The sequence below is a fragment of the Ancylobacter lacus genome (assembly GCF_018390635.1).
GTDB classification, from domain to species: Bacteria; Pseudomonadota; Alphaproteobacteria; order Rhizobiales; family Xanthobacteraceae; genus Ancylobacter; species Ancylobacter lacus.
In genome coordinates this window covers 285,453-341,994 of the sequence record NZ_JAHBGE010000044.1, presented here as the reverse complement: position 1 = coordinate 341,994, position 56,542 = coordinate 285,453, and the positions used below count along the sequence as shown (strand labels likewise).

The 56,542-nt window shown below is 69.7% G+C and carries 47 protein-coding genes, 1 tRNA gene, 1 pseudogene and 1 riboswitch (2 of these 50 only partly in view); of the genes and pseudogenes, 21 read left to right on the top strand and 28 right to left on the bottom strand.

What is annotated here, in order from left to right:
* Positions 1-367, top strand: the 3' portion of a protein-coding gene (locus tag KHC27_RS10420) for a SufE family protein (RefSeq protein ID WP_213338654.1). Its footprint begins 59 nt before the window's first position; only the last 367 of its 426 coding nucleotides appear in the window; the start codon falls outside the window, past its left edge; its stop codon occupies positions 365-367.
* Between the two features lie 76 nt (positions 368-443).
* On the opposite strand, the gene KHC27_RS10415 is transcribed toward KHC27_RS10420, so the two are convergent.
* Entirely contained in the window at positions 444-1,040 is a 597-nt protein-coding gene (locus tag KHC27_RS10415; RefSeq protein WP_213338652.1) for a DUF6456 domain-containing protein, read from the bottom strand.
* A gap of 298 nt (positions 1,041-1,338) precedes the next feature.
* On the opposite strand from KHC27_RS10415, the gene KHC27_RS10410 reads away from it, so the two are divergent.
* Complete coding sequence (locus KHC27_RS10410; RefSeq protein WP_213338650.1) at positions 1,339-1,584, top strand: hypothetical protein; 246 nt, start codon at positions 1,339-1,341, stop codon at positions 1,582-1,584.
* Positions 1,585-1,707: 123 nt separating this feature from the next.
* Here the strand turns inward: KHC27_RS10410 and KHC27_RS10405 are convergent, their stop codons facing one another.
* The gene (locus KHC27_RS10405; protein WP_213338648.1) at positions 1,708-2,127 is read right to left on the bottom strand and encodes a Ros/MucR family transcriptional regulator; all 420 of its coding nucleotides are present in this window, start codon (positions 2,125-2,127) and stop codon (positions 1,708-1,710) included.
* Positions 2,128-2,457: 330 nt separating this feature from the next.
* On the opposite strand from KHC27_RS10405, the gene msrB reads away from it, so the two are divergent.
* Entirely contained in the window at positions 2,458-2,880 is a 423-nt protein-coding gene (msrB, locus tag KHC27_RS10400) for a peptide-methionine (R)-S-oxide reductase MsrB (RefSeq protein ID WP_213338646.1), read from the top strand.
* Entirely contained in the window at positions 2,877-4,961 is a 2,085-nt protein-coding gene (locus tag KHC27_RS10395) for a S9 family peptidase (RefSeq protein ID WP_213338643.1), read from the top strand. The genes msrB and KHC27_RS10395 overlap by 4 nt, the downstream gene beginning before the upstream one ends.
* Before the next feature lie 89 nt (positions 4,962-5,050).
* On the opposite strand, the gene KHC27_RS10390 is transcribed toward KHC27_RS10395, so the two are convergent.
* Positions 5,051-6,526: an ECF transporter S component gene (locus tag KHC27_RS10390; protein WP_213338641.1), complete on the bottom strand. Its 1,476-nt coding sequence runs from the start codon at positions 6,524-6,526 to the stop codon at positions 5,051-5,053.
* A 338-nt stretch (positions 6,527-6,864) separates the two neighbouring features.
* On the opposite strand from KHC27_RS10390, the gene KHC27_RS10385 reads away from it, so the two are divergent.
* Positions 6,865-7,458 carry a superoxide dismutase gene (locus KHC27_RS10385; protein WP_213338639.1) on the top strand — a complete coding sequence of 198 codons (594 nt, stop codon included), beginning with the start codon at positions 6,865-6,867 and terminating at the stop codon, positions 7,456-7,458.
* Between the two features lie 119 nt (positions 7,459-7,577).
* On the opposite strand, the gene KHC27_RS10380 is transcribed toward KHC27_RS10385, so the two are convergent.
* The 4 genes from KHC27_RS10380 to folP all read right to left on the bottom strand — a co-directional run bounded on the left by KHC27_RS10380 (position 7,578) and on the right by folP (position 10,506).
* Positions 7,578-7,964: a hypothetical protein gene (locus tag KHC27_RS10380; protein WP_246519800.1), complete on the bottom strand. Its 387-nt coding sequence runs from the start codon at positions 7,962-7,964 to the stop codon at positions 7,578-7,580.
* An 81-nt stretch (positions 7,965-8,045) separates the two neighbouring features.
* Complete coding sequence (locus tag KHC27_RS10375) at positions 8,046-9,029, bottom strand: zinc transporter ZntB (RefSeq protein ID WP_213338631.1); 984 nt, start codon at positions 9,027-9,029, stop codon at positions 8,046-8,048.
* Between the two features lie 81 nt (positions 9,030-9,110).
* A complete protein-coding gene (gene folK, locus KHC27_RS10370) occupies positions 9,111-9,650 on the bottom strand; it encodes a 2-amino-4-hydroxy-6-hydroxymethyldihydropteridine diphosphokinase (RefSeq protein WP_343210885.1) in 540 nt (179 codons plus the stop codon).
* Complete coding sequence (gene folP, locus KHC27_RS10365) at positions 9,640-10,506, bottom strand: dihydropteroate synthase (protein WP_425514871.1); 867 nt, start codon at positions 10,504-10,506, stop codon at positions 9,640-9,642. The genes folK and folP overlap by 11 nt, the downstream gene beginning before the upstream one ends.
* A 201-nt stretch (positions 10,507-10,707) precedes the next feature.
* Here folP and KHC27_RS10360 point away from each other — a divergent pair, with 201 nt between their 5' ends.
* Complete coding sequence (locus tag KHC27_RS10360; protein WP_213338629.1) at positions 10,708-12,213, top strand: helicase HerA-like domain-containing protein; 1,506 nt, start codon at positions 10,708-10,710, stop codon at positions 12,211-12,213.
* A gap of 126 nt (positions 12,214-12,339) precedes the next feature.
* Positions 12,340-13,752, top strand: coding sequence for a M20/M25/M40 family metallo-hydrolase (locus KHC27_RS10355; protein ID WP_213338627.1), 1,413 nt, complete (start codon positions 12,340-12,342; stop codon positions 13,750-13,752).
* A 751-nt stretch (positions 13,753-14,503) separates the two neighbouring features.
* Here the strand turns inward: KHC27_RS10355 and KHC27_RS10350 are convergent.
* Positions 14,504-14,713, bottom strand: a complete 210-nt coding sequence (locus KHC27_RS10350; protein ID WP_213338626.1) for a CsbD family protein — start codon at positions 14,711-14,713, stop codon at positions 14,504-14,506.
* Positions 14,714-14,902: 189 nt separating this feature from the next.
* Between KHC27_RS10350 and meaB the strand changes: the two genes are divergently transcribed.
* From meaB to KHC27_RS10335, 3 genes are all read left to right on the top strand, one after another.
* Complete coding sequence (gene meaB, locus KHC27_RS10345; protein WP_213338625.1) at positions 14,903-15,901, top strand: methylmalonyl Co-A mutase-associated GTPase MeaB; 999 nt, start codon at positions 14,903-14,905, stop codon at positions 15,899-15,901.
* Between the two features lie 111 nt (positions 15,902-16,012).
* Positions 16,013-16,399: a response regulator gene (locus KHC27_RS10340; RefSeq protein WP_213338624.1), complete on the top strand. Its 387-nt coding sequence runs from the start codon at positions 16,013-16,015 to the stop codon at positions 16,397-16,399.
* 9 nt (positions 16,400-16,408) lie between these two features.
* The gene (locus KHC27_RS10335) at positions 16,409-17,017 is read left to right on the top strand and encodes a pyroglutamyl-peptidase I (protein ID WP_213338617.1); all 609 of its coding nucleotides are present in this window, start codon (positions 16,409-16,411) and stop codon (positions 17,015-17,017) included.
* On the opposite strand, the gene KHC27_RS10330 is transcribed toward KHC27_RS10335, so the two are convergent.
* Both KHC27_RS10330 and KHC27_RS10325 read right to left on the bottom strand, forming a co-directional pair.
* Positions 16,986-17,333, bottom strand: coding sequence for a c-type cytochrome (locus KHC27_RS10330; RefSeq protein ID WP_213338615.1), 348 nt, complete (start codon positions 17,331-17,333; stop codon positions 16,986-16,988). The genes KHC27_RS10335 and KHC27_RS10330 overlap by 32 nt on opposite strands.
* Positions 17,334-17,396: 63 nt before the next feature.
* Positions 17,397-18,629: a PQQ-dependent sugar dehydrogenase gene (locus KHC27_RS10325; protein ID WP_425514875.1), complete on the bottom strand. Its 1,233-nt coding sequence runs from the start codon at positions 18,627-18,629 to the stop codon at positions 17,397-17,399.
* 355 nt (positions 18,630-18,984) lie between these two features.
* On the opposite strand from KHC27_RS10325, the gene KHC27_RS10320 reads away from it, so the two are divergent.
* Together KHC27_RS10320 and KHC27_RS10315 are read left to right on the top strand one after the other, a co-directional pair.
* Entirely contained in the window at positions 18,985-19,911 is a 927-nt protein-coding gene (locus tag KHC27_RS10320) for a sulfite exporter TauE/SafE family protein (protein ID WP_213338611.1), read from the top strand.
* A pseudogene (locus tag KHC27_RS10315) lies at positions 19,908-20,537 on the top strand (TIGR02186 family protein); the annotation flags it as partial. The gene KHC27_RS10320 and the pseudogene KHC27_RS10315, both read left to right, overlap by 4 nt.
* Positions 20,538-20,687: 150 nt before the next feature.
* Here the strand turns inward: KHC27_RS10315 and KHC27_RS10310 are convergent.
* The 5 genes from KHC27_RS10310 to KHC27_RS10290 form a co-directional block, all read right to left on the bottom strand.
* Positions 20,688-22,112 carry an AtzE family amidohydrolase gene (locus KHC27_RS10310; RefSeq protein ID WP_213338609.1) on the bottom strand — a complete coding sequence of 475 codons (1,425 nt, stop codon included), beginning with the start codon at positions 22,110-22,112 and terminating at the stop codon, positions 20,688-20,690.
* Positions 22,109-22,318, bottom strand: coding sequence for a DUF4089 domain-containing protein (locus KHC27_RS10305; protein WP_213338608.1), 210 nt, complete (start codon positions 22,316-22,318; stop codon positions 22,109-22,111). Before KHC27_RS10305 ends, KHC27_RS10310 begins: the two co-directional genes overlap by 4 nt.
* A 116-nt stretch (positions 22,319-22,434) precedes the next feature.
* A tRNA-His gene (locus tag KHC27_RS10300) sits at positions 22,435-22,511 on the bottom strand.
* A 180-nt stretch (positions 22,512-22,691) separates the two neighbouring features.
* On the bottom strand, positions 22,692-28,298 hold the full coding sequence (locus tag KHC27_RS10295) for an autotransporter outer membrane beta-barrel domain-containing protein (RefSeq protein ID WP_213338607.1): 5,607 nt from the start codon (positions 28,296-28,298) through the stop codon (positions 22,692-22,694).
* Positions 28,299-28,774: 476 nt separating this feature from the next.
* Positions 28,775-29,608, bottom strand: coding sequence for a universal stress protein (locus tag KHC27_RS10290; RefSeq protein WP_213338606.1), 834 nt, complete (start codon positions 29,606-29,608; stop codon positions 28,775-28,777).
* Between the two features lie 196 nt (positions 29,609-29,804).
* On the opposite strand from KHC27_RS10290, the gene KHC27_RS10285 reads away from it, so the two are divergent.
* The 3 genes from KHC27_RS10285 (at position 29,805) to clcA (ending at position 33,118) form a co-directional block, all read left to right on the top strand.
* Complete coding sequence (locus KHC27_RS10285) at positions 29,805-30,557, top strand: ABC transporter permease (RefSeq protein WP_213338605.1); 753 nt, start codon at positions 29,805-29,807, stop codon at positions 30,555-30,557.
* 38 nt (positions 30,558-30,595) lie between these two features.
* Positions 30,596-30,700: riboswitch (TPP riboswitch) on the top strand.
* A gap of 63 nt (positions 30,701-30,763) precedes the next feature.
* Positions 30,764-31,708 carry an ABC transporter substrate-binding protein gene (locus tag KHC27_RS10280; RefSeq protein WP_213338604.1) on the top strand — a complete coding sequence of 315 codons (945 nt, stop codon included), beginning with the start codon at positions 30,764-30,766 and terminating at the stop codon, positions 31,706-31,708.
* Between the two features lie 108 nt (positions 31,709-31,816).
* Positions 31,817-33,118 (top strand): H(+)/Cl(-) exchange transporter ClcA, encoded by a 1,302-nt coding sequence (gene clcA, locus KHC27_RS10275; protein WP_213338597.1) that lies wholly within the window; start codon positions 31,817-31,819, stop codon positions 33,116-33,118.
* A 16-nt stretch (positions 33,119-33,134) separates the two neighbouring features.
* Here the strand turns inward: clcA and KHC27_RS10270 are convergent, their stop codons facing one another.
* The 6 genes from KHC27_RS10270 to KHC27_RS10245 form a co-directional block, all read right to left on the bottom strand.
* A complete protein-coding gene (locus KHC27_RS10270; protein ID WP_213338595.1) occupies positions 33,135-34,865 on the bottom strand; it encodes an ABC transporter ATP-binding protein/permease in 1,731 nt (576 codons plus the stop codon).
* A 205-nt stretch (positions 34,866-35,070) separates the two neighbouring features.
* Entirely contained in the window at positions 35,071-35,313 is a 243-nt protein-coding gene (locus KHC27_RS10265) for a hypothetical protein (RefSeq protein ID WP_213338593.1), read from the bottom strand.
* Between the two features lie 241 nt (positions 35,314-35,554).
* The gene (phnE, locus tag KHC27_RS10260) at positions 35,555-36,376 is read right to left on the bottom strand and encodes a phosphonate ABC transporter, permease protein PhnE (RefSeq protein ID WP_213338592.1); all 822 of its coding nucleotides are present in this window, start codon (positions 36,374-36,376) and stop codon (positions 35,555-35,557) included.
* Between the two features lie 167 nt (positions 36,377-36,543).
* Positions 36,544-37,557, bottom strand: coding sequence for a phosphonate ABC transporter substrate-binding protein (gene phnD / locus KHC27_RS10255; protein ID WP_213338591.1), 1,014 nt, complete (start codon positions 37,555-37,557; stop codon positions 36,544-36,546).
* Positions 37,558-37,571: 14 nt separating this feature from the next.
* Complete coding sequence (phnC, locus tag KHC27_RS10250) at positions 37,572-38,405, bottom strand: phosphonate ABC transporter ATP-binding protein (protein WP_213338590.1); 834 nt, start codon at positions 38,403-38,405, stop codon at positions 37,572-37,574.
* A gap of 146 nt (positions 38,406-38,551) precedes the next feature.
* On the bottom strand, positions 38,552-40,225 hold the full coding sequence (locus tag KHC27_RS10245; protein ID WP_213338589.1) for an electron transfer flavoprotein-ubiquinone oxidoreductase: 1,674 nt from the start codon (positions 40,223-40,225) through the stop codon (positions 38,552-38,554).
* A gap of 133 nt (positions 40,226-40,358) precedes the next feature.
* Here KHC27_RS10245 and KHC27_RS10240 point away from each other — a divergent pair, with 133 nt between their 5' ends.
* The 3 genes from KHC27_RS10240 to cydB all read left to right on the top strand — a co-directional run bounded on the left by KHC27_RS10240 (position 40,359) and on the right by cydB (position 43,873).
* On the top strand, positions 40,359-41,276 hold the full coding sequence (locus KHC27_RS10240; protein WP_213338587.1) for a uracil-DNA glycosylase: 918 nt from the start codon (positions 40,359-40,361) through the stop codon (positions 41,274-41,276).
* Between the two features lie 152 nt (positions 41,277-41,428).
* A complete protein-coding gene (locus KHC27_RS10235) occupies positions 41,429-42,847 on the top strand; it encodes a cytochrome ubiquinol oxidase subunit I (protein WP_213338585.1) in 1,419 nt (472 codons plus the stop codon).
* 3 nt (positions 42,848-42,850) lie between these two features.
* Entirely contained in the window at positions 42,851-43,873 is a 1,023-nt protein-coding gene (cydB, locus tag KHC27_RS10230) for a cytochrome d ubiquinol oxidase subunit II (RefSeq protein WP_281417025.1), read from the top strand.
* 49 nt (positions 43,874-43,922) lie between these two features.
* Here cydB and KHC27_RS10225 read toward each other — a convergent pair whose 3' ends face one another.
* The gene (locus KHC27_RS10225) at positions 43,923-44,861 is read right to left on the bottom strand and encodes an MBL fold metallo-hydrolase (protein WP_213338583.1); all 939 of its coding nucleotides are present in this window, start codon (positions 44,859-44,861) and stop codon (positions 43,923-43,925) included.
* A 134-nt stretch (positions 44,862-44,995) separates the two neighbouring features.
* Positions 44,996-45,694, bottom strand: a complete 699-nt coding sequence (locus tag KHC27_RS10220; protein ID WP_343210884.1) for a ribonuclease HII — start codon at positions 45,692-45,694, stop codon at positions 44,996-44,998.
* Positions 45,695-45,831: 137 nt separating this feature from the next.
* Between KHC27_RS10220 and KHC27_RS10215 the strand changes: the two genes are divergently transcribed.
* Positions 45,832-46,455: a MarC family protein gene (locus tag KHC27_RS10215; protein WP_213338581.1), complete on the top strand. Its 624-nt coding sequence runs from the start codon at positions 45,832-45,834 to the stop codon at positions 46,453-46,455.
* Positions 46,456-46,584: 129 nt separating this feature from the next.
* Here KHC27_RS10215 and groL read toward each other — a convergent pair whose 3' ends face one another.
* From groL to KHC27_RS10195, 4 genes are all read right to left on the bottom strand, one after another.
* Positions 46,585-48,225: a chaperonin GroEL gene (gene groL, locus KHC27_RS10210; RefSeq protein WP_213338579.1), complete on the bottom strand. Its 1,641-nt coding sequence runs from the start codon at positions 48,223-48,225 to the stop codon at positions 46,585-46,587.
* A 70-nt stretch (positions 48,226-48,295) separates the two neighbouring features.
* Positions 48,296-48,592: a co-chaperone GroES gene (gene groES / locus KHC27_RS10205; RefSeq protein ID WP_213338578.1), complete on the bottom strand. Its 297-nt coding sequence runs from the start codon at positions 48,590-48,592 to the stop codon at positions 48,296-48,298.
* A gap of 216 nt (positions 48,593-48,808) precedes the next feature.
* Positions 48,809-49,282 carry a phasin gene (locus KHC27_RS10200; RefSeq protein WP_246519799.1) on the bottom strand — a complete coding sequence of 158 codons (474 nt, stop codon included), beginning with the start codon at positions 49,280-49,282 and terminating at the stop codon, positions 48,809-48,811.
* Positions 49,283-49,513: 231 nt separating this feature from the next.
* Entirely contained in the window at positions 49,514-50,134 is a 621-nt protein-coding gene (locus tag KHC27_RS10195; protein WP_213338573.1) for a phasin family protein, read from the bottom strand.
* A 290-nt stretch (positions 50,135-50,424) separates the two neighbouring features.
* On the opposite strand from KHC27_RS10195, the gene KHC27_RS10190 reads away from it, so the two are divergent.
* Complete coding sequence (locus KHC27_RS10190; RefSeq protein ID WP_213338571.1) at positions 50,425-53,589, top strand: sensor histidine kinase; 3,165 nt, start codon at positions 50,425-50,427, stop codon at positions 53,587-53,589.
* Between the two features lie 6 nt (positions 53,590-53,595).
* On the opposite strand, the gene KHC27_RS10185 is transcribed toward KHC27_RS10190, so the two are convergent.
* Positions 53,596-55,407 (bottom strand): AsmA family protein, encoded by a 1,812-nt coding sequence (locus KHC27_RS10185; RefSeq protein ID WP_213338569.1) that lies wholly within the window; start codon positions 55,405-55,407, stop codon positions 53,596-53,598.
* Between the two features lie 252 nt (positions 55,408-55,659).
* Between KHC27_RS10185 and KHC27_RS10180 the strand changes: the two genes are divergently transcribed.
* On the top strand, positions 55,660-56,542 hold the beginning of the coding sequence (locus KHC27_RS10180; protein WP_213338567.1) for an acetoacetate--CoA ligase. Its footprint extends 1,085 nt past the window's final position; 883 of the gene's 1,968 nt are visible here — the first part of the coding sequence; it begins with the start codon at positions 55,660-55,662; its stop codon lies off the right edge, out of view.

Sequence of the window (56,542 nt, the reverse complement as noted above, 5' to 3'; positions counted from 1 at the left end):
CCGCTACCTCATCGAGCTCGGCCGCCGGCTGCCGCCCTTCCCGGAGGCGCTGCGCACCGAGGCGACCAAGGTGCAGGGCTGCGCCAGCCAGGTCTGGCTGGTGAGCCACCCCACCGCGGACGAGAGCGGCCGGCTGAGCTTCGAGGGCGATTCCGACGCGCACATCGTGCGCGGCCTCGTCGCCATCCTGCTCGCGCTCTATTCCGGCCGCACGGCGGGGGAGATCCTCGCCATCGACCCCGGCGCGACCTTCGAGCGGATCGGGCTGCGCGACCACCTGACGCCGCAGCGCTCCAACGGGCTGCGCTCGATGGTGGAGCGCATCCGCGCCGACGCCCGGCGGGCGCAGGCCGGCGTCCCGGGCTGACGCGCCCGGGCCGGTCACGCGACCAGCCGCGACGCCCCAACGCCACCGCGCCGCGCGCACCCGGGCGACCTCGGCGCTAGATTCCCGATGCCGCGCCGGTCTCGCCCGCCGCGCCCAGATGCTCCGCCGCGCCCGACGGCTCCGGCCCGGCCGGCGCGCTCCAGCCGGTGATGCCACGGCTGACCGGCCCCACCGCCCGCGCCTGCAGCCCGTAATGCCGGGCGAGCCGCTCCAGCGCCAGCGTCAGCACCACCTTGCCGGCCCGGGCGGGCCAGCCATGCTCCTGCTCGACCGTCTCCAGCCCCTTCAGGAAGCAGCACACATCCAGCAGCACCCCGGCGAATTCCGGCCCCACCGCCTTCATGGCGTGGGTGACGCGCTGGCGGGCGGCGACCACGCTCTCGCCGGGGTCCAGCGCGCCGGGCGCGGCTCGGGCGCCGCGGGTGCCGCCGGTCCCGCTCCAGTCGGCGGTCACGCGCGGCATCATCTGGCCGCGGGTGAAATCCGCCCGCAGCCTTTCCCCGGCGAGGAACTGGTGCGGCTCGATGAGCGGGCGCCCGTCCCGGCCCCGCCGGCGCGCCAGCCAGGCGAGCGGGCTCTCGGCGGCATCGGTCCTCACCGCCGGCTCGGGCGGCGGCGCGGGGCGGGAGGCGGAGGCGCGGGCAGACGGCATGGAAGGACTCCGGGTGAGAGGTGCACGGGCGGCGGCCCCGACCCCGCGGCCAGAGCCGGCTCCGCGCCGGCACCGCGTCGGGACGGGCGGACAGCAACAGGCTATCAGTCCTTTTAATAGGATTAAACACTTAGTTCAATCCCATTGCCCCCTTCCACTCCTTGTCCCCAACGAACCATTCCCTTCATCGAACCTCGGAGAAACCGAGTACCAGCATGAAGTCCGACAAGAGCTCTGGACAAGAGGCCATGGATTATAGGATTTTCATCTCTGTTGATCCTATCATCCTGGAGTCGTCATGCCGCCCCTCACGGTTCCCGTCCATTGCCGAGGTCGCCTGCGGGCCTGCCGCGCCCATGACCCGGCCACCCTCGTCGCGGCGCGGATGGAGACGCTGAAGCCCTTCATCGGCAGCACGCCGGAGGACCGCCGCACGGCGCTGGCGCGGCTGCTGCGGGAGGAGCGGCGGGCGGCGCTCACCGGCGCCGGCTACGACGCCGTGCGCCATGCCGCGCTGCGGCGGCTGCTGCGCGACATGCCGTGAGGGCGCGAGGAGCCCGAAACGACGACGGCCGCCGCGCCCGGTGGCGCGGCGGCCGTGCATCATTCTGGAGAAAGCCGGCGTCGCGGGCGCGGCCGGGCCACGGCCACACCGCGAAAGGCGGCCTCAGCGCCCCGTGCGGCGGCGCTGCTGGCCGAGGCCCATCTGCTTGGCCAGCGCCGAGCGGGCGGCGGCGTAGTTCGGCGCCACCATGGGGTAATCCGCCGGCAGGCCCCACTTCTCGCGGTATTCTTCCGGCGTCATGTTGTACTGCGTGCGCAGGTGCCGCTTCAGCGACTTGAACTTCTTGCCGTCCTCGAGGCAGACGATGAACTCGGGCGACACCGACTTCTTCGGCGGCACCGCCGGCTTCAGCGGCTCGGGCTCCGGCTCGGCCTCGCCCCGGCTGAGCCGGGCAAGGGCGCCATGCACGTCGGCAAGCAGGGCCGGCAGGTCGTTCGCCGCCACAGAATTCCTGCTCACATAGGCAGAGACAATGTCTGCCGCGAGTTCGATATAGCTTTCGTTTTCTGCGGAGTCGCTCATGGTCCGATCTTCAGCGTGCGTGGTGACCGCGTGACTTGACAGGGGTGCAACAAAATTCCCACCCATTGACATTCGACCATCAATTTCTGGCAGGAAACCCACAAACGGCTTGATAGATTTATTCTGAACGGATCGCAAGATTTTTCAGATGCAATTCCCGTTCAACTGAACGTCGGCTGGCATTTTTCACGCCAGAATGACGGCCGTGCGAAGCTTCGGCTCAACATGGCACGATACAACAAGCGTGCCAGCGACTTGAACGGGGCGAGCCTTGCGGCGGCGGGGGCGCTTGACTATGTGCACGGAAAATTCTCCCGAGGAAAACGAACCATGACCGACGCCCTCCACCGCCCCAAGGTCGTGAAGACCGACGCCGAGTGGCGCGCCCAGCTCACCCCGGAACAGTACGAGGTCACCCGCGGCCACGGCACGGAGTGCGCCTTCTCCGGCCCGCATCTCGGCCAGAAGGAGCCCGGGCTCTACAGCTGCGTGTGCTGCGACGCCCCGCTGTTCCGCTCCAACGCCAAGTTCGAATCCGGCACCGGCTGGCCGAGCTTCTTCCAGCCGGTCTCGCGCGAGGCGGTGGTGGGCATCGAGGACCGTTCCTACGGCATGCGCCGGGTCGAGGTGCGCTGCGCCACCTGCGACGCCCATCTCGGCCATGTCTTCCCCGACGGGCCGAAGCCCACCGGCATGCGCTTCTGCATCAACGGCGTCGCCCTCAGCTTCACCGCCGACGAGGTGCCGGCGTGAACGAGCAGGCCCCCGCCCACGCCCCGCTGGTGCGCAGCTTCCACGGCCAGACCCTGGTCGACCCCCATGCCTGGCTGCGCGCCGACAACTGGCGCGAGGTGATGCACGATCCCGCCGTGCTGGCGCCCGACATCCGCGCCTTCCTGGAGGCGGAAAACGCGGCGGCGCAGGCCTGGTTCGCTCCCCATGCCGAGCTGCGCAGCCGGCTGGTCGCCGAGATGCGCGGCCGCATCAAGGAGGACGACAGTTCGGTGCCGGCGCCGGACGGGCCGTTCGCCTACTACACCCGCTTCCGCGAGGGCGGCCAGCACCCGCTGGTCTGCCGCCGGCCGAGCGCGGGCGGCGAGGAGGCGGTGCTGCTGGATGGCGACGCGCTCGCCGCCGGCACCGCCTATTTCCACTTCGGCGAGGCCCGCCACGCCCCCGACCACACCCGGCTGGCCTGGTCGGTGGACGACACCGGCTCGGAATATTTCACCCTGCGCATCCGCGACCTCGCGACCGGCGCCGACCTGCCGGACCTCATCGGCGAGACCACCGGCGGGCTGGTCTGGGGCGGGGATGGCCGCCACCTCTATTACGTCCGCCAGGACGCCGAGCACCGGCCGAGCTTCGTCTTCCGCCACATCCTCGGCACCGACCCGGCGACCGACACGCTGGTCTATGAGGAGCCGGACAAGGGCTTCTTCGTCTCGCTGGGGCAGACCCAGTCCGGCCGTTTCGGCCTCATCGAGTGCGGCGACCACGAGACCAGCGAGGTCCACCTGCTCGACCTCGCCGACCCCGCCGCGGCGCCGCGCCTCGTCGAGCCGCGCCGGGAGGGGCTGCGCTACGGCGTCGAGCATCACCCCGCGCTCGACGGGGTGGAGAGCCTCGTCATCGAGACCAATGCCGACGACGCCGAGGACTTCAAGCTGGTGGTCGCCCCGCTCGCCACCCCCGGCCGGGCGAACTGGCGCGACCTGGTGCCCCACCGGCCGGGCCGGCTGATCCTCTCCCACACCGCGCTGCGCGACCATCTGGTGCGGCTGGAGCGGGAGGACGGCCTGCCGCGCATCGTGGTGCGCGAGATCGCGACCGGCGCCGAGCACCCCGTCGCCTTCGCCGAGGAGGCCTATTCGCTCGGCCTCGACGCCGGCTTCGGCTTCGACAAGACCACCATCCGCTTCAGCTATTCCTCCATGACCACCCCCGCCGAGGTGTGGGATTACGACATGGCGAGCGGCGAGCGGGTGCTGCGCAAGCGGCAGGAGGTGCCCTCGGGCCACGATCCCGCCCGCTATGTCACCCGCCGGGTGCTGGCCACCGCGACCGATGGCGAGACCGTGCCGGTGTCGCTGCTGTTCTCCCGCGACACCCCGCTGGACGGCACCGCGCCCTGCCTGCTCTATGGCTATGGCGCCTATGGCATCTCGATTCCGGCCGGCTTCTCCACCGCGCGGCTCTCGCTGGTCGACCGCGGCTTCGTCTTCGCCATCGCCCATATCCGCGGCGGCACCGAGAAGGGCTGGCGCTGGTACCGCACCGGCAAGCTGGCGGACAAGGTGAACAGCTTCACCGATTTCATCGACGTCGCCGAGCATCTGGTGGCGGCGAAGATCATCGCGCCCGACCGCATCGTCGCCCATGGCGGCTCCGCCGGCGGCATGCTGATGGGCGCGGTGGCGAACATGCGGCCGGATCTGTTCGCCGGCATCGTGGCGGAGGTGCCCTTCGTCGACGTGCTGAACACGATGCTCGACGACACCCTGCCGCTCACCCCGCCGGAATGGCCGGAATGGGGCAACCCGATCGTGGACGCGGAGGCGTTCCGCCGCATCCGCTCCTATTCGCCCTACGACAATGTCGAGGCCACCGCCTACCCCGCCATCCTGGCGCTGGCCGGCCTCACCGATCCCCGGGTGACCTATTGGGAACCGGCGAAATGGGTGGCCCGGCTGCGGGAGCTGCGCACCAACGACGCCCCGCTGCTGCTGCGCACCAACATGGAAGCGGGCCATGGCGGCGCCGCCGGCCGGTTCGACCGGCTGGAGGAGACCGCGCTCATCTACGCCTTCGCCATCGCCATCGCCCGGGCCTGAGCGCGAAGCCGGCACCCGGCGAGGCCGGGCGTCCGGCCCGCCGGGGCGGCACGGGAGGGTGAACGGCCCGCCGAGGCGGGCTGCCCGGCTCACTCGGCGCGGGCGGCGCCGGTGACGTGGTCGCGCAGTTCCTGGATCGAGGCGAAGCGGATCACGCCGTCCGGCAGTTCCGCCTCGATCGAGCCATCGGAGTAGAGCGAATAGGCCATGCCGCCGATGATGCCGGACTTCAGCACCACCAGGCCCGTCTCCTCCCCGGCCTCCTCCGCCGGCTCCGGCGCGGCGGCCTCGGCCGGCTCCGGGGCATGGGCGACAGGCTCGGGGGCCGCCGCCGGCGCGAACGGATCGGCCGGCTCGTGCCGCCCGGCATCGAAGCCGCCCGTCGACGCGAAGGGATCGGCGGGCTCGTAGCCGGCCGGCTCCTCGTCCGGTGCCACGTCCGGCTCGGCCTCGGGCTCGGCAGGGCTCCCGCCGAGGACTCCGGCGAAGGGATCGCCCGACACATCCGGGGCGGGCCGGCGCGGCGCGGGCGCGGACGGCGGCTCGACCGCCGCCGGGGCGGGTTCCAGCGCCGGCGCGGCCGGGGCCGGCGCGTCCGCGGGCGCGGCATCCCGGGAAGCGGCACCGGGGGAAGCCGGCGCGTCCGTCACCGGCGCGGCGGCCGGTGCGGGGTCGCGGCGGCGGAACCAGGACGGCAGCTCCGGCCGGGGGCCCGGGCGGGCTTCCGCCACCGGCTCCGGCGCGGGGGCGGCATCGGCCGCCGGCTCGGGCGGCGCCACATCGAGCCATGGCGCGTCCGGCCGGGGGGCGTCGGGACGGGGCGCTTCCGGCCGCAGCGGCCGGGAGAAGGGCGGCGGCGCCGGCCGCACCCGCGACGGCTCCACCAGAGGCAGGTCCGCCCCGGCGGCCGGGGCGGCGCGCGCGGGCTCCGGCGTGCGCTCGGGCGCCCGCAGGAAGTCCGGCATGCGGGGCTCGGAACGGGGAGCCTCGGCGCGGGCCGAATCGCGCGGCGGCTCCGCGCGCGGCGGCGGCACCGGCTCGCGGGCGGGGAAATCGGGGATCAGCCGCTCCTGAGGCGGCGGCGCGACCGGCTCGGGGGAACGGGCCGGCTCGGGCGCACGGGGCGCGGCGCCACGGCCGGAGGTCTCGGCCACGCGGCTCTCGGCCACCCAGTCGGCCTCCGCGCGCGGCTCCGGCGGGGCGGCACGCGGCGGCGGGGGCTCAGACCTCGGCGCCGGCCGGGGCGCGGGCTCCGGCTCGTCCTCCGCTTCGGCCTCGGCGCGGGTTTCGCGCTCGGCCTCGTCGGCGACGGCCTCGACCTCGCCGATATAGTCCCCCTCCTCCGGCTCGAAATGGACCGCGCCTTCCAGCCGCATCTCGATCCGCACCAGCGCCCGCAGGATGAAGCCGAGCCCCATCAGCACCAGGCCACCGACGAAGGCAAAGCCGCCCACCACGATGAGCGCGTTGCCGAAGGTCGACTGGTAGACCGCGAAGCCGTTGAAGCCGAAGGCGGCGCCGACCAGCGCGATGGCGATGCCGAGGCCGATGATCACCGCGCTCATGAGAGCCCCCGGCCGTCCAGCCGCGGCGCGCGACCCACGCCCCCGGCGACATCTCGACGCGCCACGCGCGTCCCGCGGCGCCCGGCGCTGCCCCTGTCCACCATTCTACCCTCGTCCATTCTCAAGGCCCGGCCGGCGATTGCGGCTGAGCCGGGGCTTCGGTGCCCGATTATGTATGAAAATCGCAACATATGTGGCTTTTGGTTGTCCGTCACCGCGGAGAGACTTATCTAGTCTCGCGCCGCCCCGATGGTGCCAGCCGGAACCGCCGGGGACGCCTCGTTCCGAGGGTCAGCCGCCGGGCGGTACGGCCACTCTTATTTGCGGAGAAAGCTTCGATGTCGTTCACGCTTCCCGACCTGCCCTATTCCTACGATGCGCTCGCCCCCTACATGTCGCGCGAGACCCTCGAATTCCACCACGACAAGCACCACCTCGCCTATGTCAACAATGGCAACAACCTGTTGAAGGGCACGGAATTCGAGGGCAAGTCCCTCGAGGAGATCGTGAAGGGGTCTTACGGCAAGAATGCCGGTCTCTTCAACAATGCCGGCCAGCACTACAACCACCTGCACTTCTGGAACTGGCTGAAGCCGAATGGCGGCGGCGCCATCCCCGGCGAGCTTGAGAAGAAGATCGTCGAGGACTTCGGCTCGGTCGACAAGTTCAAGGAAGACTTCATCCAGGCCGGCGTCACCCAGTTCGGCTCGGGCTGGGCCTGGCTGGCGGTGAAGGACGGCAAGCTCATCGTCGCCAAGACCCCGAACGGCGAGAGCCCGCTGGTCACCGGCGCCACCCCGATCCTCGGCGTCGATGTGTGGGAGCACTCCTACTACATCGACTACCGCAACCGTCGTCCCGACTACCTCAAGGCGTTCGTCGAGAACCTCGTGAACTGGGACTACGTCGCCGAGCTCTATTCCAAGGCCTGATCCGACCGACAGCGGCCCGCCACGGCGGGGCCGCCACGGCCTCTCGCGCCGCCGCCCCCCGGGACGGCGGCGCTTTTCATGCGCGGGGCCCCACCGGAGAGGGCCGCGCGCCCGCGCCCTCAGCCGCCCGGCCCGCCCGAGCTGCGCGGCCGCCAGCCGCGCGGCGCCGGGGGATAGCCCTTGGTGCAGTAGTCGTTCCAGAACTCGAACTGCCAGGCCGAGCGCCACTGGTACAGCCAGCTCTCGCATTCCGCCTTGCTGCGGAAGCAGCCCTCCACCGTCTTGCCCTCGATGAAATCGAAGTTCCACGGGCTCTGGCGGCGGCCGGTGAAATGGCCGTACCACAGCTCCGGCGCCGGGGTCTGGCGGGCCATGGCCTCGCAGTTTCCGCCGGGATAGGTGCCGGTGGCTGTCTGGGCCGCCGCCGGCCCGCCCGCCCCCAGCGCCAAAGCGAGGGCGAGCGCCCCCGCCGATGCCGCGAGCCGCGCGGCGCGAACGATCCTCATGGCGTCCTCCCTGGGCACCCCGGTTCGTCCGGACGCGCCTCGATCCGCATATAGCGCCGGGACGACCCGGGGGCGAGGCCCTCAGATCCAGCGAATCCACCGCATCAGCGCCGCCATGCCGACGCCCATGGCCACCACCATCGCGGTCACGATCCAGAAGCCGGAGGGACTCTCCGCCGCCGGGATGCCGCCGACATTCATGCCCAGCAGGCCGGTGACGAGGGTGAGCGGGGCGAACACCGCCGTCACCCCGGCCAGAATCAGCATGGAGCGGTTCATCTGCTCGGCGCGGCGCTCCACCATCTGGTCGTGGATCACCGCCGCCCGGTCGCGCACCGAATCGAGCTCCTCGGCGAAGCGCGTCACCCGGTCGGCGGCCTCGCGCAGGCGGTGGCGGTCGCGGGCGGCGAGCCAGTCGGCGTCCTCCAGGGCGAAATGGTTCAGCGCCTCGCGCTGGGGGGCGATGTAGCGCCGCAGGATGATGGCGATGCGCCGCACCTCCGACACTTTGGGGCCGAGCGAGGTGAGCATGGCGTCCATCACCAGCTCCTCCAGCTCGTCGGCCTGCTCGGCCAGGGTGTTCACCACCGTGTCCATGCGCTCCACCAGCCGCATCGAGGTGTCGGCGATGAATTCGCCCGGCGTGCGCGGCATCCGGCCACGGGCGAAGGCGTCCTCGAGGTCGGCCAGCGCCGAGAGCTGGCGCTTGCGCACCGAGATGATGCGGTGCGGCTCCACCCAGATGCGCAGCGAGTGCATCTCGTCGGGCAGCGAATAGGGCATCAGGTTGATGCCGCGCAGGTTGAGGAAGGCGCCGTGCTCGAACAGCGCGCAGCGCGGCCGGGTCTCCTCGGCCACCAGCGAATCGGCGATGCCGGGGTCGACCCCCGCCTCGTGCAGCAGCCAGGGCTGCTGGCGTCCCTGCAGAAGCTGGAGATGGACCCAGATGAAGCCCTTCGCGGTGCGCTCCTGCGCCCGGATTTCCCGCCAGCCGATGCGGCGGCCGCCGCCCTCGCCGTCGAAGGCCCAGGCCGTCACCAGCCCGTCTATGTCGTGATCGGCCACGCGCGCTCCCCATCCTGCTGCGGGGAGATGGATTCCCGCGCTTGATGACAGTTTCGCAACAGCCGGGCGGGCAAAGCCGCCTTACGCAGGGTCCGTGCCGCCGGACACCCGCAGAATCCCGCTGCGGTCGAGCCGCGCCAGCGCGTCCGCCACCCTCACCCCGCCGACGCGCAGCTCCGGCGCCAGCTCGGCCAGCGGCACCAGCGCGAAGGCCCGCTCCATCATCCGCGGGTGCGGGATTTCCAGATCGGGCTCGGCCACCACGTCCTCGCCATACACCAGTATGTCGATATCGATGGTGCGCGGGCCGAAGCGCACCTCCTTGGTGCGGTCGCGGCCGAAGGCGTGCTCGACGCCGAGCACCATGTGCAGCAGCTCGCGGGCGGAAAGCTCGGTCTCCACCGCCACCACCATGTTGAGATAGGGTCCCTGCGGCACCGGCCCCCAGGGCGGGGTCTCATAGAGCGAGGACCGCGCCACGATCTTCAGCCCGATCCGGGCGATGAGGCCGACCGCCTTCGCCATGGTGCCGGCACGGTCGCCGAGATTGGAGCCGAGGCAGAGATAGGCGGTGCGCTTTTCCACCGCGCGCGGGCGCCGGACGAAGAATTCAGGCGGCACGGAGAATCGCCTCCGTCACCCGGGCGGCCTGCACATGGGCGGCGACGTCGTGCACCCGGATGATGGCGCAGCCGGCGGCGATGCCGAGCACGTTGGAGGCGATGGTTCCCGGCAGCCGCTCCGCCGGAGAGGCCGACACCACCTTGCCGATCAGCGACTTGCGCGAGGTGCCGAGCAGCAGCGGGAAGCCGAGCCGGCCGATCTCCCGCAGCGCCGCCAGCGCCTCGAGATTCTGCTCGAAGGTCTTGCCGAAGCCGATGCCGGGGTCGAGCGCGATGCGGTCCGGCCGGATGCCGGCGCGGGCGGCCCGCTCCAGCGCGTTCTCGAAGAAGGCGAGGATGTCCGCCACGATGTCGACGCCGGGGTCGACCGTGGCGCGGTTGTGCATGGCGACCACGCCGGCGTCGTAGGCCGCCGCCACCCGCGCCATGTCGGGATCGCCCATCAGCCCCCAGATGTCGTTGACGATGGCGGCGCCCGCCTCCAGCGCCGCCTCGGCGACGCGGGCCTTCTGGGTGTCGATCGAGATCGGCACCAGGAGCTGGCGGGAGATCGCCTCGATCACCGGCAGCACGCGGGCAAGCTCCTCCTCCTCCGCCACCGGGGTGTGGCCGGGACGGGTCGATTCGCCGCCGATGTCGAGAATGTCCGCCCCTTCGGCGACCAGCCGGCGCGCACTGGCGGCGGCGTCCTCCACCGCGAAGTTGCGCCCGCCGTCGGAGAAGGAATCCGGCGTGATGTTGAGGATGCCCATCACCAGCGTACGGTCGGCATAGGACAGCGTCAGCCCGCGGGCATCCATCAGGCGGTCCGCCGGAGGGGTCAGGGCTGTGGCGTGGAGATGGGAGGCGGACATACGGCGGGAATCCCGTTCACTCTGCCTCCAAATTGCGCGGCTGGGCGGGGAAGGCAAGAGCGGGCGGGTTCCAACTGCATCCAGTCTCGGCACCAAGGCGGAATGGACGGGTTGCGCGGCGCCCGCCCGCTGCGCTCTATAGGCACGCGGGAGAGGCCGCGCGGCACGCCGCGCCCCTGTCCCGGTGCGGCGGAGGATTCCATGGGCGGCGATAGCGAGGGCAAGATCCTCGTCGGCAGGAGCGCGGCAAAGCCGGAAGTTCTCGCGCTGAAGCTGGCGAACCGGCACGGCCTCGTCACCGGCGCCACCGGCACCGGCAAGACGGTGACGCTGCAGACGCTGGCGGAAGGCTTCTCCCGCGCCGGCGTTCCCGTCTTCGCCGCCGACATCAAGGGCGACCTCGCCGGCCTCGCCATGCCGGGCGAGGGGCCGGAGTGGATTCGCGCGCGCTGCGCCGAGATCGGCCTCACCTACGCCGCCGACAGCTTTCCGGTGACGTTCTGGGACCTGTTCGGCGAACAGGGCCACCCGGTGCGCGCCACCGTCACCGACATGGGCCCGCTGATGCTCGCCCGCATCCTCGGCCTCAACGAGGTGCAGGAGGGCGTGCTCAACGTCGCCTTCCGGGTGGCGGACGAGCGCGGCCTGCCGCTGCTCGACCTGAAGGACATCCGGGCGATGCTCGCCTTCCTTTCGGAGAACGCCGCCGCCCTCACCCGCACCTATGGCAATGTCGCCCCCGCCACGGTGGGCGCCATCCAGCGCCAGCTCCTCGTGCTGGAGAACCAGGGCGCGGGCGCCTTCTTCGGCGAGACCGCGCTCGACATCGCCGACCTGATGCGGGTGGACCGCGCCTCGGGCTACGGCACCATCAATCTTCTGGCCGCCGACCGGCTGATGCAGGCGCCGCGGCTCTATTCCTCCTTCCTGCTGTGGCTGCTGTCCGAGCTGTTCGAGAAGCTGCCGGAAATCGGCGACCCGGAGAAGCCGAAGCTGGTGTTCTTCTTCGACGAGGCGCACCTGCTGTTCGACGGCGCGCCGAAGCCGCTGCTGCAGAAGATCGAGCAGGTGGTGCGGCTCATCCGCTCCAAGGGGGTCGGGGTCTACTTCGTCACCCAGAACCCGCTCGACGTGCCCGACACCGTGCTGGGCCAGCTCGGCAACCGGGTGCAGCACGCGCTGCGCGCCTTCACCCCACGCGACCAGAAGGCGGTGAAGGCGGCGGCGGAGACATTCCGCGACAATCCCGCCCTCGACGAGGCCGTGGTCATCACCCAGCTCGGCAAGGGCGAGGCGCTGGTCTCGCTGCTGGAAGGCAACGGCGTGCCCTCCATGGTCGAGCGCGCCCTCATCGCCCCGCCCTCGGCCCGGGTCGGCACCCTGCCGCCGGACGAGCGCGCCGCGATCATCGCCCGCAGCCCGCTGGGGGCGACCTATGCCGAGCCGGTGGACCGGGACTCCGCCTTCGAGATGCTGGCGCGGCAGGTGCAGGACACCGCCCCGGCCGACGCCCCGCCGGTGGAGCCGGAGGCCGGCGGCGGCGGCTGGCTCGACGGCGTGCTGGGCGGCATCCTCGGCGGCGGCGGCTCCGGCCGCGGCCGCATGGGGCTCGGCGAGCAGGTCGCCCGGCAGGTCGCCCGCGAGGTCACCAACCAGGTGACCAAGGCCATTCTGCGCAACGTGCTGGGAGGCCGCAGCCGGCGCTAGCCGCGCCCGGGCCGGCGCGGGCCGGCCGGGGCGGCGCTGCCTCCCGACGACATGCCACGGCACCCCTCACCTTCTCCCGACCGCTTCGGCCCCCGGCCGAGCCCTGCCGAACAAGGACACGATCCCATGGCCGACGCCACCCCTGGTCACGACGCCGAACCCGCCGAACTGAAGGCCGTGCTGGCCGCCATCGACGCCGATCTCGAGGCCAGCCTCGAGCGCCTCTTCACCTTCCTGCGCATCCCCTCCATCTCCACCGACCCCGCCTACAAGGCGGCGTGCCGCGAGGCCGGGCAGTGGCTGGTGGACGACCTCGCCGGGCTCGGCCTCGCTGGCGGCCTGAACGAGACACCCGGCCACCCCATCGTCACCGCCCGCAGCGATTTCGGCGCGCCGCGCCGGGTGATGTTCTACGGCCATTACGACGTGCAGCCGGTCGACCCGCTGGAGCTGTGGAACACGCCGCCCTTCGAGCCCACCATCGTGACCGCCGAGGACGGCACGAAGCGGATCGTCGCCCGCGGCTCCGCCGACGACAAGGGCCAGATCATGACCTTCGTCGAGGCCTGCCGCGCCTTTCTCAAGGTCACCGGCAAGCTGCCGGTGGAGGTGACGCTGATGCTGGAGGGCGAGGAGGAATCCGGCTCGCTCAACCTGCCGCCCTTCGTCGCCGCCAATGCCCCGGCGCTGGCCGCCGACCTCGCCCTCGTCTGCGACACCGGCATGTGGGACGCCGCGACCCCGGCCATCACCGTCTCGCTGCGCGGGCTGATGCACGAGGAATTCGTGGTCCACTGCGCCGACCGCGACCTGCATTCCGGCTATTACGGCGGGGCGGCGCAGAACCCGCTCCACGTCATCGCGAAGATCATCGCCGATGTGCACGGCCCGGACGGGCGCGTCACCATCCCCGGCTTCTACGACGAGGTGCGCGAGACCCCGGACGAGGTGAAGGCGCAGTGGGCGACGCTCGGCCTGACGCCGGAGAACTTCCTCGGGCCCATCGGCCTCGCCGTGCCCTCGGGCGAGCAGGACCGCATGCTGGTGGAGCTGGTGTCCTCGCGCCCGACCTTCGAGGTCAACGGCATGTGGGGCGGCTATATCGGCGCCGGCAGCAAGACCGTGATCCCCGCCATCGCCACCGCGAAGATCTCCTGCCGGCTGGTCGCCGACCAGGACCCGGTGAAGGTGCGCGAGGCGGTGCGCGCCTTCATCCGCGCCCGCATCCCGTCGGACTGCTCGGTGGAGTTCCTTGGCGGGGAAGGCAGCCGCGCCGTCGCCGTGGCCCATGACAGCCCGGACCTCAAGAAGGCGGCGGCGGCGCTGGGCGCGGAATGGGGCACCCCGCCCGTCACCATCGGCGAGGGCGGCTCCATCCCCATCGTCGGGCACTTCAAGAAGGTGCTGGGGCAGGACACGCTGCTGGTCGGCTTCTCGCTCGACGACGACCGCATCCATTCGCCCAACGAGAAATACGACCTCACCTCCTTCCACAAGGGCATCCGCAGCTGGGCGCGGATTCTCCACGCGCTGGCGTGACACGGGCGGGCTGCCCGAGGGCGACCGAGAGCGCGGCGCTCTCCCGCGCGCGACGGGGCGTGCGGCGGGGGCGACCGGCGACGAGGGGCGCGCGACGACGAGCGGGGACGCGGCGAGCGCACCCGCCGCCGGGACGCCACCGGCCACCCCGCCGGACGGTATGAAAGAACCTTGGGCGCGCCACCCGCCGGCGACCGGCGCGGCCGGGGACGGGGGAGCCGATGGCGCGGGCGACGCCTCACGCCGCCACCAGCCGCCCGGCGGGCGGAGGGGTGACGGCAGCGACGGCGCGGCAGCGGTCGGGTTCGGCGGCGACCGGGTTCGGCGGAGCCGACGAGGACGGCGCCAAGGAGGCGGATCGGGCGCCCGGCGGGGCACCAGCTCCGGCGCCCCTGCCGCGCGGAGAGCGTCGTGCCGGCCAATCGGTCCCACCGCACCGGGAGGGACGGTGAATGGACACATCGTCCACCTCACCGCACTGACCCTCCACCCGTCATCCGCCGTCGCGGCTGCGGCTCATTGTGCATTCATGCAAGGTCAGCGGTATCCCGCGCCGCGACCGGGCGAAACGGAACGGGGCCGGGCCGCGCGGCGAGCCCTTGTTCCAACATGACGACGCCCCCGCCCGGCAAACGGGCGGGGGCGCCAAACCGGCCTGAGTCGAGGCGGCCTCCGGGTCGGGGCGGCGCGGCGCTGGCGGGCGGCGGGCCTCACATGCGGACGGCGCCCTGCCCCAACCCGTTGTTTCGCGTCATATTTTCCGGTCGAAGGCGCGGCTCCAGTCGTCCACCTGACGGGTCGCCTCGTCCTTGGCGATGCCGTAGCGCTCCTGCAGGATGCCTTCCAGCTCCTGGCGCTTGCCGTTGAGGCGGTCGAGATCGTCGTCGGTAAGTTTGCCCCACTGCTGGCGAACCTGCCCTTTCACCTGCTTCCAGTTACCTTCGATGCGGTCCCAGTTCATAGCTGTCTCCTGCTGAAGGGCCCCGCCTCGTCAGGCGGAAGCCCGGCTGCTAACATCGGGGGATCAACGCAGAAGCGCCGGATTCGATCCCTTGCGAGCCTCGCCAAAGGTAGCCGGACGCCGTTCCCGCCCCCGTACCGGGAAAGGCTTCAGCCAAAAAATCCCTTATCTCTCAAGGCATTCGCTCTCATGAGCGCACGCCCCGCACCCTCTGTCGCCGAGCTGGCGGAGGGCATCGCCGCCGGCTCGCGCAGCGCCCTCGCCCGGGCGATCACCCGCATCGAGTCGCGCCGTCCCGAGCACCGTGAGGAGGCGGAGGAGCTGCTCCGGCGCGTGCTGCCGCGCAGCGGCGGGGCGATCCGGGTCGGCATCACCGGCGTGCCGGGTGTCGGCAAGTCCACCACCATCGACACGCTCGGCATGCAGCTGATCGGGCGCGGCCACCGCGTCGCGGTGCTGGCGGTCGACCCCTCCTCCTCCCGCACCGGCGGCTCCATCCTCGGCGACAAGACGCGCATGGCCCGGCTCGCCGCGGAACCCCGCGCCTTCGTGCGCCCCTCCCCTTCCGCCGGCACCCTCGGCGGTGTGGCCGCCCGCACCCGCGAGACGCTGCTGCTCTGCGAGGCCGCGGGATTCGATGTGGTGCTGGTGGAAACGGTCGGCGTCGGCCAGTCGGAAACCGCGGTCGCCGAGATGACCGACACCTTCCTGGTGCTGATGCTGCCGGGCGCCGGCGACGAATTGCAGGGCATCAAGAAGGGGATACTGGAGCTCGCCGACATCGTGGCGGTGAACAAGGCGGACGGCGGCACCCTCGACCGCGCCCGCGCCGCCGCCGCCGAATACGCCGCGGCGATGCATGTGCTCGGCGCCGATGGACCGGATGGCGCGGTGCCGGTGCTGACCTGCTCGGGCCTCACCGGCGAGGGCCTCGATGCGGTGTGGGACGCGGTTGTGGCGCACCGCGCGCGGGGCCTTGCCCGCGGCGCCTTTGCCGAGCGGCGGCGGCGCCAGCAGGTGCGCTGGATGTGGTCGCTGCTGGATGAAAGGCTGCGGGCGCATCTGCGCAGCGATCCCCGCTTGCGCGCCGAGGTGCCTGCGCTTGAAAATGCGGTTGGCGAGGGCACAATGACCCCCTCCATCGCCGCGGAACGGCTCGCGGCGCTGCTGCGTCTCTGTCCGTACTAAATTGCCGCCCTATATCAAAAGACAGGGTCTGGGTGGGCGAATGCCTCTAATCCTGTCGGCACTTTGGAACGAACGGTCCGGTACGCCCGGGCCCATCAGAAACTGGAAACGATGTCAGAATCCGCCCGCTCCTTGGAAGGCAGCCGCATCTTTATTCTGGAAGACGAATCGCTCGTGTCGATGATGATCGAGGCGATGGTGGAGGAACTCGGCGGCGTCGTGCTGGCGTCCCACACGCAGCTCCAGCCGGCGATGGAGTTTATCGCCGATCGCCACACGGAGATCGACGTCGCCGTGCTGGACGTCAATCTCGGCGGCACCCGCAGCTATCCCGTCGCCGACGCCCTGCGCAGCCGGGGCGCGCCCTTCGTGTTCTCCACCGGCTACGACGACGGCGCCATCCCGCCGGAATGGCTGGAATATCCCCGCGTGCGCAAGCCCTTCCAGCTCGACGAGCTGGCCGACGCGCTGAAGGCGGCCCTCGGCACCGCGGGCTGAGCCGGATCCATGAAGCGGCCGCGCGTCCTCATCACGGGGTTCGGCCGCTTTCCCGGCGCGCCGGTCAATCCCAGCGCCGCCCTCGCGCTGCGGCTGGCGCGGTCGCGGCGGCCTGGACCGGCCGGGGCGGATGTCACAGGGCTCGTGCTGCCGACCGAGTGGGCGCAGGCGCAGTCTTTTCCCGACATTCTCGACCGATACGCGCCCGACATCGTCTTGATGATCGGCCTCGCCGCCCGCCGCAGCGCGCTTTGCCTCGAAATACGGGCCCGGAATGGCGCCGGCGGCCGTCCCGACGTGGTGCGGCGACGGCCCGGGCCGGGCCGTCTGCAGCCCGGCGGGCCACCCGCCATCGGCTGCCGCGCAGCGCCGATGCCGCTGCTGGCCGCCCTGCGCGGTGCGGGCCTGCCGGCGCGGCTGTCGCGCGACGCGGGCGGCTATGTCTGCAACGCGCTGGCGCTGCGGGCCTATCTCTGGGCGGCGAAACAGGCGGGCCGCCGCGCGATCTTCGTGCACATTCCCCGCCCCCGGCCGGGTCTCGATCTCGCGCGGATGGCGCGCGGGCTGGAAGGCGTGCTCGCCGCGCTCATGGCGCAGGCGCGGGCGGCGATACCGTGATGGGGATGGCGCTGTAATAGGCGGCGAGAGCGGCGATGTCGCCGTCGCTCAGATCCTTGCTGACGAGGCTCATCATCTCGTTGCGGCGCGCGCCGGAGCGGAAGTCCTCCAGCGCCTTGACGAGATAGAACTCGACCTGTCCGGCCAGATTGGGCGCCTCGGGGTGCTTCGACAGGCCGTCGAGCCCATGGCACACCGCACATTGCGCCGCCGCCCTGGCACGTCCGGCGGCGGCGTCCTGGGCGGCGCAGGGTTGCAACGAAAGCACCAGCGCACAGCCGGCGAAGATCAGGCGGAGTGTCGGCAGGCTTTTCATCAGCAGATATTTCCCGGAAAGGCCGCCACGGCCGCGCGGACCGTGGCGGAAGCTGCGCTGCGCTCAGTTGCTGCCGTAGGAGATGCGGTAGATCGCCCCCGACGTGTCGTCCGATACCAGGAGCGAGCCGTCATTGAGCTGCGCCACCGAGGCCGGACGGCCGAGATATTCACCATTGGCGGTGAGCCAGCCCTCCGCGAACGGCTCCGTGCCCGCCGCGGTGCCATCGTCATTGAGGTGGGTGAACATCACCCGGGCGCCGACCGGCTTGGTACGGTTCCACGAGCCATGCTGCACGGAGAAGATGCCGCCGCGGTATTTCGCCGGAAACTGCGCGCCGGTGTAGAAGGTCATGCCGAGATCGGCGGCGTGGGCCACCATCTCCACCTGTGGCTTCACCGAATCCGCCGGCGGCGTCTGGTCCTTGTATTCGGCGGTGCGGACGGAGCCGCCGCCGAAATAGGGAAAGCCGAAGGTCTGGCCCGGCTTCTCCGCGCGGTTCAGCTCGCCCGGCGGGATGTCGTCGCCCATGCCGTCCACCTGATTGTCGGTGAACCAGAGCGTCTTGTCCTTGGGGTTGAAATCCATGCCAACGGAATTGCGGACGCCCCAGGCATAGACCTCGCGATTCTTGCCGTCGCGATCCATACGGACGATGCCGCCGATGCCCTGCTTCTGGAACAGGTCGAATTTCTCCGGCGGGAACACGTTGAACGGCTGGCCGAGCGTTATGTACAGCTTGTCGTCCGGGCCGATGCGGCACACCCGCGCGGTGTGATTATAGGATTCTTCCGACCGCGGGATCAGGTCGCCCTGCTTGACCACCTGGAAGGCGGCGACATCCGGCCCCTCGTAGAAGAACTCCGCCGCCGGGAACAGCAGAACGCGGTTCTGCTCGGCGACGAAGAGGAAGCCGTCCTTCGAGAAGCACACGCCGTGAGGCAGCTTGAACTGCACCGAGGGCGCGAAGACCTTCACCTCGTCGGCGACGCGGTCCTTGTCGCGATCCGTCACCGCCCAGACCTTCGACTTCCGGGTGCCGACGAAGACGACGCCGGTCGTGGGCCCGACCGCCATTTCCCGGGCATCCGGCACGATCGCGTACAGCGCGATCTTGAAGCCGTCGGGCAGCTTGATGCCGGACAGCGTCTTGTTGAAGGCGTCGACGCGCGGGCCGGTCTGCGGCACCGTCTCCATCTCCATGGAGGCGCCGGTGGTCTGGAAATTGGAGAGTTTCTCCATGTTGTCCGTCGCCTGCGCGGCAGCGCCGGTCACGGCGGCGGCGGAGAACAGCATGGTCGTGGCGAGCAGCGAAGCTGCCGGACGCCAGTGGCGCCGGTTCAAACGCATCTTCTTCCTCCCAGGTGCCCAGGCCTCGAACGGGCCGGTTGACGGTGCGGACGCTAGCACAGTGCGCGGAAACGTTAAGGCAGCTTACGTCACCATTCCGGATTTTTTATTCACCAGGACAGAGATTTCGCAAGAACGTGCCAGCCTGATACTACAAATTGTTATTCATTATTCCACGATTTCCGACACGGACACTTGGCTCTGTTACGGCGTTGCAGCACCGCCTCCGCGTCGCAACATCCCCGCACACCGCCCGGAATTCCTGCTAAAGGAAACCCGCCATCCGCGTCGGGATTCAGCCGTGACCATCTACCTGCCGATCGCCGAACTGCCCGTGAACATCTTCACGCTGCTGGCCATGGGGATCGCGGTCGGCTTCATCTCCGGCATGTTCGGCGTGGGCGGCGGCTTCCTGATGACGCCCCTGCTGATCTTCCTGGGGGTGGCGCCGGCCGTGGCGGTCGCCAGCGTCAGCACCCACATGGCGGCTTCCTCGCTCTCCGGCGCCCTGAGCTATTCGCGGAAGGGCCATGTCGACTTCCGGCTCGGCGGCATGCTGCTGATCGGCGGCCTCACCGGCACGCTGGGCGGCGTGCTGGCCTTCATGGCGCTGCGCCGGCTGGGCCAGCTCGATCTCTTCATCGCGATGTCCTACATCACCCTGCTCGGCACCATCGGCACGCTGATGGTGAGCGAAAGCCTGCGGGCCCTGCTGCGGAACTGGCGCGGCGAGCCGGTGCGGCTGCGGCGGCCGGGCGCGCATCCCTGGTTCCTGCGGCTGCCGCTGAAGATGCGGTTCCGCCAATCGCGCATCTATGTCTCCGCCATTCCGGTGGTGGGCATCGGCTTTGCCATCGGCTTTCTGGGCTCGCTGATGGGTATCGGCGGCGGCTTCATCCTCGTGCCCGCGCTGATCTACCTGCTGCGGGTGCCGACCCTCACCTCGGTGGGAACCTCGCTGCTGCTGACGCTGTGCACAATGCTCACCGCTATCGTGCTGCATTCGGTGCTGAACCAGACGGTCGATGCCGTGCTCGGCCTCGTGCTCATGGTCGGCGGCACCATCGGGGCGCAGTTCGGGGTGCGGGCGGGCCAGTCGATGCGGGCGGAGAACCTGCGGCTGCTGCTGGGGCTGCTGGTGCTGTGCGTCGGTGCCCGGGTCGCGATTGACCAGGTCGTGCGGCCGGCCGATCTCTACACCGTCAAGATCGACGAGAGCGCCCGATGAGGCGGCCCGCCCCCCTCGTTGCGTGGCTGGCGCTGGCCGCGCTGTTCGCGCTGGCCGGCCCCGCCGGGGCGCGCGAGGTGGTGCTGTCGCTCTCCAAGGAGCGGGTGACCATCACCTCGAACTTCGCCGGCGAGGATGTCGCCCTGTTCGGCGTCATCGAACGCGACGGCGAGGCGGAGCATGCGGGCTCCTACGACGTCATCGTCACCGCCCGCGGGCCGGACCAGAGCTTCGTCACCTGGCGCAAGGCGCGCCGGCTGGGGCTCTGGATGAATGTGGAGAGCCGCTCCTTCCTCTCCGCGCCGTCCTACCTCGCCGTGCTCAGCAACCGCGCCCCGGCGCAGATCGCGGAAGCCGAGACGCTGCGCACCGAGCAGGCCGGCCTCGCCAATAACCGCCTGCTGCAGCGGGTCGGCGGCGATTATGCCGATGTCGTGCCGGAAGATCCGTTCCGGCAGGCCTTTCTCCGGGTGAAGCAGCAGCAGGGCCTCTATTTCGAGCGGAACGCGGCGGTCTCCTTCATCGCGCCGCATGTCTTCCGCGTGGCGATCCCGATTCCGGGGCAGGCCCCGGTGGGCCGCTATCACGTCGTCGCCAAGGTGTTCGCCGGCGGCGAGCTGGTCGGCAGCCGCACGGTGGAACTCGAAGTCGCCAAGGTCGACTTCGAGCAGGCGGTCGCGCAGGCTGGCCGTGGCTCTATGGCCTGGCCTCGGCACTCGGGGCGCTGGCGGTCGGTTTCGTCGCCAGCGTCGTGTTCCGCAAGGACTGAGCGCGCTTCACAGCGCGGCGGGCGGCACCAAAGCCACGCCGGCCGCCTCCAGCGCCGCCGCCGCGCGCAGGGCGAGATCCTCGCGCCAGAACGGCGCGATGAGCTGCACCGCGATCGGCAGCGTTTCCGGTCCGGGGATCGGCGCCGCCACCACCGGCAGGCCGATGAAGGAGATCGGCTGGGTGTAGATGCCGATATTGGGCCGCACCAGCATCTCCCGCCCATCGAGCACGAAGGTCTTCTGCCCGAGGCGGGGCGCCGGCACCGGGCTCGCGGGGGCGATGAGCACGTCCCAGTGCTCGAACAGCGCGCTGGCCTGAGCCGCAAACCAGCGGCGGAACTTCTGCGCCTGCACGATCCACGCGCCCGGCAGCACCGATCCGGCCAGCAGCCGCTCGCGCACCGCGGGGTCGAACTCCGCCGGGCGCGTGCGCAGACGCTCGGCGTGCAGCGCGGCGCCTTCCGCCATGGAAATGAGATAGGCCGCGGCGCGGGCGCGCTCGACCTCCGGCAGCTCGACCGTCTCGGTGGCGCCCAGCGCGCGGGCGGCCTGCGCCACGGCGGCGTAGGCCTGCGGCATGCCCTGCCGGGCGAACCAGCCGCCCAGCACCGCCACCCGAAGCCCGTCCGCGCCCGCGGCGAGCGTGGGCAGCGTCGGCTCGACCGGCCGCCCGGCAAGGGCCGGATCGTCGCCATCCGGGCCCTGCAGGGCGTCGTAGGCCAGCGCGAGGTCTGCCGCGCTGCGGGCGAAGGGGCCGAGATGGTCGAGGCTCGCGACAAAGGGGAAGGTCCGGGCGCGGGACAGACGGCCATAGGTCGGCTTCAGCCCGAACGTGCCGCAGAACGACGACGGCACCCGGATCGAGCCGTTGGTGTCGGAGCCCAGCGCCAGCGGCACCTGCCGCCCCCCGACCGCCGCCCCCGACCCGCCGGACGAGCCGCCCGACATGTGGCCGGGGTCGATGGGATTGCGGGAGGGACCGTCGTGCAGGTTCTCGCCGGTGAAGTCATAGGCATATTCGCCCATGTTCAGCGCGCCCATGCAGACCGCGCCGGCGCCGACCAGCCGCTCCACCAGGGTCGAATCCCGTGCTGCCGGGGGATGGTCGCGGTTGATGCGCGAACCCGCGAGCGTCGGCAGCCCGGCGAGATCGAACAGGTTCTTCACCGCGAAAGGCACGCCAGCGAGCGGGCCGAGCGGCAGGCCGGCGGCGCGGGCCCGGTCCACCGCGTCGGCCTCGCGGCGGGCGCGCTCGGCGGTGACGGCGGTAAAAGCGTTGAGCGTGGCCTCGGTCGCCGCGATGCGGGCAAGGCTCGCCTCCACGATGGACCGGGCGCTCACGGTGCCGGCGCGCACAGCGGCGGCGATCTCTCCGGCAGTGCCGGCGGCAAGACGGGCGGGATCGAGGGCGGCGGAAGGGGTGGTGCTCATGGCACGCGCACCGCGGCGGGACGATACACCGGCGCGGGCTCGGCCTCGTCACCTAGGGGGAAGGCCAGCAGCGTGCGCGCCAGGGCAGCGGCGATGTCGAAATGCATCACCACGCGTGGGCGCAGCTCCGGCTCGACCGGCAGGTCGACCAGCGTCAACGCCGCATCGACATAGGCCGCAAGCCCGGCGGAATTCTCATCGTCCATGGCACCCTCGCAAGTGGCGATTTCAGCCCATTGCATACATGAAGCATGCCACTGCCCACGGAACGGACATGGTCCCGTTCCGATCGACACGTTCAAAAGGGAGGAGAAGGGGGGCGTGGTACAGCTGGGTGGGCTCGAACCACCGACCTCCGGTTCCACAGACCGGCGCTCTAACCAACTGAGCTACAGCTGCATGTGAGATGGCGCGGAACCTACTTGCCTCGCCTGCGCTTTGCAAGGCCAGTTCGCACACTGCCAACAGGCCTGTTCGGGCCAGATGCGGGAGACCCGCCCACGCCCGGCAGCGACGGCGGGTGGCGGAAACGGGCCGGTCCTGCGACCGACCCGCGAGGGCGGCGGTACGTGCGACTGCCTACCACTGATAGCGCACGCCGGTGAGCGCCGTACCGGAGGTATAGTCGCCATTGAAGGTGACGCTGCCGTTTACGAAGCCGTTCCAGCCCGTGCCTTTCCCGAACCAGTTGATTCTGGCCCCGACCTCGCCGAAGGCGCCGTCGAAATCGTCCGTCGAGGTGAAGGGGCTGCCGGGATTGCTGATGGTGACGGAGTTGTCGCCCTCGAACTCGTACCACAGCCGGCCGGTGAGCGAGGCTTCGAGCCAGTAGCGGTCGTTCTCATAGACCCGTCCACCCAGGCGCCCGCCAAGGCTGCCGCGCAGGCTCTCGCCGTCGTTGAAGCGCACGATCGTGCCTTCCAGCCCGTTCAGGTCGTCGATCCGGGTGCTGACATAGGACAGCGTCGCCACCGGCTCGATGAAATACGTCTCCTGAAGGGTGAAGCGATAGCCGGTGTCGATGGTGAAGCCGAGCGAGGTGACGTCCGTGGTTTCGCCGGAGTAGCCCACCGGACCCAGCGAGGGGACGCTGTAGTCCAGCTCCAATATGTCGGCCTTGAACAGGCCGTCGACGAAGAAGCCCCCCTTCAGATAGGTGGCGTAGACGCCGACGGTGCCGCCGGAATAATCCCCGCTGGTCGCGCTGCTGTTGAAATCCAGGGACGAGGCGACATAGCCGCCCATGACGCCGAAGATGAAGGCACTGTCGCCGGCGGTCTTGCCGAAATCGGCGCCGGCGATGAAGCCGTAGGTGTCCTGATCGTAGCCGGTGTCGAAGCTGTAGCCGGTCGAGCCGGCGCCGGAATAGCTGCTGGTGGAATCCCACGAGGCCCAGCTGCCGATCGCCTTGCCCCACACGCCGGGCGTTACGCTGTCGGGGACGGCGCGCGGGGGCGCCTTGGTGACGAGGCCCTGCTCCTTGGTGACGAGGGTGGTGGCCGGGCCCACCGGCTGCGGCGCCATCAGGTAGGAACGCAGGTCGGCCTGACGGTCGAGCCACACGCCGGAGGTTTCGTACCAGATCGTCTGAGCGCCGGTGATGAACATCGGCAGCTCGAACGCCTCCTGGTCGGGCAGACCCACCAGATACTGACCGAGACCGCCGTCGGGGTTCGGCTGCACCGCGAGATCGTAGAAGAACAGGCCCTTGTCGATCACCCCGCCGAACGTCGAACTGTAGTTGGGTGAACTGGAGCTCAGGACGAAGTCGCCGGCCTGCGTCTGGCCGTTCTGCACGGCCACGACGAGGATGCCGCCCGGATTATAGGCGCCGGCGCCTCGGGCGTTGACGTCGTTCACGTAAAGGCTCGTCACGCCCGAGGTCGCCGCGCCGGAGACCGGATTGCCGCCGGCATCGAGGCCGCCGACGACCAGTTGATCCGAGGTTGAGCCGGGCCCGCCGAGCCAGGCATCCACGCCGAGCGTGCTGTTGCCCTGCCCGGCGAAGGTGCCGCTGACATAGGTGCGGTCGCGGGTGGCGGCGGAAGACAGCGTGTCGCCGTCGATCATGGTCAGCGTGCCAGCACCGACGCCGCTCGGATCGCCGTTCACGAAGCTCTCCAGCCCGGAAAAGCCGGTGCTCTCGGCAACGCCGCCCCGCAGCGCGGTGACGAGGCGGCCGGCATTGGCGAGCGTGTCGGAACCCACGCCGAAGTCGTTCGCGCCGACGCTCGCCCAATTGCCGGAGCTCGCGTTGCCGAAGCTGTCATCGCCGCCCGAGAGGGCGACCAGCCCGTACAGCGTGCCATCATTCGCGACGACGACCGGCCCGCCGGTGGCGTTGAGCGCGAGGGCGCCTGCGGCGGCCACGACGTCGTTGTTGGCGGAGCCGGACCCGTCGGCGGTCCAGGCGGTCACCCGCGCGCCGGCGCCGATGGTGATGGAGGCGCCGGCCTCGCTGGCGACGGAGATGACGGCGTCGGCCGCACTCTGGCCGGAGCCGGAGACGATGGCGCCGTTGCCGACGTTCACCGTGGCGGTCTCGGCGCTGACGATGCGCAGGGCGCTGCCGACGCCGTTCTGGTCGAGGTCGCCGCGCACCGTTGCGAAATCCGAGACGGTGAGGCCGACCATGCCCGTGCCCGCGGCCAGGATGCCGTCGGCATTGGCGGCGACGATGCTTTCGAGCCCGGTGGCGACGAACACATCACTGCCGGCGCCTATAAGGTTGGACGCCGAGATGCCGGTGCCGCCCGCCACGATCTGGCTGAAGAAGCCCGTCGTCACCGCGATGGTGCCGGCCCCGCCGTCCGTCTTCGCGGCGAGGATGCCGGTGGCGCCGGCCGTCAGGGTGGTGCCGAAGCCGGTGCCCACCACCACGTCGCCGTCCTGCCCGCTCCCCTCGGCCACCACAGCACTCGCACCCGCGGCAATGTCGTTGTCGAGGAAGAGGTTGATGGTCCCCGCGCCGGACTGCTTGTCGGCGATCACGCCGTTGGCGCCGGCTGCGATGGCGCCGCGCGTGGTGACGGTGATGTTGCCGTCGCCGCCGAGCTGGTCGATGTCGATGCCGTCCCCGGCCGCCACGATCGCGCCGGTGGCGCTGACGATCACCGCATCGGCCCCGGCACCGTTGCCCGCCTTGTTGATGGAGATGCCATCGTCGCCGGCATTGATGATGCCGTTGCCGGTGGTGGAGATGGACACCAGCCCGTCACCGAGGGCGAAGGCGAGGATGCCGTCGTCGCCGGTCGCCACCGTGCCGAGCCCACCGACCGCGCCGTCGACCTCCACCGAGACGTTGCCCGGCCCTGCCTTCACCGCCAGCACGCCGACGCCGTCCGACTGCACCGCGCCACCGGCATTGACGTTGATGACCACGGCACCGCTGCCGACATTGGCCCCGAGCAGGCCGAGGGTGGTTGCCTGCACGACGGCATTGGCGTCGAGCGTGGCGGTACCGCTGCCGATCGTCACCGCCGCGCCGCCCACCGCTGGCGGATCGATGGCGCCGTTGATGGTGACGGAGGCGTTGCCGCCCACCGCGAGCGCACCGACCCCGACATAGCCGCCATCCACCGAGACCTTGCCAGTGCTGGTCACGGTCGCGTCGCCGCCGAGATTGACGCCCACCACGCCGGCGAGGCCCGCGGTTACGGCGCTGTTCGCCGTGACGGTGACGGTGCCGCCGGCCCCTATCGCCGATGCCAGCACGCCGACGCCGCCGGCGGCGCTGACAGCGCCATTTGCGACGACGTCGACGGCCGCACCGTCGCCGATCTGCAGCGCCGCGACGCCCAGGACATTGCCGCTGACGGCGCCGTTGGTGGTCACCTCCAGCACGCCGTCGCCGCCGAGGCCGATGGCGGCCACACCCGCGCCCTCGGCCGACGACACGGCGCCGCTGGTGACGAGGGCGAGCGCATTGGCGTCGCCGATCGACAGGGCGCCGACGCCGAGATACCGGCCTTCAACCGCCGCGTCGGCCAGGATGTCGAGGGTGTTTCCCGAGCCCACGGCGAGGCCCAGCACCCCGAGCCCGTCCGTGGCGGCCACCGCCCCCTGCGTGCGGATGTCGAGCGCGCCGCCGTCGCCGACCAGAACGCCCGCGATACCGGCCCATCCGGCGCTTACAGAGCCGGTGTTGCCAACCTCCACCGTAGAGCCGTCGCCCACCGCCAGACCGAGCACGCCGATGCCGGCGACATCCGACAGGCTGCCGGCATTGTCGACGCGGACCGCGCCCCCGGCGGCCGTGCTGATGGCGACCCCCGCAATACCGACAAAGGCGTTGCGGATGTCCCCACTGTTGTCGACCGCGACATCATTGCCGCCGCCGATCCCGAGGCCGAGCGCGCCGACCGCGAAATCGGAGATATCGCCGGCATTGGTGACCACGACGTCGGGGTCGGCCGAGGCGCTGGCGTCGCCGATCTTCACCGCGCCGAACCCGAGGAGCGGGAGGGCGCCCGACGAGGAGAAGACCTCGCCGCCATTGTCGACCACGGCCCGACCGTCGCCCACATTGAGCGCGATGACGCCGATCAGGTCGGCGTCGACCGAACTCGTTGCGGACGTGGTGGCGCTAGCGGTGCCGGCGCCGAGGGCAAGGGCGCCGACCCCGATCAGCGGGGGATCGATGATGCCGTCGAGCACGGCGCTTGCGCTCCCGCCATTGGCAGCAAGGGCGCCGACGCCGATGAGACCGCCGCCCGCCACCTCGATGCGGCCATTCGCGGCGACGCTGGCATCGCCATTGGTATTGAAGCCCAGCACGCCGCCCGCCGTGCCGAACACATCGCCGGTGACAACCTCGACCGTATTGCCGCCGACGCCGCCATTGTCGATGGACCCGGCGAGAACGCCAAAGCCGCCCTGGCCTTCCACCCGCCCCCCGGTGGTGTCGACGGACACGCTGTTTCCGCCATTGCCGAGGGCAAGGGCGAGGATGCCCGAGCCGGCGGTACCCGTCACGTCGCCACGGGTGTCGACCGATACCGTGGCCCGGCCATCGCCGAGCAGCCAGGACGACGGGTCCTGCGGATCGAAGGCGGAGGGATCGCCGCCGACACTCGCGGCGATGGCGACCGCGCCGGCATCGCTGCCGGTGATCACGCCGCTGCCGGCGATGGAAGCCGTCGCGTCCTGCGGGGTGCCCGCAAGCGAGCCCGAAACCGCCATCGCGGCCACGCCGAATCCGTCATTGCCGGCGATCGAGCCGCCATTCACCACGACCTCGACCGACGTCGCGGTATCGAGGCCGAAGGCCGAGGCGGCAAGTCCGTTCTGCGCGCCCGTGACCGTGGTGCCGCTGGTCGTCACCCGGGCGGTGCCGCCGAGCCCCAGCACCCCGAGCGCCGTGGCCGAGATGCCATCGCCGCCCGCGCCGGTGACACCTCCTCCGGTGAGCGTCAGGTCAACCGTGGGGCCGAGCAGATCAATGCCGTCGTCGCCGCCGGTGACGACGGTGTCGGTGGCGGTGACATCGAGCCCGCCGAGGCCCCGGACATGGATGCCGTCGCCGCTGATGCCCCGCACGGTGCCGCCGGTCAGATCGAGCGTGGTGGCCCCACCCCCGGTAGTGATGCCGTTGAGCCCGCCCTGCACGGTGGTGTCGGCGAGAGTGATGCCATTATCGGCCGAAACCGCAGAAATGCCGTTCCCGCTCGTGCCGGTGACCGCGCCTCCGGTCTGATTCACCTGGGTGCTGCCGCCGGCGGAAAGGTCGAGACCGTCATTTCCGCCGAGGAAGGTGGCGCCGGTCCCGGTCACCGAGGCGCGGACCAGCGCATTCGCGGTCACCGCATCGTCGCCGCCCTCGATGGTGCCGCCGGTCACGGTCACGCTCGTGGTCGAACCCTGGATATTGATGCCGTCGCCATTCGTCGAGGTCACCCGGCCGCCGCCGCTGTAGCTGGCCGAACCGGCCGCTAAGATATCGACGGCGTTGACGTTACCCGTGCCGTTGGCGTTGGCGATGCTTCCCGCATTGTTGACGACCGCCCCGACGCCTCCGGTGGTCGAGGTGCCGCGGCCAGAGACCGCGGCGCCGCCCGCGACATTGGTGGTGGCGGTGAACAACGACACGCAGTTCCGGGTGACGTTGGTGGTCGCCGTGCTCGAATTGAAGTCACACTGGGCGCTGGCCGGCGTCGGGCCGAACAGCATGGCGACCGAAAGACCCATGGCCAGCGTGCCAGCAATCGCCGTCGATCCCAGCAGTCTTCGCCGCTGCCCGCTCAAACCTTCCGAAAGGTAATAAGATCCATCCGCCGCCAGCTCGTGGCGTCGCCCAGTCTTGGACATTCCTCATCCCCACCATTTATTTCGAAAGATGGAGTTTTTAGACATCCATCTGTCGTTGAACGCTTTTCCAGCGCAATGAACGCTAACAAAGCATTCCTGGGGGAACAATGGGACGCCACATTCCCAAGAGGTAACGGGGAATAGTCTACGAAGGGGAAGCTCAGTATTTGCGTGAGCGGAGACGTTGGTGTCGCCACACTTTGTCCAGAGAGTGGGCAAAAATGACACACGCCGCCTGCAAAATAGGCAACATGGTAGGGTGGGCCTTCCCGTGCGGGTTGCCGTCAGAGCCCGCGTCGAATCAAAAGCGCCGCATCGTCGGGCGGACGATGCGGCGTCACCCGAGATAGGCGAACTCAGTGGGCGAGCAGGAGGGGCACCGTCATGCGCTCCAGCATGTCGCGCGTCACCCCGCCGAGCACGAACTCGCGCAGCCGGGAATGGCCGTAGCCGCCCATGACCAGCAGGTCGATGTGGCGGGCGGCGACTTCCTTGAGGAGGGTGTCGACGATGCCGTCATCGCCTTCCGGCACGAGCCGCCGCAGTTCGACATTCTTCTCGTGGCGGGCGAGATGCCGGGCGAGATCGGCGCCGGGCAGATCGTTGTGCTTGGCGTGCCCGGACTGGACGACGACGGCCTCGACCAGCTCCGCCTTGTGGAAGAAGGGGCGGGCTTCGGCGACGGCGCGCGCCGCGGCGCGGCCGCCATCCCACGCCACCATGATACGGCGCGCCGAGAAGGGCCGGGCCTGCTTCTGCGGCACCAGCAGCACCGGCCGCCCGGAATCGAACAGGACCGCCTCGGCGATCACCTCTTCCGAGCCGGGCTGTTCCAGGTCGGCCTGCGCGATCACGGTGAGATCGTAGAGCCGCGCCATGACGCCGATCTGCTCGGCGGCACCGCCGAGCGTGCCGTCCACGGTGCGGATTTCGCCGCTGAGGCCCATGGAGCGCGCCGCCTCGCCGAAGCGGGCGAGTGCCTCCGCCGCCAGCCGCTTGCTCTCCTCGCGCTGCACTTCGAGGAAATCGGTCGAGAACGCCTCGGTATAGATGGGCGGCACGTCGATGGCGTAGCTCACGGCGACGCCCGTGAGATGGGCGTCGAGCTTGGCGGCAAGGGAAACGGCATAGTCCGCCGTGGCGTCCACGCCGCTGCCCAGCTTGAGATTTACCAGAATGTCCCTGATCACCGCGCTATCCTCCTGAAATCCCGCCTGTTGCGGGCTGTTGTTATGCCGAGAGGTTGGTATCGGCCTTGATCGCGGTCAAGCGAATGCGTGCGGCGCTCCCCGCACCGGCTCAAGCCCCCGGCGAGGCGGCCGATCACGGGTCGCCCCGCGCCGCGGCTCCGGCTATAACGACGCGCCTCCAACCGGACTGACAGACGTGGCGTCCCTCGGCCGATCCCTTCTCATCGCCTTCGTTCTGCTCGGCTGCTGGGAGGCCGCGGTGCGCCTGTTCGGGGTGCCGGCCTATATCCTGCCCGGTCCGCTGCGGATCGGCGCGGCCCTGGTCGACAACCACGTCATCCTCGCCCGCAACGCCGCGATCACCTTGGGCGAGATGCTGCTGGGCCTTGTCTGCGGCTCGGCGCTGGGGGTCGGCTGCGCGCTGCTGATGGCAATTTCGCAAACGGCGCGCCGCGCGCTCCGACCGGTTCTGCTGGTGGCTCAGGCGCTGCCTGTCTTCGCCATCGCGCCGCTGCTGGTCGTCTGGTTCGGCTTCGGCCTCGCCTCCAAGATCGTGATGGCGAGCCTGATCATCTTTTTCCCCGTCGCTTCAGCCTTTCACGACGGAATGGCGCGGGCGGATCAGGGTCTGGTGGACCTCGCCAGGCTCTATGACGCCGGCAAGGCCGGGGTTTTACGTCATATTCGGATTCCGGCGGCGCTGCCGGCGCTGGCCTCCGGCCTGCGGGTTGCGACCGCGGTGTCGCCCATCGGCGCCGTCGTGGGCGAGTGGGTCGGCTCCTCCGCCGGGCTGGGCTACCTGATGATCTACTCCAACGCCCGCATGCAGACCGACATGGTGTTCGCCGCCCTCGCCATCCTGCTCGCTGTCGCGCTGGCGCTCTTCGCCATTGTGGACCGCGCGCTGGCCCGGCTGCTGCCCTGGGCACCTGAAACCCTGCCGCGCTGATCGCCCGATTGCGGTGGCATACCTGCTCTGCTAGCCTTCGCGTGTCCGAGGGGTGTCTCGCAAGAGGCTGAGATGGCGGTTCCGCCAGACCCTTTGAACCTGATCCGGGTCATGCCGGCGAAGGGACGGAGCAAGGGCGGCGCGCTTTCCGCCCGAAGATCCCCCATAAGCTCGTGCCTCGGGTCTCCACATCAGGAGGAGATCCCATGCTCAAGACCATTGCCGCGGCCGGCCTCGCCGGCCTGCTCGCCCTCGCCGCCGTGCCCGCGCACGCCGCCGACAAGCTCACCGTGCTGCTCGACTGGTACGTCAACCCCGACCACGCCCCGCTGATCGTGGCGAAGGAGAAGGGTTATTTCGATGCCGCCGGGCTCGACGTCACCCTGGTGCCGCCGGCGGACCCGTCGGCGCCGCCACGGCTCGTCGCCGCCGGTCAGGCGGAGGTGGCTGTCAGCTACCAGCCGAACCTCTATCTCTCGGTCAAGGAAGGCCTTCCCCTGGTCCGCTTCGGCACGCTGGTGTCGACGCCGCTCACCGCGCTGGTCGCGCTGAAGGACGGCCCGGTGAAGTCCATCGCCGACCTCAAGGGCAAGACCGTCGGCTATTCCGTCGCCGGGCTTGAGGATGCCCTGCTCGGCACCATGCTGGCCGATGCCGGGCTGAAGCCGGAAGACGTCACCATGGTGAACGTCAATTTCGCCCTCTCCCCGGCTCTGGTCGCCGGCAAGGTGGACGCGGTGATCGGCGCCTATCGCAATTTCGAGCTCACCCAGATCAAGCTGGAAGGCAGGGAGGGCGTCGCCTTCTTTCCCGAGGAGCACGGCGTGCCAGTGTTCGACGAGCTGATCTACGTGACCCGCAAGGACCTGATCGCCGATCCCCGCCTCAAGCGCTTCCTCGGCGCGGTGGAGAACGCGACGATCTTCATACTGAACCACCCGGACGAGGCCTGGCAGGTGTTCGTGAAGGCAAACCCGAATCTGGACGACGAGCTGAACCGCACCGCCTGGCGCGACACGCTGCGCCGCTTCGCGCACGCACCGGCCGCCCTCGATGCCGGCCGCTACGATCGCTTCGGCGCCTTCATGAAGCAGCACGGGCTCATCGACAAGGTCGAGCCAGTGGAGGCCTACGCCCCGGCGCTGCCCTGAGAACCATGCGGCCGCGGCCGGTGGGCAACGTGGCCGCGCCCTTCCGGCCCACCGGCACCGGTGCTACCGATGGCGCTCGGGCGGTATCGACGCCAGCAGGGAAGAAGCATGGGCAACGGGCTCTATCATGTGGTGGCGGCGCTGGTGGGCGCCGCCGTCGGGATCGTCGGTTCCGCCTTTCATGGGAGCGTCGACGGACTGACCGGATGGTGGCCCGCCTTCCTCCAGAACACCCTGCATCTGAGCGGCCCGGCGCTCTATGCCGGAGCCGCTCTGGTCGGCGCGGCGATGACCGTGACGTCGCTCTGGCTGGTGCGCAGCTTCGCGCCGGAGGCCAGCGGCTCCGGGGTGCCGGAGATCGAGGGCGCCATGGAGGGACTGAGGCGGGTGCGCTGGAAGCGCGTGCTGCCGGTCAAGTTCTTCGGCGGCGTGCTGGCCCTCAGCTCGGGAATGGTGCTGGGGCGCGAGGGGCCGACCATCCATCTCGGCGCCTCAATCGGCAAAGCGGCGTCCGACCTGATGCGGTGGGAGGCCGAGGACATGCGCGGCCTGCTCGCCGCCGGCGGCGCCGCGGGACTGGCCGCCGCCTTCAACGCGCCGCTCGCGGCCATCCTCTTCGTCATCGAGGAGACGCGGCGGCAGTTTCCCTACAGCGCCCGCACCTACACCGCGGTGATCCTCGCCTCGCTGGCAAGCGCCATCGTCACCGAGTCCATCACCGGCGACGTGCCCTTCATGCTGATGCACGTGCCCGACATGGCCGCGGCCACCTTTCCGGCCTTCGTCGTGCTCGGGTTGATCCTCGGCGCGGTGGGCGTGGGCTTCAATCACACGCTGATCTGGTCGCTGAACCATGTGCGCCGGCTCGGCCTGCGCACGTCCTTCTACATCTACCCCACTGCCATCGGCCTTATCGTCGGCATCCTGATGTTCACGCTGCCGGAAGCCACCCAGGGCGGCGAACTGCTCGCGGTGAAGCTGGCAGGCGAACACCGCACGCTGGTCGGGCTGGCCGTGATCGTGCTGCTGCGGTTCATCATGACGATGGGTAGCTATGCTACCGGCGTCGCCGGCGGCATTTTCGCTCCCATCCTCGCGCTGGCGACCACCATCGGGCTCTGCTTCGGCACCGGGCTGGAGCATCTGGTGGCGCTGCCCGAAGGCACTCACATGGCGCTCGCCATCGCCGCCATGGGCGGGCTGTTCGCGGCGACCATCGGCGCGCCGATGGTCGGCATGGTGCTGGTGATGGAACTGACCGGCGCCTATTCGATCCTGGTGCCGGTCATGATCACCACCCTCTTCGCCAACATGGTGGCGCAGTGGCTGGGCGGGCGGCCGATCTACGAGGTCCTGCTGGAGCGCACCCTCGCCATCGAATCCGAGAGCCGGCCGGCGGCCACAAGCTAGCGCCGGCCGACCCCGTTCACAGCGCGGGCGCGAGCTGCGCCGGGCCCTCCTCCGCAGGTTCCAACCGGAGCTGGCGGTCGTGGAACGCTGCCAGGCTGGCGCGATGGCCGATGGAGAGAATCGCGGCCTGCGGCAGCCGCTCGCGCAGCAGCCGATAAAGCGCCGCCTCAGCCGGCTCATCCAGCGCGGAGGTCGCCTCGTCGAGCAGCAGCACGTCGGGCTTCACCAGCAGCGCGCGCGCGAGGGCGAAGCGCTGGCGCTCGCCGCCCGACATGACGGACGGCCACAGAGCATGCTCGTCGAGCCGCCCGGCGAAGGCGCCGAGGCCGACATCCTCCAGCGTCTGCCGCATCTCCTCGTCGGTGAAGCCGGCGAGCGGCTCGGGATAGGCCAGCGCCCCGCGCAGCGAGCCGATCGGCAGATAAGGCTTTTGCGGCAGGGTCAGCAGGCGGGCGCCGGGGGCGAGCGATACCTCGCCATGGCCGTAGGGCCAGATGCCGGAGATCGCCCGCATCAGCGTGCTCTTGCCGCTACCCGAGCGGCCGGTGAGCAGCACCGCCTCGCCGGGGCGGATGCGCACGCCATCCACGCTCAGCAGGGCGCGGCCGTCCGGCAGACGAACCTCGGTGGCGTCGAGCCCGAGGGCGCTGCCGTCCGAGGTCTGGCCGAGATGATAGGCGCTCGTCAGCGCCTCGGCCTGGGTGCCCATGACTGCCCGCTCAAAACCGACCAGACGATCCACCACCGACTTCCATTCCGCCAGTGTCTGGTAGGCGTTGATGAAAAAGGAGAAGGAGCCCTGCACCCGGTCGAAGGCCGAGGAGGTCTGCATCAGCTGGCCGAGCTGGATCGCCCCGCTGAAATAGGCCGGCGCCACGACGATGAACGGGAAGATGTTGGAGAGCTGGCCATAGCCCGAGGTGAACCAGGTGAGCCGCTTCTGCGCGATCATGATGCCCCAGTAATTATGCACCACGCTGGAGAAGCGGTCGAGCAGGCGGGCCTTCTCGATCGCCTCGCCATCCATCAGCGCGATTTCCTCGCCATTCTCGCGCACCCGCACGAGATCGACGCGGTAATCCGCCTCGAAGCGCTGCTGATCGTAGTTCAGCTTGATCAGCACCCGGCCGATGAGGTGGGTCAGCCAGGTGCCGACCGCGGCATAGGCGAAGGCCGCCCAGACGAGATAGCCGGGAATGGCGAATTCCGAACCGCCGAGGGTGAAGCGGAAGTCGCCCGACAGGCCCCAGAGGATGACCGCGAAGGAGGTGAGCGTCATCACCGCGTTCAGCAGGCCGATGAAGATCGAGATGGTCTGCGCGATGTAGGACCGGATGTCCTCGGCGATACGCTGGTCCGGGTTGTCGGCCACGTCGCCCTTGAGCCGGAGGCGGTAATGGGTATCGCCCTCCAGCCAGGCGGTCAGATATTTGTCGGTCATCCAGGTGCGCCAGCGTATCTCCAGCCATTGACGGAGATAGATCTGGTACACCGCGACGATGATCGCCCCGGTGGCATAGGCGCAGAACAGCGCGAGCTGGTATTTGAAGGCAGGAAAGTCCTTTTCCTGGATGGCATTGTAGAAGGTGTTGTTCCACTTGTTCAGCAGAACCGTGGCACCGACCCAGGCGAATTCCAGCGCGACCACGGCGGCGAGCAGGATGCGGCCCGCCCAGCGGTCTTCGCCGCGGAAATAGGGAATGGAGAGCCGCCACACATCGGCGAGCAGGGTCTTGATGGCATGCACGGGAGCGTCTCCGGCAGATGACGGCACCGGGCGTGCCGTTCGCAGGAAACGAGCTTAGCCGATCCAATCGCGGCGCAAGGATGACGGGAAGATTAAGCTTTGGAGAGGTACGCCCGGACCGCGCGGAAACAGCCTGCGTTCCGGCAAACAAGAAGGGCGCGACCCGGAGGTCGCGCCCTGAGGAAAAGACGGTCTCGGTCCGAAATCACTTCACGCCGGTGCGGGCGTTCTGCTCCACCGACTGGCGGATATAGGGCTCGGAGGTGTCGACGGCGGTGCTGGCGGCATTGCGGCCTTCAACGACCGGGGTGGCGTCCGGCGTGCCCACAGTCTGGTTCTGGACGGTCTGCTTCCAGCCGGCCTGCTCCTCGTGGCTCAGCTTGGCTTCGGCGGTCGCCGCGAAGCTCAGGGTGGCGAGGGTGGCGAGAGCGATGGCGGTCATCTTCATGGTCAGTCTCCAGTCTTCGGAGGGAGGCGCCGTCGCTTGGCGGCGCCGAGGTGATGAAGACCGTTCTATATCGTACACGATATGATCGCACGCACCGTTATCGTATACGAGCCATGCGCCGGGCGGGCAGGATTTCCCACCCTTGTGATTTCGCCAGCCCCGCTTTCGCCGCGTGCCTTAACGCGGCCACGCGGGCGCCGCCGGCGACCGCGCCGGCCGTCCCGACAGGTGATTTCGGCTGTCAGATAAAGCGCTTGCGGATATTCTGGCTGACCACGTCCAGCACCGAGACCGTCAGCACCACGATGATGAGGATCGCCGAGGCCTGCGAGTAGTTGAAGCCGCGGATGGTCTCGTTGAACGTCATGCCGATGCCACCGCCGCCGACAATGCCGAGCACGGTGGCCGAGCGCACATTCGATTCAAAGCGGTACAGCGCGTAGGAGATCCACAGCGGCAGCACCTGAGGCAGCACGCCGTAGACGACCTCCTGGAGCCAGGTGCCGCCGGTGCCGCGAATGCCCTCCACCGGCGCGGGGTCGGTCGCCTCCACCGCCTCGGAGAACAGCTTGGCGATGACGCCCGTGGTGTGGACGAACAGCGCGAGCACGCCGGCAAACGGGCCGAGGCCCACCGCGGCGATGAAGATGAGGGCGAACACCAGTTCGTTGATGGCACGGCAGGCGTCCATCAGGCGGCGGATCGGGAAGGCGACCCAGCGCGGCGCGACGTTATCGGCTGACAGGATGCCGAGCGGAATGCCGGCGACCACGGCGAGCAGCGTTCCCCACACCGCGATCGCCAGCGTCTCCACCATGTTCTGGGCGTACATCTCCCATTCGGTGAAATCCGGCGTCAGGAACTCGGCACCCAGCGTGGCCATGTTGCCGGAGTCGCGCCACAGCATCACCGGGTTCATTTCCGCCTCGTGCCAGCAGTACACCAGCACCACCACGCAGACCGCCGCAAGGGCGAGGCGGGCGAGCCGGGTAGGCAGCGGCGTCAGGGGCGGCGCGGGAATGGTGCTGACGGCCGAGCGATGGGCGACGTCGGAAAGGTGCATCGCAAGGGTCCTCAAGAGGGGCCGGCGGTGCGGCGCGGCGCTCGGAATGGGGCGATCTGCCGGTCTGTCACGCGAAGAGGGAAGCCTCGCCAGCGAGACGTCGCGGCTTCCGAAGGCAGGCGGAGCCCCGCAGGCGCGGGGCTCCCAAAAGCTCCCGGGGGAGCGTGTCACATCGCGGGGATCTTCTTCGCCAGCGCGTCGAGAGCGGCGAGCTTGTCGTCGATCTCCTTGATCTGGCTGGCCTTCTCCTCGGCCGACAGCTTGTCGTTGTTCTCGACCTTCAGGCGGCTCTTGAAGAGCTCGAGCTGGCGGATCGGGTAGAGCTGGGCGTCGGAAGAGGCGAGGAAGGGACCCCAGCCATCCGAGGTCTTGGCGAGAACGGCGCGGGCGTGCTCGACTTCTTCCGGCGTGCCGAGGCGGCCATAGGTCATGAAGAAGGTGTAGATCTTGGCCTTCAGGTCCGACGGCAGGTCACGGCGCCACACGATCGGGTCGCCGGGGATCAGCGGCGAGCGCCACACTTCCTTGATCTTCTTGGCTTCGTCCGGCCGGGTCATCTGCAGCCGGGTGATGTTTTCGGTGTTGTTGGTGGCGAAATCGACCTGCTTGTTGGCGACCGAGAGCAGGTTGGCTTCATGATTGCCGGAGACGACGCGCTTGTAGCACTTGGCCGGATCGACCTTGTTCAGCGCGAAGACGTAATAGCCGGGAACGAGGAAGCCCGAGGTGGAGTTCGGGTCGCCATTGGCGAAGTTGAACCCCTTGGAGCAATCCAGAACGTCCTTGAGGGTGTTGATATCGCTGCGGTCCACATTGGTGACGATCAGCGAGTAGTAGCCGCTCGAACCGTCCGGCTTGGCGGTCTTCACGAAGACCTCGCCATTGGCGCGGTCGACGGCCTCCATCGCCGACTTGTTGCCGAACCAGCCGATGTCGACCTTCTTGAAGCGCATGCCCTCGATGACGCCGGCATAGTCGCCGGCGAAATAGGCCTTCACCGGGATGCCGATCGCCTTTTCGAGGTCCTGCATCAGGGGCTCGAAGCTCTTGGCGAGGTTGGCGGAGGATTCAGTGGAGATGAAGCCGAAGTTCAGCTCCTTCACTTCCTGCGCCGCCGCGGGGGCGGCAAGCGGGGCGGAGAGACCGGCCAGCACGAGGCCGGCGGCAAGAAGGCGCTTCATGGAGAGTGCTCCTATCAGGATGCGGAAACGAGTTCGGCGTTCGGCGCCGCCGGAGCCGTGAACTGGCTCGGCAGGATGAGTTCCTCGGCGCTGGCGCCGTAGAGTTCGGTGAGGAAGGCGGCCGTGATCTTGGAGGCCGGCCCGTCGAACACGACGCGCCCGGCATTCATCGCGACCACGCGGTCGAAATAGGCCGTGGCGTAGTCGACCTGGTGCAGCGAGACGACCAGCGCGATGCCGTGGTCCCGGCTCATGGTGACCAGCGTGTCCATGACACGCTTGGCCGACTTCGGGTCCAGCGAGGCGATGGGCTCGTCCGCCAGCACCAGCTTGGCGCCCTGCACCAGCGCGCGGGCGATCGCGACACGCTGCTGCTGGCCGCCGGAGAGTTGGCGGGCCTTCTTCGCGGCATGGGCGGCGATGCCAACCTCGGCGAGGGCGGCATAGGCAGTGCGCCGCTCATCCTCGTTGAACAGGCCCAGCGTGCCGCGCAGCACGCTCATGCGGCCGAGAGCCCCCACCAGCACATTGGTGAGCACGGAAAGCCGGCCGACCAGGGCGAACTGCTGAAAGACGAGGCCGATATGGCGGCGGGCACGGCGCACCTCCCGGCTGAGGCGCCCCTCTTCCTGCACGCTCACCCCGAAGGAGCGCACGATGCCCTGCCCCGCGCCGCGATCGGCGAGGGATAGGCCGGAAGCCACGCGAATGAGGGTGGATTTGCCGGAACCGGAGGCCCCGATCAGTGCGACGCGCTCGCCGGGCGCGATCGAGAGCGAGACGCCGTCGACGGCGCGCATGGCGCCGTAGGTCTTGGTCACACGGTCGAGCTCAAGCGCTGCCGCCATGGGTCCCTCGCCGGCCGGAGAACGATGGACCGGGGGTACGCGGAGGGCGTGACGGGTCTATGAAGGCCGGATTACGGTTCGGTGACACTCCCGTCCCGGGAGATTCCAGATCGCGCCTGCTCCCTTGGCGCCACGACGCGGCGGCGTCACATATTGGGATAGTTCGGGCCGCCGCCGCCTTCGGGGGCGATCCAGGTGATGTTCTGGTTGGGGTCCTTGATATCGCAGGTCTTGCAGTGCACGCAGTTCTGCGCGTTGATCACGAAGCGCGGCGTGCCGCCCTCCTCCACCCATTCATAGACGCCGGCCGGGCAGTAGCGGCCCGACGGACCGGCGAAGACATCGTGCTCCGAGGTCTTCTGCAGCTCCATGTCCCGCACCACCAGATGCGGCGGCTGGTCTTCCTCATGGTTGGTGTTGGAGAGGAATACCGAGGAAAGCCGATCGAACGACACCACCCCGTCCGGCCGGGGATAGTCGATCCGGCGGCAGGCGGCGGCGGGCTTGAGGCTGGCATGATCCGGCTTGCCATGCCTCAGCGTGCCGAAGGGCGAGATGCCGAGAAGGCTGTTCGCCCACATGTCGAGCCCGCCGAGCCCGATGCCCACGAAGGTGCCGAGCTTCGACCACAGCGGCTTGACGTTGCGCACCTTCCACAGGTCGCGCCCGATGTCGGACGAGCGCCACGCCGCCTCATAGCCGGTCAGCTCGTCCTGGGCCCGGCCCTCGGCGAGGACGGGGAAGAGATGCTCGGCCGCCAGCATGCCGGAGAGCACGGCATTATGGCTGCCCTTGATGCGCGGCACGTTGACGAAACCGGCGGCGCAGCCGACCAGCGCGCCGCCCGGAAACACCAGCTTCGGAACGGACTGGAAGCCGCCTTCGGTGATGGCGCGGGCGCCATAGGCCAGCCGCTTGCCCCCCTCGAAGGTGTCGCGCACCAGCGGATGGGTCTTGAAGCGCTGGAACTCCTCGAACGGCGAGAGATAGGGATTGGCATAATTCAGGTGGACCACGAAGCCCACCGCGACCTGCCGGTCCTCCAGATGATAGAGGAACGAGCCGCCGCCGGTTGCCGCATCCAGCGGCCAGCCGAAGGAGTGCTGCACCAGCCCGGGCCGGTGCTTCTCCGGCGCGACCTGCCAGATCTCCTTCAGCCCGATGCCGTATTTCTGCGGCTCGCGGCCTTCCGCAAGGCCGAACCGGGCGATGAGCTGCTTGGAGAGCTGCCCCCGCGCGCCCTCGGCGAACAGGGTGTAGCGCGCCCGCAGCTCCATGCCGCGGGTATAGCGGTCGGTCATCTCGCCGTCGCGACCGATGCCCATGTCGCCGGTGGCGACGCCGACCACCGCCCCGGCCTCGTCGAACAGCACCTCATTGGCGGCAAAGCCCGGGTAGATCTCGACGCCGAGCGCCTCCGCCTTCGCCGCAAGCCAGCGCGCGACATTGCCGAGCGAGCCGATATAGGCGCCGTGATTGCTCATGAGCGGCGGCATGAGCGCGCTGGGCAGCCGCACCGAGCCCGCCGGGCCGAGGAGATAGAAGCGGTCGTCCGTGACGGGAGTCTTCAGCGGCGCGTCGGCATCCGCCCGCCAGTCCGGCAGCAGCCGGTCGAGGCCGATGGGGTCGATCACCGCACCGGAGAGGATGTGCGCCCCGACCTCCGAGCCCTTCTCGACAACGAGGACGGAAATCTCCGCGCCCGCCGCCTCGGCGAGCTGCTTCAGCCGGATCGCGCTGGCCAGCCCGGCCGGACCGGCGCCCACGATGACGACGTCAAAATCCATCGATTCGCGTTCGGGCAGCTCCGCCGCGTCCATCCGTCACTCTCCCTCGACTGATTTGGACTTCTTCCATGCTTGCGGCGCCAAGACAATCGCCCATGCGCGGGCATTCCACCGCGCGGGGCGCCGCCGGGCCTGCACCGGGCGCGTGGCGGTGCTACAAGGGCGCATGGCCGACCTTCCGTCCGACCGCGACGTGCTGATGGATATCCTCGCCTTCCACCTGGAAGCGGGGGTCGATGTCGCGCTCGGCGAAGAGCCGGTGGATCGATTCGCCGAAAGCGCCGCCGAGGTGCGCACTGCCGGCGCCGCGCCCGGACGGCCCCGCCCCGCCGCAGCGGCCGCAGCGTCTTCCGCGCTGCCGCCCCCACCGGCGCCGCCGCCTTCCGCCATGCCGGCACCCGCCGGCCGGGGGATGCCCGCACGGCCGCCGGCCGCGCCGGCCGAGACCGGTGCCCCACCACCTCCCGACATCGCCGCCCTCGATGCCCGCGCGGCGGCGGCCAGTGCCGCCAATCTCGACAGCTTGCGCGTCCTGCTCGAAGGCTTCGACGGCTGCCCGCTGAAGGCCACGGCGACCCGGCTCGTCTTCGCGGACGGCAACCCGCAGGCACGCATCATGTTCGTGGGCGAGGCGCCGGGACGGGAGGAGGACATCGAGGGCAAGCCGTTCGTCGGCCGCTCGGGCAAGCTGCTGGACCGGATGATGGCGGCCATCGGGCTCGACCGCGGCTCCGCCTACATCGCCAATGTCGTGCCATGGCGGCCGCCCGGCAACCGCACGCCGACGCCGCAGGAAACCGCCATCTGCCTGCCCTTCATCCGCCGGCAGATCGAGCTGGTGAACCCCGATGTGCTGGTGTGCCTCGGCGGGCCTTCGGCCCAGACGCTGCTCGGCATCACCGATGGCATCACCAAGGCGCGCGGGCGCTGGCTGGACTACCAGACCGGCCGGCGCTCCATCGCCGCGCTGGCGACCTTCCATCCGGCCTATCTGCTGCGCACGCCGCTCGGCAAGCGGATGGTGTGGCGCGACTTCCTCGCGATCCGCCGCCGGCTGGAAGAGACCCGCAACGGTCGCATGTGAGCCCATTCGGGCCGCGGCTCGACGAACGCCTCCGCCTAAAGGCTCGGACAATCTGTCTTCCCAGATTCATTCCAAGGCGCCAGCTTACAGCGTAAGGTGAGCCGGTCGGTGCGGCAGACGGTGGGGCCGCGTCCTGTTTGCAGGAGCATGCGATGGATTTCGACCCCATAATATTGGCGCGCATCCAGTTTGCCTTCACCGTCTCCTTTCACGTCATCTTCCCAGCCTTCACCATCGGCCTGTCCGCCTATGTGGCTACGCTGGAGGTGCTGTGGCTGGTGACCGGCGCCGAGCGCTACCATCGCATCGCGCGGTTCTTCACCAAGATCTTCGCCGTCTCGTTCGCGATGGGCGTGGTTTCCGGCATCGTGCTCTCCTACCAGTTCGGCACGAACTGGAGCCGTTTCGCCGACGTGGCGGGCAACGTCATCGGCCCGCTGATCGGCTACGAGGTGCTCACCGCCTTCTTCCTCGAAGCCACCTTCCTCGGCATCATGCTGTTCGGCTGGAATCGGGTACCGAAGGGCCTGCACGTTTTCGCCTCGCTCGCGGTCGCGTTCGGCACCGCGACCTCGGCGTTCTGGATCCTCTCGGCCAATAGCTGGATGCAGTTTCCGGCCGGCCACGAGGTGCGCGACGGCATCGCCTATCCGGTCGACTGGCTGCAGGTCATCTTCAACCCGACCTTCCCGCTGCGTTTCGCCCACATGGTGACCGCGTGCTACCTCACCACCGCCTTCGTGGTGCTGGCGGTCGGGGCGCGCTATGTCGTCGCCAACCGCTACCCCGAGGATTCCCGGACCATGATCCGCATGGCGCTGGGGCTCATCGCCATCCTCGCGCCGGTGCAGGCCTTCATCGGCGACTCCCACGGCCTCGTCACGCTGCAGCACCAGCCGGCCAAGATCGCCGCCATCGAGGGCCATTGGGAGAACGAGCCGGGTGCGCAGGGGGTGCCGCTCGTCCTGTTCGCGATTCCCAACGAGGCCGCCGAGAAGAACGACTACCAGATCGCCATTCCCCATCTCGGCAGCGTCATCCTCACCCATAGCTGGGACGGGACCTTCCAGGGACTGAAGAGCTTTCCCGCGGAAGACCGGCCGCCGGTCGCCATTCCCTTCTTCGCCTTCCGCATCATGGTGGGCATCGGCCTGCTGATGATCCTGATCGGCTGGGCCGGGCAGTTCCTGCTGTGGCGCCGGCGGCTGTTCGACACCGACTGGTTCCTGAAGCCGGCGCAATATGTCTGGCCGCTCGGCTTCCTCGCCATCATCTCCGGCTGGTTCGTCACCGAGGTCGGCCGCCAGCCCTGGGTCGCGACCGGCATCCTGCGGACGGTTGATGCCATCTCGCCCGTGCACGGCTGGGCCGTCGCCCTCACCCTGGCGCTGTTCGTCGCCGTCTACGGCATCGTGTTCTCGATGGGCATCTACTACATCAACCGCCTGATCGTGCGCGGCCCCGCCGGGTCCTCGATCGAGCCTCCGCCGCGCGACATCCCGCCCGGCAACCGGCCGCTGGCGGCCGCCGGCCACGCCGCCCGTGACGCCATCATCAAGCCCGCGGAGTGAGTCATGGACATCAGCGCCGGCATGGAACTCTATCTCCCGGTCATCTGGGCCCTGCTGCTCGCCGTCGCCATCGCGATGTATGTGGTGCTGGACGGGTTCGACCTCGGCATTGGCATTCTGTTCCCGTTCGCCAAGGACGAGCGCGAGCGCGACCAGATGATGAACTCCGTCGCCCCGTTCTGGGACGGCAACGAGACCTGGCTCATCCTGGGTGGCGGCGGCCTGCTGGTCGCCTTCCCCCGCGCCTATGCCATCGTCATGCCGGCGCTCTACCTGCCGGTCATCTTCATGCTGCTGTCGCTGGTGTTCCGGGGCGTCGCCTTCGAATTCCGCTGGGTGGCCGACACCAGCCGGTTCCTGTGGAACATCGCCTTCACCGGCGGCTCGACGCTGGCGGCTTTCTTCCAGGGGGTCCTGCTCGGCGGATTCGTGCAGGGACTGAAGGTCGAGAACGGCGCCTTTGCCGGCGGCCCGCTGGACTGGGCCACCCCGTTCGCGCTGCTGTGCGGGCTTGGGGTGGTCGCCGGCTACGCGCTCATCGGGTCCGCCTGGCTGGTGATGAAGACCGACGGCGCCACCGCGGCCCGCGCCCGCAGCCACGCGCTCAGGCTGCTGCCGGCGGTGCTCGCCTTCATGGCCGTGGTGAGCGTGTGGACCCCCCTCGCCTTTCCCCGCATCGCCGAGCGCTGGTTCACCACGCCGAACCTGTTCTACCTCGCGCCGGTGCCGCTGGTGACGCTGGCGCTCGCCTATGGCGTCTGGCGCTGGCTGGCGAAGGGCAATGAATACCTGCCTTTCCTCGGGGTCATCGGGCTTTTCCTGCTCGGCTACGCCGGCATCGGCATCTCGATCTTCCCCAATCTCGTGCCGCCCTCGCTCACGGTGTGGGACACCGCGGCGGCGCCGGCCAGCCAGATCTTCATGCTGATCGGCACCATCTTCATCCTGCCGCTGGTGCTGTGCTACGTCGCCTTCGTCTACTGGATCTTCCGCGGCAAGGTGCGCGAGGGCGACGGCTACCACTGAGCGCCATGCGCGAGCGGCGGGCGCAGGCGCCCGCCACCGGGCATGTCGTTCAGCCATGCAGCGCGTTGGCGCCGAAGTAGAGAAACTGCCGGTCGAAGCCGGCGACGGAGGCCGGATCTAGCGTCAGGGTCGGCTTGTCGAGCCGGGTCTTTGCCGTCTGGCTGTCGACCCAGGCATCGGCCGTCTGCAGGGTGCTCAAGGTCGAGGACACCCCGGCAGCGAGATAGTGGGTGGGGATGACAACCTTGGGCTTCAGGCGGTCGATCACCGCGTTGCCCTGCTCATAGCTGAGAATGTGCTGCGAGCCATCCACCGGCAGGGTCAGCACGTCGATGCGTCCCCAGCGCGTCCACACGTCGTCCGGCGGATTGTGGCGGTTATCGCCCCAGATGAGGATACGCAGGCCGCCCGTCTCGACGACATAGCTCACATTGTCGAGGTGGCCGGGATTGTTCGGCGGATAAGGGTCGGCGCCGAACTCCTTCACCGCGTCGATCCACTTATACCAGCCCGGCGCATCGGTGGCATGCTTGTCGGCGATGCCGGTGATCGTGACGTCGGCAAAGTTCCAAGTGCCGACAAGGCGATCGAGCAGCGTGGTTGCCTCCAGCCGATCCAGGGCGTCGTGATCGAAATGGGCGTGCGTCGACAGCCCGACATCAACCTTCACCTTCGGGAACTCCTTCGGAAACCACAGCCCCCAGGCGCCCGACGGGTCATTGCGCCAGGGATCGAACAGCAGGGTCAGCCCGGCCGGCGTGGTGACGCGGAATGCGGTGTGGCCGAAATAGTCGATCGTGACCGGGCCCGCGGGCGGCGTCCCGCCTTTTTGCAGGTCGAGCACATGGTTGTTGTTGCCGGCCTGCTTCCAGGCCACCGACTGGGCCGAGGCCGGGCTGGCGAGCAGCCCGCCACCAGCCACCGCCGCCGACGCCCCCGCAGCCGCCAGCTTCAGAAAGCCGCGACGTCCCTCGATGTCATGCGTCATCCAAATCTCCCCTAAAAATATATTTAGTTTATCTATTATGTAATTTATTTGCGATAAATCAATCGGGGCGGGTGGCCGCTCCGCCGGTATTGTGATGTTAGAAACGCGCTGCCAGTGCCGGGCGGGCCAGCCGCTCAGCCCGGGTCGGAGCCAACGGCGAGCCGGGCGCGGATCGGCGCGAAGCTGGTGCGGTGGTGGCGGCAAACGCCGAGCGCTTCCAGCGCCTGCTGATGCTCGGGCGTGCCATAGCCCATGTGCCGCTCGAAGCCGTAGCCGGGATGGGCGCTGCCGAGAGCGGCCATCAGCCGGTCGCGGGTGACCTTGGCGACGATGGAGGCCGCCGCGATCGAGGCCACCAGCCCATCGCCGCCGATGATGGCGCGGGCGGCACAGGAGACGGGCGGCACGTCACGGCCGTCCACCAGCAGCAGCCGCGGCCGGCAGGCCAGCGCCTGCGTCGCCCGGGCCAGCGCCCACAGCGTCGCCTGACGGATGTCGTGGCCGTCGATGCGGGCGGGCGGGGCGAAGGCCACCGCCACCTCGGCCGTCGCGCAGATGCGGTCGAACAGCGCCTCGCGCTGGGCCGCGCTCAGCTTCTTGGAGTCGTCCAGCCCCTCCGGCACCCGGGCGGGATCGAGCACCACCGCGGCCGCGACCACCGGTCCGGCCCACGGACCCCGCCCCACCTCGTCCGCCCCGGCCACCGGCACCTCGCCCGCCTGCCAGGCCGCCTGCTCATGGGAAAAGTCCGGCCGGGTGCGCGCCGGGCGCGGCGAGGCGCCGATCTTCGCGGTAGCAGCGGCCTTGGCGGCGCGGGAACGGGGCGGCTTCACAGGCGACTCCTCGGCTGAATCTCCGGCAGGGTGCGTCGCATCACCGCCGGATGCAACCTCGGCCCCAGGGAACCCGGCGTCGCGTCTTGATGTCGCCTCTCGGCTGCCCGACAAGACAGCAAAGGGATGGTATCGGCATGGATTGGTCGCAGCGCATCGCGGAATTCGTCACGCTCTGGGTCGTCATCGATCCGCTCGGGACGCTGCCGGTCTTCATGGCCGTGACCATGGGGTTGAGCGCGGCGGAGCGGCGCCGCACGGCCTGCCTCTCCGTGCTGATCTCGTTCGGCGTGCTGCTCTTCTTCGTCTTCGGCGGCCACTGGCTGCTGCAGAATGCCGGCGTGTCGATCAATTCGTTCCAGATCGCCGGCGGGATCGTGCTGTTCCTGTTCGCGCTCAGCATGATCCACGGCAACCACCTGACCGACGTGAACCCGACCACCGACGTCAGCCCCTCCGACATCGCGATCTATCCCCTTGCCATCCCCTCCATCGCCAGCCCCGGCGCGATGCTGGCGGCGGTGGTGTTGACGGACGACGCGCGCGACAACCTGCCCTCGCGGCTGGCGACCATCGTCATCATCGCGCTCGTGCTGCTGGCGACGCTGGGCATCCTGCTGGGGGCCGGGCGCCTCTCGCGGCTGATCGGGCGCGGGGGCGCCTCGGTCATCAGCCGGGTGATGGGGATGATCCTCGCCGCCCTCGCGGTCGATCTCGTGCTGACGGCCTTCGCCCGCTGGCTCTCGCTGCCGGACATCTGAGCCTACGGGAGGCGGCCGGGAAGACGGCAGCGCCCGAAACGAAAAGGGCGCGGCCGAAGCCGCGCCCTTGGGTCGTATGAAGGGTCTTCGCGAAGGTGGACCCCGGCCGGAGGGCCGGGGCGCGCCGTCTCAGAAGTCCATGCCGCCCATGCCGCCGCCGCCCGGCATGGCCGGGGCCCCGCCCGCGGGCTTCGGCAGGTCGGCGATCATGGCCTCGGTGGTGATCAGCAGGCCGGCGATGGAAGCGGCGTCCTGCAGCGCGGTGCGCACGACCTTGGCCGGGTCGACAATGCCAACCGCGATCATGTCGACGAACTTCTCGGTCTGGGCATCGAAACCGAAGTTCTGGTCGTTCGACTCCTGCACCTTGCCCACCACGATCGAGCCTTCCACGCCGGCATTCTCGGCGATCTGGCGGATCGGGGCTTCCAGCGCGCGCAGCACGATCTTGATGCCGGCGGTGATGTCGGGATTGTCGGAGGTCAGGGCCTGGACGGCCACCTTCGCCCGCAGCAGCGCGATGCCGCCGCCGGGAACGATGCCTTCCTCGACCGCCGCGCGGGTGGCGTTCAGCGCGTCGTCGATGCGGTCCTTCTTCTCCTTCACCTCGACCTCGGTCGCGCCGCCGACGCGGATCACCGCGACGCCGCCGGCGAGCTTGGCCAGACGCTCCTGGAGCTTCTCGCGGTCGTAGTCCGAGGTGGTCTCCTCGATCTGCGCCTTGATCTGGGCGACGCGGCCCTCGATGTCGGCCTTCTGGCCGGCGCCGTCGACGATGGTGGTCTTCTCCTTCTCGATCACCACCTTCTTGGCGCGACCGAGCATGGCGAGACCGACGCTCTCCAGCTTGATGCCGAGGTCTTCGGAGATGACCTGGCCGCCGGTGAGGATGGCGATGTCCTCGAGCATGGCCTTGCGACGGTCACCGAAGCCGGGCGCCTTCACCGCCGCGACCTTCAGGCCGCCGCGCAGCTTGTTGACGACGAGCGTGGCCAGGGCCTCGCCCTCGACGTCCTCGGCGATGATCACCAGCGGCTTGCCGGACTGGACGATCTGCTCGAGCACCGGGAGAATCGGCTGCAGGGCGGAAAGCTTCTTCTCGAAGATCAGGAGGAAAGCGTCCTCGAGATCGACGACCATCTTCTCGGCATTGGTGATGAAGTAGGGGGAGAGATAGCCCCGGTCGAACTGCATGCCCTCGACGACGTCGAGCTCGGTGTCGGCCGTGCGGGCTTCCTCGACGGTGATCACACCCTCGTTGCCAACCTTCTGCATCGCGCCGGCGATCATTTCGCCGATCGAGGCATCGCCATTGGCGGAGATGGTGCCGACCTGGGCGACCTCGTCGGTGTTCTTCACCTTCTTGGCGCGCTTGCTGATGTCCTTGATCGCCTCGGCGACCGCGAGGTCGACGCCGCGCTTCAGGTCCATCGGGTTCATGCCGGCGGCAACCGCCTTGGCACCTTCCCTGACGATAGACTGCGCGAGGACGGTGGCGGTGGTGGTGCCGTCACCGGCGAGGTCGTTGGTCTTCGAGGCAACCTCGCGCACCATCTGGGCGCCGAGATTCTCAAACCTGTCCTCGAGCTCGATCTCCTTGGCGACGGTGACGCCGTCCTTGGTGATGCGGGGAGCGCCGAAGCTCTTCTCGATCACGACATTGCGGCCCTTGGGGCCGAGCGTGACCTTCACCGCGTTGGCGAGGATGTCGACGCCGCGCAGCATCTTGTCGCGGGCTTCGCCCCCGAACTTTACGTCTTTAGCAGCCATGTGCCGAACTCCTGGTTGTCGAAGGATGGGAGTGACAGCGGCGCCACCGGGGCGCCGCAGGGCGTCGCGATCAGCCGACGACGCCCAGGATGTCGGACTCCTTCATGATCAGGAGGTCCTGACCGTCGATCTTCACCTCGGTGCCCGACCACTTGCCGAACAGCACGCGGTCGCCCGCCTTCACGTCGAGCGGAACCAGCTTGCCAGCCTCGTCGCGCGCGCCGGAACCAACCGCGAGCACCTCGCCCTGCGACGGCTTCTCCTTGGCGGAATCCGGAATGATGATGCCGCCCGCGGTCTTTTCCTCGGCGTCGAGGCGCTTCACCACGATGCGGTCGTGCAGGGGGCGGAAATTCAGCTTGGACATTGTTGACATCCTCAGGTCGTCGCGCGCCTGCGGCGCATCGGGGTCGCTCGGCAGCTATGTTAGCACTCCTTCATTCGGAGTGCCAAAGCCGAGGCGGAGATAGGCAGACCGGGGAGGAGTGTCAAGCATGCCGCGCGGGCAACGCGGGCGGACAACAAAACGCCCGGCCGGGACGACCGGCCGGGCGCAACCCTAAAGCGCTGAAAGCGGCGGAAATCAGCCGACCTTCTTGATCGACTTCTCGACCGACGCCTTGATCGGCTCGGCGGTGTCGGTGGCGACCTTCTGGGCGATGATCGAGAGCTCCTTCGCCTGGGCGGAGAGCACATCGAACTGCTTGCGCAGGTGGCTGGTCGACAGTTCCACCGCCTCGGAAACGTTGCGGGCGGCGAGGAGCGCGCCGAAATAGTCGAACGCCGCGTTCACATTGGTGCGCAGGGATTCCAGCGCGACGGTGTTGTACTCAGCCGCGCCCTTGGTGGCGGTGGCATAGGTGTCTTCGAGGAGGTCGGTGGTTTCCTCGGCGCTGGACTTCAGCTTCTCATAGGCGTCGCGCGCGTTCTGCACGCTCTTTTCAGCGATTTCGCGCATCACCGCCGGCACTTCGAAGCTGGCGGGATCGAACTTCGGCACACCGGCCTGGAAGGGGAAGGCCGGCTTGGGGGTCAGGGTTTCGGGAGCGTCGGTCATCGGAGTCACCTCGGGTCGCGGCATGGGGAACGAAGGGCTCGCCGACCGCACCCGCGGCGCGACGGTCGGCCCCTGCATCCGGCAAGCGCCCTGACTGGACCCCGCCGTCTACGTCTCATTAATTGTGCATTGCAGCGTGATATTGCAATGCACAAAATGTGGTTCGTCGCGATTTTTTCTGCACGATCTTTCCGGCGGGCCGGACGGTTGCCGGATGGCGAGCCCCTTGGGTCAGGCCGGCTGGCCGGGCGGGCGCGCATTCCGGCGGGGGCCGCGCTTCACGGCAGGCGCCGGATGAGGCGCGGCCTCGACCGTTCCTCCCGTCTCCGCCACACCCTCGTCCGGGGCGGGCACCTCGGCGGATGGAATCTCCGCGGACGCGGCGTTGGCGGCAGGGGCCGGCTCTGGCGGCTCCGTAGGCTCAGCGGCCGGCTCTACCGGCGCGGAGGCGGCAGCCGCGGGTTCAGGGGCAGGTTCAATCGGTTCGCCGGGATGGCCCGCCTGCGCGGCCAGACGCGCGGCATGCCGGGCCGCGAAATCCTGGTTGAGCTTCACCCATTCCGGCAGGGTCCGGGCCCGGGCGAGCTGCGCGGCAAAGTCGAAGCCAGCGGCGACATTGGCCTCGATCAGCTGCATCGTGGCGCGGCTGGCCTCCCGGGCCTGCTCCTGAAGCCGGTCGGTGCGCTGCTCGCCATTGTCCAGCGCCCGATGCGCGACCAGGATCAGGCTGTCCACCGCCTGGCGCGCCTGGGTGAGGCTGGCTTCGACAATGGTGCGAAGCTCCTTCGGCAAGTCCATCTCTCCGGGAGCCTTCGCTTCCCCGGTCGCTTTCGTGTCGGGTCCGTCGGCCATGCTTTCCTCCCGGAACAGGCGGGATGGCGCGCCGCGCGAGGCCGCTTACCGCATGGATGGCTTCCTTTTCGTCACGTTAGATCGTCGGAAAGAAGAAGCAAGCGCTTTGCGCGCGGATTCTGGTCGCGAGCGGTTAACCGCTTCGCGTGAAGATATGTCGGGAGTCCCGACTCGCCATGGTGTCAGCCTCGTGCGGCCACTATGGTGCTCAGGCGGCGGCTCCAGCCGGAGGCGGCCCACGCGCCCTTCCCGGACGTTCCCGACACGATGAAGCAGCGCACCCCGTTGGCATGACCCGCTGGACCGATGATCCCACCCCGCCCTCGCCGTCACAGACGGACGAGGCGCTGCGCGCCGCGGCCGGCGACCGGCTTGCCGGCGACGGGGCCGCCGTGCTCGTGCGCGCGGACGGCGTGGTCATCGGCGCGACAGCGGCGGCGCGGGCACGGGGCACCCGCACCGGGGCGCTGCCGGCCGACACGGCGCGCGCAATCGCCCGCATCGCCGCGACGCTGCGCCTGGACCACCCCCCGCGGCTGGAGCGCATCCGCCTGCCGGGCCGGCTGGTGGCGGAAACCTTCGCCTGCTCGCTGGTGACCACCGGGCCAGCACGCGCGGTTCTTCTCGCCACGCCCGAGATGCCGTCGGCCGGGCGCGCGCCGACAACGGTCGCCCCGCCCGTCATCGAACCTCGCGCCGCCGGCGCCGCGCCGCCCGCCGTGGCGGCCGGCACTTCAGCCGGCAGGGAGCCCGCGGCCGTTCGGACGGCGCCGCTCCCGCGCGCTCCCGCGCCGATACCCGCGACCGAGACGCCCCCTGCCGGCCGCTCGCGCGCCCTCACCCGCTTCATCTGGCGCACCGGCCTCGACGGGCGCTTCCGTTTCGTCGATCCGCTGCTCGCCGCCGCGCTGGGTCGCCCCGCCGACACGCTGGCGGGCAGCGACTGGGACGAGCTGGGCGCGCCGCGGGTGCAGGATCGGGTCCGCGCCGGCGCCAGCTTCACCGGCGTGCGGGTCACGCTGGCCGGCCGGCTCGGGACGCTGGATGCCGAGGTCGGCGGCGCCCCCATTCGTGGCGAGGGCATGCGGGGCTTCGGCCTGCTGCTCGCGCAAGCCTCACCCGCACAGGCCGCTCCCGCACAGGCCGCTCCCGCACAGGCCGCTCCCGCACCCGCGCCGGAAGCCGCCCCGGCGCCGGCCGCCGCGTCCTCGCCATCGGAGGCGCCCGGCACGCCCGCCCCCACGGCACCGCCGGTCCGCGTCGAGCCGTCCCCCTCGCCCGCCACCGCTGCGGTGGAGGAAGCGCCCGCGCGTCCGGCGCCGCCGCCCCTACAGGAGACGCCACCCCCGCCGCCCGTGACCGTGGCAACGCCGGACCTGGCGAGCGCCGCTCCCCCTGCTCCGGCGCCGGCCTCGCCCGCCCCTGCGGACGAGACGCCTGCACCTGCGGGGACCGCGCCGAGGCCGGAACCCGGGCTGGCGGCCCCCCCCGCCGGGGAAGCGTCGCCGCGCGTGACCCTCAGCACGCTCGCGCCCATCAATGTCATCCCGCTGCGCTCCGGCGCCGGCGACCCCAACCGGCTCGACGCGGCCCGCGCCTCCTGGGCCGGGCTGACCGCCGGGGAGCGCAACGCTTTCCGGGAGATCGCCCGGGCGCTCGGCGCGCGGCTCGAAGGAGCGGATGACGACGACCACGAGACCTTCGAGCCGGAAGCGGAAGCGCCGGAGCCGTACCCGGCCGAGGACGACGCCGCGCTGAGCCCGCGCGACCAGACCCTGCGCTCGCTGGAGGAGGCGCTGCGCCCGGCCACAGCACGTCACGCGGCACCGCAGCCATCGGCGACGCAAACGTCGACAGAGCCGCCCTCGACGCCGTACCCGCCGACGGCTCCCGGGGCGCGCGCGCCCGAGGCCGGGTTGCAGCCGCCGGTTCCGGCCAATGACGGCCTGCGCCGCACCCTCGTCGGCGGCGAGCGGCCGATCCTCGACCGGCTTCCCTTCGGGGTCGCCGTGCAACAGGGCGACCGCCTCGTCTACGCCAACCGCACTCTGCTCGGCTGGACCGGTCATGAGGGCCTCGCCGCGCTGGAAGCTGCTGGCGGGCTGGCGAGCCTCTTCACCGAGGCGGGTGCCGCCACCGACGGCGAGACCGAAGCGGACGGCCCACGCAGCGTCTCGCTGGCGGGCCCCGGCGGCGAAGCCCTGCCCGTCGAGGTGCGGCTGCTTTCCGTGCCGTGGGATGGCGGCACGGCCCTGCTTTATGTGCTGCGGCGGGTGGTGCCGACACCTCTGGCGGACGAGAGGGTGCGTCAGGCCGAGCTCGCCCTGCGCGCAGCGGAAGCCACGGCGCGCGAGCTGCGCTCCATCCTCGACACCGCGACCGATGGCGTGGTGCTGATCAACCGTGCCGGCACCATACTGAGCTTCAACCGCTCGGCCGAAGCGCTGTTCGGCTTCGAAGCCGCCGAGATCCAGGGCGAGGCCTTCACCCTGCTCTTCGCGCCCGAAAGCCACCGTGCCGCCATCGACTATCTCGACGGCCTCGCCACCAACGGCGTCGCCAGCGTGCTGAACGATGGGCGCGAGGTGATCGGGCGGGAGCGGGAGGGCGGGCTGATCCCGCTGTTCATGACCATCGGTCGGGTCGGCGAGGAGGCGGACAAATACTGCGCCGTCCTGCGCGACATCACCCAGTGGAAGCGGGCGGAAGAGGAACTGACCGAGGCCAAGCGCAATGCGGAGAAGGCGAGCCTCGCCAAGTCCGACTTCCTGGCGAAGATCAGCCACGAGATCCGCACGCCGCTCAACGCCATCATCGGCTTTTCCGAGGTCATGGTGGGCGAGCGCTTCGGGCCGATCGGCAATGAGCGCTACCGCACCTATCTGCGCGACATCCACGCCTCCGGCGAGCACCTCATCTCGCTCATCAACGACCTGCTCGACCTCTCGAAGATCGAGGCCGGCAAGCTGGACCTCGCCTTCACCAGCGTGGCGCTGAACGAAATCATCCAGCAATGCATGGGCATCATGCAGCCGCAGGCCAATCGCGAGCGCATCATCATCCGCTCGTCGCTGGCCGCCGAACTGCCGCCGGTGGTGGCCGATGCCCGCTCGATGCGCCAGATCGTGCTGAACCTGGTGTCCAATTCCATCAAGTTCACCCGGCCCGGGGGGCAGGTCATCCTCTCCACCGCGCTGACCGAGCTGGGCGAGGTGGTGCTGCGGGTGCGCGACACCGGGATCGGCATGTCGGAAGCCGACATCGCCACGGCGATGGAACCGTTCCGGCAACTGCCGACCTCGGTGCGGACCACGACCGAGGGCACCGGCCTCGGCCTGCCGCTGACCAAGGCGCTGGCAGAGGCCAACCGCGCCACCTTCAGCATCCGCAGCGCGGTGGATTCCGGCACGATGGTCGAGATCACCTTCCCCTCGACCCGGGTGCTGGCGGAATAGGCCGGGTCAGGGCGCCGGCGAGACGATGCCGATGCGGCTCGGCTCCAGCAGCGGGCGCGCGGCATCCGAGCGGCGGATCATCGCCTGCGCGTCCGGCAGCAGATAGGGGCTGTCCCAGGAGCCCTGGACCACGAAGGGAAGGTCGAAGGGCTGCTCGTCGGACTGCGACGGGCGCACCAGCGCCGCCGTGCCGTTGAGATCGAGGGTGCGGTCGGCGATCGAGATTTCCCCGCCCACCGCGATCCGCACCACGGAACTCTCGGCGGTGAGCTGGTCAAGCTGCACCGTGCCGCGGTGAATGGTGGCCTTGGCGTTGAGCTGGTCGAAATCGGTGTTGCCGCCGCGCAGGCTGGACCCGCCGGAAAGCGGGCGGCGCTCCAGCCGGGTGAGCACGCGGCCGACATCGATGCCGACCAGCGCGCCATTGCTGGCATCGAGCGTCAGGGCGCCCTCCAGATTTGTCACGATCTCGGCCACGCTGGCCCCGCCGCCTCCGGCGAGAATGCGGAAGCTGCCGACGCCCTGGAGGTGTTGCTGCCGCGCGATGCTCGCCAGCGCCGCAGCGAGGTCGACATCGGTGCCGACGATCTCGGCGCGCATCTCGCCGCCGCCCCGTCCGGCACGCGGCGTGAGATTGGCCGATGCCCGCAGGGACCCGTTCCAGCCCTCCGCCTCGCCGATCGCCAGCGACAGCCGGCCCGCCTTCAGCAGCGCGCTCGCCGCCACACGGGCGAACCGGGAGTCGCCGGCAATCACCCGGCCGGCCGAGAGCCGAAGATCGAGGTCGAATTCCCGCAGGCGGCCGACATCGATCGGGCTCGCATTCCACTGCTCGCCATCGGGCTCGGACATCGCCATGCGGCCATAGGGGGAGAGATCGAAACTGTCGGCGGCAAAGCTGCCCTGGACGATGGGGCGGCCCTTTTCGATCCGCACCGTCATGCCGCCGTCGCCCCGGTTGCCGTCAAGCTCCAGCCTTGCGTCGCTGAGCGCCACCGAATTGCCCGAGGCCAGCGCGCGGGCCCGCAGCGAGAAGGGGCCGAAACCCTCCTCGGTCGGGGCATCCGTGCCGAGCCAGCTCATCGCGTCACGAAGCCGGGACGAGGCGACGGAGAGGTCGCCATCGGCATAGATGCCACCGCCGGAAAGCCGGCAGGACCCCTTGTAGGTCAGCGCCACCGGCGCGCCGGAGATGGACAGCGAGGCGGACGCCGCCCGCCCCCGTGCGAGGGCGGCGAGGTCGGCGAGGTCGAGGTCGAAGGCCATGGTCTGGCCGCGCCAGACCACCTCGCCTTCCGCTTCCAGCGAACGGCCGCCACGCCAGCGCAGGTCGCCGTTCAGTTCGCGCAGCACGATCTCGTTGACGCCGTCATGCGTCAGCAGGACCGTGCCGTTGCGCACCCGCATATGCACCGACGGCGCCTCGCGACCGAGCGTCGCAGCGAGCGCGTTCCAGGGATCGAGGCTGTCGCTCACGGTGCCGGCGACGACGATGCGCGGCGAATCAAGATCAATCCGCGCCGCCCGCACCCGGCCGGCGAGCAGCGGCATGAACTCGAGGATGACGCGGGCATGGGGAATATCGAGCGTGGCGCTGCCGGGGGCGCCGAACGCCACATGGGCCATCACGATCGCCGGCCGGGGAAAGGCCGAAAACGTCACGGGGCCATCGAGCGTTGCGGGCTGGCCGGTCGCCAGCTCCAGCGCGGCCTGGGCTTCCGCCTGCAGGCGGCTTTCCGGCGCGAGCTTCGGCGCCATCGCGGCCGCGCCGAAGGCGACCACGATGATCAGCAGGAGGATCGGAACGATACGTTTCATTACGAATCAGTCGTGCCCTAGGTTCCGGGCACGCGCAATACGCATCGGAAACCGCGCGCGCACCCAACAGATCCGCCGCTTCCCGTGCGCACCAGACCCGCCCGGTCCTGCACCCCCCTCTTCGGGCAGCACGTTCGACCGGTTCTGTGTCTGTTTGATGGCCTGACAGCGCACGGCGGTGCGGCTATGAATTCGAGCAGGAATGAGGGAAGGCACGCGCAGGCATGCCGTGCCAGAGCGGGAGAGCCGAGCATGTCGCAAGGGACCGATGGGCCGCTGTGGATACCCGGCCCGGAGCGGGTCGCAGCCAGCGCCATCACCGCCCTCATCGCGCGGGTCAATGCCGACCACGGCACCTCGCTGGGCGATTATGCCGGCCTCCACGCCTGGTCGGTCGCCGAGCCCGCCGCCTTCTGGCGGGAGGTCTGGCGCCTTGGCGAAGTGATCGGCGAGCCCGGCAGCGTCGCGCTGGAAAATCCCGGCCAGATGCCGGGCGCGCACTTCTTTCCCGACGCGCGGATCAACTACGCCGAGAACCTGCTGCGCCCGCGCGATGGCGGCGAGATCGCGCTCATCTTCCGCGGCGAGGACAAGGTGGAACGCCACATGTCCTTTGCCGAGCTGACCGCGCTGGTGTCGCGGCTGCAGCAGGCGCTGAAGGCGGCCGGCGTCGGCATCGGCGACCGGGTGGCGGCCACCATGCCGAACCTGCCGGAGACCATCGCGGTGATGCTGGCGGCCAGCTCGCTCGGCGCGGTGTTCTCCTCCTGCTCGCCCGACTTCGGCGAGCGCGGCATTCTCGACCGCTTCGGCCAGATCGAGCCGACCGTCTACGTCGCCTGCGACGGTTACTGGTACAATGGCAAGCGTGTGAGCATCGGCGAGAAGCTGCGCGCGGTGGTGCCCAAGCTGCCGAGCGTCGTGCGCACGGTGGTCGTGCCCTATCTGGGCGAGGCCGAGGAGATCGCCGCCGACCTGCCCAACGCGGTGAGCCTCGATGGTTTCATCGCCCCGTTCGCGGCCGGCCCCCTCGCCTATGAGCGGCTGCCTTTCAACCACCCGCTGTTCATCCTGTTCTCCTCCGGCACCACCGGCGTGCCGAAATGCATCGTGCACGGCGCGGGGGGCACGCTGC

What these genes read in the sequence shown, in the direction of transcription:
- KHC27_RS10415 (WP_213338652.1), bottom strand. Translation starts at nt 1,040, where the DNA reads ATGCCGTCTGCCCGCGCCTCCGCCTCCCGCCCCGCGCCGCCGCCCGAG.
- KHC27_RS10410 (WP_213338650.1), top strand. Translation starts at nt 1,339, where the DNA reads ATGCCGCCCCTCACGGTTCCCGTCCATTGCCGAGGTCGCCTGCGGGCC.
- KHC27_RS10405 (WP_213338648.1), bottom strand. Translation starts at nt 2,127, where the DNA reads ATGAGCGACTCCGCAGAAAACGAAAGCTATATCGAACTCGCGGCAGAC.
- msrB (WP_213338646.1), top strand. Translation starts at nt 2,458, where the DNA reads ATGACCGACGCCCTCCACCGCCCCAAGGTCGTGAAGACCGACGCCGAG.
- KHC27_RS10390 (WP_213338641.1), bottom strand. Translation starts at nt 6,526, where the DNA reads ATGAGCGCGGTGATCATCGGCCTCGGCATCGCCATCGCGCTGGTCGGC.
- KHC27_RS10385 (WP_213338639.1), top strand. Translation starts at nt 6,865, where the DNA reads ATGTCGTTCACGCTTCCCGACCTGCCCTATTCCTACGATGCGCTCGCC.
- KHC27_RS10380 (WP_246519800.1), bottom strand. Translation starts at nt 7,964, where the DNA reads ATGAGGATCGTTCGCGCCGCGCGGCTCGCGGCATCGGCGGGGGCGCTC.
- folP (WP_425514871.1), bottom strand. Translation starts at nt 10,506, where the DNA reads ATGTCCGCCTCCCATCTCCACGCCACAGCCCTGACCCCTCCGGCGGAC.
- KHC27_RS10360 (WP_213338629.1), top strand. Translation starts at nt 10,708, where the DNA reads ATGGGCGGCGATAGCGAGGGCAAGATCCTCGTCGGCAGGAGCGCGGCA.
- KHC27_RS10355 (WP_213338627.1), top strand. Translation starts at nt 12,340, where the DNA reads ATGGCCGACGCCACCCCTGGTCACGACGCCGAACCCGCCGAACTGAAG.
- KHC27_RS10350 (WP_213338626.1), bottom strand. Translation starts at nt 14,713, where the DNA reads ATGAACTGGGACCGCATCGAAGGTAACTGGAAGCAGGTGAAAGGGCAG.
- meaB (WP_213338625.1), top strand. Translation starts at nt 14,903, where the DNA reads ATGAGCGCACGCCCCGCACCCTCTGTCGCCGAGCTGGCGGAGGGCATC.
- KHC27_RS10340 (WP_213338624.1), top strand. Translation starts at nt 16,013, where the DNA reads ATGTCAGAATCCGCCCGCTCCTTGGAAGGCAGCCGCATCTTTATTCTG.
- KHC27_RS10335 (WP_213338617.1), top strand. Translation starts at nt 16,409, where the DNA reads ATGAAGCGGCCGCGCGTCCTCATCACGGGGTTCGGCCGCTTTCCCGGC.
- KHC27_RS10330 (WP_213338615.1), bottom strand. Translation starts at nt 17,333, where the DNA reads ATGAAAAGCCTGCCGACACTCCGCCTGATCTTCGCCGGCTGTGCGCTG.
- KHC27_RS10325 (WP_425514875.1), bottom strand. Translation starts at nt 18,629, where the DNA reads ATGCTGTTCTCCGCCGCCGCCGTGACCGGCGCTGCCGCGCAGGCGACG.
- KHC27_RS10310 (WP_213338609.1), bottom strand. Translation starts at nt 22,112, where the DNA reads ATGAGCACCACCCCTTCCGCCGCCCTCGATCCCGCCCGTCTTGCCGCC.
- KHC27_RS10305 (WP_213338608.1), bottom strand. Translation starts at nt 22,318, where the DNA reads ATGGACGATGAGAATTCCGCCGGGCTTGCGGCCTATGTCGATGCGGCG.
- KHC27_RS10295 (WP_213338607.1), bottom strand. Translation starts at nt 28,298, where the DNA reads ATGGGTCTTTCGGTCGCCATGCTGTTCGGCCCGACGCCGGCCAGCGCC.
- KHC27_RS10280 (WP_213338604.1), top strand. Translation starts at nt 30,764, where the DNA reads ATGCTCAAGACCATTGCCGCGGCCGGCCTCGCCGGCCTGCTCGCCCTC.
- clcA (WP_213338597.1), top strand. Translation starts at nt 31,817, where the DNA reads ATGGGCAACGGGCTCTATCATGTGGTGGCGGCGCTGGTGGGCGCCGCC.
- KHC27_RS10265 (WP_213338593.1), bottom strand. Translation starts at nt 35,313, where the DNA reads ATGAAGATGACCGCCATCGCTCTCGCCACCCTCGCCACCCTGAGCTTC.
- phnE (WP_213338592.1), bottom strand. Translation starts at nt 36,376, where the DNA reads ATGCACCTTTCCGACGTCGCCCATCGCTCGGCCGTCAGCACCATTCCC.
- phnD (WP_213338591.1), bottom strand. Translation starts at nt 37,557, where the DNA reads ATGAAGCGCCTTCTTGCCGCCGGCCTCGTGCTGGCCGGTCTCTCCGCC.
- phnC (WP_213338590.1), bottom strand. Translation starts at nt 38,405, where the DNA reads ATGGCGGCAGCGCTTGAGCTCGACCGTGTGACCAAGACCTACGGCGCC.
- KHC27_RS10245 (WP_213338589.1), bottom strand. Translation starts at nt 40,225, where the DNA reads ATGGACGCGGCGGAGCTGCCCGAACGCGAATCGATGGATTTTGACGTC.
- KHC27_RS10240 (WP_213338587.1), top strand. Translation starts at nt 40,359, where the DNA reads ATGGCCGACCTTCCGTCCGACCGCGACGTGCTGATGGATATCCTCGCC.
- KHC27_RS10235 (WP_213338585.1), top strand. Translation starts at nt 41,429, where the DNA reads ATGGATTTCGACCCCATAATATTGGCGCGCATCCAGTTTGCCTTCACC.
- cydB (WP_281417025.1), top strand. Translation starts at nt 42,851, where the DNA reads ATGGACATCAGCGCCGGCATGGAACTCTATCTCCCGGTCATCTGGGCC.
- KHC27_RS10225 (WP_213338583.1), bottom strand. Translation starts at nt 44,861, where the DNA reads ATGACGCATGACATCGAGGGACGTCGCGGCTTTCTGAAGCTGGCGGCT.
- KHC27_RS10215 (WP_213338581.1), top strand. Translation starts at nt 45,832, where the DNA reads ATGGATTGGTCGCAGCGCATCGCGGAATTCGTCACGCTCTGGGTCGTC.
- groL (WP_213338579.1), bottom strand. Translation starts at nt 48,225, where the DNA reads ATGGCTGCTAAAGACGTAAAGTTCGGGGGCGAAGCCCGCGACAAGATG.
- groES (WP_213338578.1), bottom strand. Translation starts at nt 48,592, where the DNA reads ATGTCCAAGCTGAATTTCCGCCCCCTGCACGACCGCATCGTGGTGAAG.
- KHC27_RS10200 (WP_246519799.1), bottom strand. Translation starts at nt 49,282, where the DNA reads ATGACCGACGCTCCCGAAACCCTGACCCCCAAGCCGGCCTTCCCCTTC.
- KHC27_RS10195 (WP_213338573.1), bottom strand. Translation starts at nt 50,134, where the DNA reads ATGGCCGACGGACCCGACACGAAAGCGACCGGGGAAGCGAAGGCTCCC.
- KHC27_RS10190 (WP_213338571.1), top strand. Translation starts at nt 50,425, where the DNA reads ATGACCCGCTGGACCGATGATCCCACCCCGCCCTCGCCGTCACAGACG.
- KHC27_RS10185 (WP_213338569.1), bottom strand. Translation starts at nt 55,407, where the DNA reads ATGAAACGTATCGTTCCGATCCTCCTGCTGATCATCGTGGTCGCCTTC.